The organism is Shimia sp. R9_2 (assembly GCF_017743735.1).
Lineage (GTDB): Bacteria > Pseudomonadota > Alphaproteobacteria > Rhodobacterales > Rhodobacteraceae > Shimia.
The window spans coordinates 1-56,786 of the sequence record NZ_JAGHRO010000002.1 but is presented as its reverse complement, the minus strand read 5'-3'; the positions used below and the strand labels follow the sequence as shown (position 1 = coordinate 56,786).

The 56,786-nt window shown below is 56.7% G+C and carries 50 protein-coding genes and 2 tRNA genes (1 of these 52 running past the window's edge); 27 read left to right on the top strand and 25 right to left on the bottom strand.

Annotated elements, in window-relative coordinates; genetic code table 11:
- From secF to J7400_RS04795, 9 genes are all read left to right on the top strand, one after another.
- Positions 1 to 495, top strand: the 3' portion of a protein-coding gene (secF, locus tag J7400_RS21150; protein ID WP_247738635.1) for a protein translocase subunit SecF. Its footprint begins 474 nt before the window's first position; only the last 495 of its 969 coding nucleotides appear in the window; its start codon lies off the left edge, out of view; it ends in the stop codon at positions 493 to 495.
- Positions 488 to 1,255, top strand: a complete 768-nt coding sequence (locus J7400_RS04830) for a TSUP family transporter (protein WP_209060359.1) — start codon at positions 488 to 490, stop codon at positions 1,253 to 1,255. The genes secF and J7400_RS04830 overlap by 8 nt, the downstream gene beginning before the upstream one ends.
- Positions 1,256 to 1,267: 12 nt before the next feature.
- Positions 1,268 to 1,621 (top strand): Mth938-like domain-containing protein, encoded by a 354-nt coding sequence (locus J7400_RS04825; protein ID WP_209060358.1) that lies wholly within the window; start codon positions 1,268 to 1,270, stop codon positions 1,619 to 1,621.
- 174 nt (positions 1,622 to 1,795) lie between these two features.
- Entirely contained in the window at positions 1,796 to 2,416 is a 621-nt protein-coding gene (gene ccmA / locus J7400_RS04820) for a heme ABC exporter ATP-binding protein CcmA (RefSeq protein WP_209060357.1), read from the top strand.
- Complete coding sequence (ccmB, locus tag J7400_RS04815) at positions 2,413 to 3,069, top strand: heme exporter protein CcmB (protein WP_209060356.1); 657 nt, start codon at positions 2,413 to 2,415, stop codon at positions 3,067 to 3,069. The genes ccmA and ccmB overlap by 4 nt, the downstream gene beginning before the upstream one ends.
- A gap of 90 nt (positions 3,070 to 3,159) precedes the next feature.
- Positions 3,160 to 3,912, top strand: coding sequence for a heme ABC transporter permease (locus tag J7400_RS04810; RefSeq protein ID WP_209060355.1), 753 nt, complete (start codon positions 3,160 to 3,162; stop codon positions 3,910 to 3,912).
- Entirely contained in the window at positions 3,909 to 4,067 is a 159-nt protein-coding gene (gene ccmD, locus J7400_RS04805) for a heme exporter protein CcmD (RefSeq protein ID WP_209060353.1), read from the top strand. The genes J7400_RS04810 and ccmD overlap by 4 nt, the downstream gene beginning before the upstream one ends.
- Positions 4,068 to 4,080: 13 nt before the next feature.
- Positions 4,081 to 4,593, top strand: coding sequence for a DsbE family thiol:disulfide interchange protein (locus J7400_RS04800; protein WP_209061986.1), 513 nt, complete (start codon positions 4,081 to 4,083; stop codon positions 4,591 to 4,593).
- Between the two features lie 142 nt (positions 4,594 to 4,735).
- Entirely contained in the window at positions 4,736 to 5,770 is a 1,035-nt protein-coding gene (locus J7400_RS04795) for a hypothetical protein (protein WP_209060350.1), read from the top strand.
- A gap of 42 nt (positions 5,771 to 5,812) precedes the next feature.
- On the opposite strand, the gene acnA is transcribed toward J7400_RS04795, so the two are convergent.
- Positions 5,813 to 8,500, bottom strand: a complete 2,688-nt coding sequence (acnA, locus tag J7400_RS04790) for an aconitate hydratase AcnA (protein WP_209060342.1) — start codon at positions 8,498 to 8,500, stop codon at positions 5,813 to 5,815.
- Positions 8,501 to 8,676: 176 nt separating this feature from the next.
- Here acnA and J7400_RS04785 point away from each other — a divergent pair, with 176 nt between their 5' ends.
- Positions 8,677 to 9,387: a DUF1223 domain-containing protein gene (locus J7400_RS04785; protein ID WP_209060341.1), complete on the top strand. Its 711-nt coding sequence runs from the start codon at positions 8,677 to 8,679 to the stop codon at positions 9,385 to 9,387.
- Between the two features lie 31 nt (positions 9,388 to 9,418).
- Here the strand turns inward: J7400_RS04785 and J7400_RS04780 are convergent, their stop codons facing one another.
- The 3 genes from J7400_RS04780 to purB all read right to left on the bottom strand — a co-directional run bounded on the left by J7400_RS04780 (position 9,419) and on the right by purB (position 12,669).
- Entirely contained in the window at positions 9,419 to 10,498 is a 1,080-nt protein-coding gene (locus tag J7400_RS04780; protein WP_247738634.1) for a FliG C-terminal domain-containing protein, read from the bottom strand.
- 179 nt (positions 10,499 to 10,677) lie between these two features.
- Positions 10,678 to 11,217, bottom strand: a complete 540-nt coding sequence (locus J7400_RS04775; RefSeq protein WP_247738633.1) for a tetratricopeptide repeat protein — start codon at positions 11,215 to 11,217, stop codon at positions 10,678 to 10,680.
- A 147-nt stretch (positions 11,218 to 11,364) separates the two neighbouring features.
- Complete coding sequence (purB, locus tag J7400_RS04770; RefSeq protein WP_209060339.1) at positions 11,365 to 12,669, bottom strand: adenylosuccinate lyase; 1,305 nt, start codon at positions 12,667 to 12,669, stop codon at positions 11,365 to 11,367.
- Between the two features lie 148 nt (positions 12,670 to 12,817).
- Here purB and J7400_RS04765 point away from each other — a divergent pair, with 148 nt between their 5' ends.
- Both J7400_RS04765 and J7400_RS04760 read left to right on the top strand, forming a co-directional pair.
- Complete coding sequence (locus tag J7400_RS04765; protein ID WP_209060337.1) at positions 12,818 to 13,375, top strand: hypothetical protein; 558 nt, start codon at positions 12,818 to 12,820, stop codon at positions 13,373 to 13,375.
- Between the two features lie 12 nt (positions 13,376 to 13,387).
- Complete coding sequence (locus tag J7400_RS04760) at positions 13,388 to 13,699, top strand: hypothetical protein (RefSeq protein ID WP_209060336.1); 312 nt, start codon at positions 13,388 to 13,390, stop codon at positions 13,697 to 13,699.
- Here J7400_RS04760 and J7400_RS04755 read toward each other — a convergent pair.
- The gene (locus J7400_RS04755) at positions 13,696 to 14,931 is read right to left on the bottom strand and encodes an alpha/beta fold hydrolase (RefSeq protein WP_209060335.1); all 1,236 of its coding nucleotides are present in this window, start codon (positions 14,929 to 14,931) and stop codon (positions 13,696 to 13,698) included. The genes J7400_RS04760 and J7400_RS04755 overlap by 4 nt on opposite strands.
- Before the next feature lie 176 nt (positions 14,932 to 15,107).
- Between J7400_RS04755 and J7400_RS04750 the strand changes: the two genes are divergently transcribed.
- Entirely contained in the window at positions 15,108 to 15,848 is a 741-nt protein-coding gene (locus J7400_RS04750) for a DUF3445 domain-containing protein (protein ID WP_209060329.1), read from the top strand.
- A gap of 35 nt (positions 15,849 to 15,883) precedes the next feature.
- Here the strand turns inward: J7400_RS04750 and J7400_RS04745 are convergent, their stop codons facing one another.
- Entirely contained in the window at positions 15,884 to 16,930 is a 1,047-nt protein-coding gene (locus J7400_RS04745) for an ornithine cyclodeaminase (protein ID WP_209060325.1), read from the bottom strand.
- A gap of 49 nt (positions 16,931 to 16,979) precedes the next feature.
- Entirely contained in the window at positions 16,980 to 17,906 is a 927-nt protein-coding gene (gene rocF, locus J7400_RS04740; RefSeq protein ID WP_209060322.1) for an arginase, read from the bottom strand.
- A 117-nt stretch (positions 17,907 to 18,023) separates the two neighbouring features.
- On the opposite strand from rocF, the gene J7400_RS04735 reads away from it, so the two are divergent.
- Positions 18,024 to 18,449: an Lrp/AsnC family transcriptional regulator gene (locus J7400_RS04735; RefSeq protein ID WP_209060320.1), complete on the top strand. Its 426-nt coding sequence runs from the start codon at positions 18,024 to 18,026 to the stop codon at positions 18,447 to 18,449.
- An 18-nt stretch (positions 18,450 to 18,467) separates the two neighbouring features.
- On the opposite strand, the gene J7400_RS04730 is transcribed toward J7400_RS04735, so the two are convergent.
- Together J7400_RS04730 and J7400_RS04725 are read right to left on the bottom strand one after the other, a co-directional pair.
- On the bottom strand, positions 18,468 to 18,929 hold the full coding sequence (locus J7400_RS04730; RefSeq protein WP_209060318.1) for a disulfide bond formation protein B: 462 nt from the start codon (positions 18,927 to 18,929) through the stop codon (positions 18,468 to 18,470).
- A 2-nt stretch (positions 18,930 to 18,931) separates the two neighbouring features.
- Complete coding sequence (locus tag J7400_RS04725) at positions 18,932 to 19,510, bottom strand: YqaA family protein (protein WP_209060316.1); 579 nt, start codon at positions 19,508 to 19,510, stop codon at positions 18,932 to 18,934.
- Positions 19,511 to 19,691: 181 nt separating this feature from the next.
- On the opposite strand from J7400_RS04725, the gene J7400_RS04720 reads away from it, so the two are divergent.
- Both J7400_RS04720 and J7400_RS04715 read left to right on the top strand, forming a co-directional pair.
- A tRNA-Leu gene (locus J7400_RS04720) sits at positions 19,692 to 19,777 on the top strand.
- 185 nt (positions 19,778 to 19,962) lie between these two features.
- Complete coding sequence (locus J7400_RS04715) at positions 19,963 to 20,406, top strand: hypothetical protein (protein WP_209060314.1); 444 nt, start codon at positions 19,963 to 19,965, stop codon at positions 20,404 to 20,406.
- 83 nt (positions 20,407 to 20,489) lie between these two features.
- Here J7400_RS04715 and J7400_RS04710 read toward each other — a convergent pair whose 3' ends face one another.
- Complete coding sequence (locus J7400_RS04710; protein WP_209061982.1) at positions 20,490 to 21,035, bottom strand: DUF882 domain-containing protein; 546 nt, start codon at positions 21,033 to 21,035, stop codon at positions 20,490 to 20,492.
- 359 nt (positions 21,036 to 21,394) lie between these two features.
- On the opposite strand from J7400_RS04710, the gene J7400_RS04705 reads away from it, so the two are divergent.
- Genes J7400_RS04705 through J7400_RS04690 form a run of 4 tightly spaced genes read left to right on the top strand, consistent with a single transcriptional unit; the run spans position 21,395 to position 25,664 of the window.
- Positions 21,395 to 23,014, top strand: a complete 1,620-nt coding sequence (locus J7400_RS04705) for a L,D-transpeptidase family protein (RefSeq protein ID WP_209060312.1) — start codon at positions 21,395 to 21,397, stop codon at positions 23,012 to 23,014.
- A gap of 32 nt (positions 23,015 to 23,046) precedes the next feature.
- Positions 23,047 to 24,138, top strand: a complete 1,092-nt coding sequence (gene lpxD / locus J7400_RS04700) for a UDP-3-O-(3-hydroxymyristoyl)glucosamine N-acyltransferase (RefSeq protein WP_209060310.1) — start codon at positions 23,047 to 23,049, stop codon at positions 24,136 to 24,138.
- 29 nt (positions 24,139 to 24,167) lie between these two features.
- Positions 24,168 to 24,419, top strand: coding sequence for a phosphopantetheine-binding protein (locus J7400_RS04695; protein WP_209060308.1), 252 nt, complete (start codon positions 24,168 to 24,170; stop codon positions 24,417 to 24,419).
- Between the two features lie 36 nt (positions 24,420 to 24,455).
- Complete coding sequence (locus J7400_RS04690) at positions 24,456 to 25,664, top strand: beta-ketoacyl-[acyl-carrier-protein] synthase family protein (protein WP_209060306.1); 1,209 nt, start codon at positions 24,456 to 24,458, stop codon at positions 25,662 to 25,664.
- Between the two features lie 93 nt (positions 25,665 to 25,757).
- On the opposite strand, the gene J7400_RS04685 is transcribed toward J7400_RS04690, so the two are convergent.
- Complete coding sequence (locus tag J7400_RS04685) at positions 25,758 to 26,354, bottom strand: invasion associated locus B family protein (protein ID WP_209060304.1); 597 nt, start codon at positions 26,352 to 26,354, stop codon at positions 25,758 to 25,760.
- A gap of 530 nt (positions 26,355 to 26,884) precedes the next feature.
- On the opposite strand from J7400_RS04685, the gene J7400_RS04680 reads away from it, so the two are divergent.
- Complete coding sequence (locus J7400_RS04680; protein WP_209060302.1) at positions 26,885 to 28,432, top strand: helicase HerA-like domain-containing protein; 1,548 nt, start codon at positions 26,885 to 26,887, stop codon at positions 28,430 to 28,432.
- A 73-nt stretch (positions 28,433 to 28,505) separates the two neighbouring features.
- Here J7400_RS04680 and J7400_RS04675 read toward each other — a convergent pair whose 3' ends face one another.
- The 5 genes from J7400_RS04675 to J7400_RS04655 form a co-directional block, all read right to left on the bottom strand.
- Positions 28,506 to 29,810 carry a branched-chain amino acid ABC transporter permease gene (locus J7400_RS04675; protein ID WP_209060300.1) on the bottom strand — a complete coding sequence of 435 codons (1,305 nt, stop codon included), beginning with the start codon at positions 29,808 to 29,810 and terminating at the stop codon, positions 28,506 to 28,508.
- The gene (locus J7400_RS04670; RefSeq protein ID WP_209060298.1) at positions 29,807 to 30,817 is read right to left on the bottom strand and encodes a branched-chain amino acid ABC transporter permease; all 1,011 of its coding nucleotides are present in this window, start codon (positions 30,815 to 30,817) and stop codon (positions 29,807 to 29,809) included. The genes J7400_RS04675 and J7400_RS04670 overlap by 4 nt, the downstream gene beginning before the upstream one ends.
- A gap of 5 nt (positions 30,818 to 30,822) precedes the next feature.
- Positions 30,823 to 31,650: an ABC transporter ATP-binding protein gene (locus J7400_RS04665; protein ID WP_209060296.1), complete on the bottom strand. Its 828-nt coding sequence runs from the start codon at positions 31,648 to 31,650 to the stop codon at positions 30,823 to 30,825.
- A 95-nt stretch (positions 31,651 to 31,745) separates the two neighbouring features.
- Positions 31,746 to 32,528: an ABC transporter ATP-binding protein gene (locus tag J7400_RS04660; RefSeq protein ID WP_209060294.1), complete on the bottom strand. Its 783-nt coding sequence runs from the start codon at positions 32,526 to 32,528 to the stop codon at positions 31,746 to 31,748.
- A 96-nt stretch (positions 32,529 to 32,624) separates the two neighbouring features.
- Complete coding sequence (locus J7400_RS04655; protein WP_209060293.1) at positions 32,625 to 33,812, bottom strand: ABC transporter substrate-binding protein; 1,188 nt, start codon at positions 33,810 to 33,812, stop codon at positions 32,625 to 32,627.
- Between the two features lie 158 nt (positions 33,813 to 33,970).
- Here J7400_RS04655 and J7400_RS04650 point away from each other — a divergent pair, with 158 nt between their 5' ends.
- Positions 33,971 to 35,077: a PQQ-dependent sugar dehydrogenase gene (locus J7400_RS04650; RefSeq protein WP_247738632.1), complete on the top strand. Its 1,107-nt coding sequence runs from the start codon at positions 33,971 to 33,973 to the stop codon at positions 35,075 to 35,077.
- Between the two features lie 35 nt (positions 35,078 to 35,112).
- Here J7400_RS04650 and J7400_RS04645 read toward each other — a convergent pair whose 3' ends face one another.
- Complete coding sequence (locus J7400_RS04645; protein WP_209060285.1) at positions 35,113 to 36,114, bottom strand: GlxA family transcriptional regulator; 1,002 nt, start codon at positions 36,112 to 36,114, stop codon at positions 35,113 to 35,115.
- 162 nt (positions 36,115 to 36,276) lie between these two features.
- On the opposite strand from J7400_RS04645, the gene J7400_RS04640 reads away from it, so the two are divergent.
- Both J7400_RS04640 and J7400_RS04635 read left to right on the top strand, forming a co-directional pair.
- Positions 36,277 to 37,644 (top strand): 3-deoxy-7-phosphoheptulonate synthase class II, encoded by a 1,368-nt coding sequence (locus tag J7400_RS04640; protein ID WP_209060283.1) that lies wholly within the window; start codon positions 36,277 to 36,279, stop codon positions 37,642 to 37,644.
- Between the two features lie 158 nt (positions 37,645 to 37,802).
- Positions 37,803 to 37,892 (top strand) — tRNA-Ser (locus J7400_RS04635).
- Between the two features lie 259 nt (positions 37,893 to 38,151).
- Here J7400_RS04635 and J7400_RS04630 read toward each other — a convergent pair.
- Positions 38,152 to 39,438, bottom strand: coding sequence for a uracil-xanthine permease family protein (locus tag J7400_RS04630; RefSeq protein WP_209060282.1), 1,287 nt, complete (start codon positions 39,436 to 39,438; stop codon positions 38,152 to 38,154).
- A gap of 1 nt (position 39,439) precedes the next feature.
- Here J7400_RS04630 and J7400_RS04625 point away from each other — a divergent pair, with 1 nt between their 5' ends.
- A complete protein-coding gene (locus tag J7400_RS04625) occupies positions 39,440 to 39,664 on the top strand; it encodes a hypothetical protein (RefSeq protein WP_209060280.1) in 225 nt (74 codons plus the stop codon).
- 5 nt (positions 39,665 to 39,669) lie between these two features.
- On the opposite strand, the gene J7400_RS04620 is transcribed toward J7400_RS04625, so the two are convergent.
- The 5 genes from J7400_RS04620 to cyoA are packed head-to-tail and all read right to left on the bottom strand — an operon-like array spanning position 39,670 to position 44,502.
- Positions 39,670 to 40,389: an SURF1 family cytochrome oxidase biogenesis protein gene (locus J7400_RS04620; RefSeq protein ID WP_209060278.1), complete on the bottom strand. Its 720-nt coding sequence runs from the start codon at positions 40,387 to 40,389 to the stop codon at positions 39,670 to 39,672.
- Entirely contained in the window at positions 40,386 to 40,742 is a 357-nt protein-coding gene (gene cyoD / locus J7400_RS04615) for a cytochrome o ubiquinol oxidase subunit IV (RefSeq protein ID WP_209060277.1), read from the bottom strand. Before cyoD ends, J7400_RS04620 begins: the two co-directional genes overlap by 4 nt.
- Positions 40,739 to 41,383, bottom strand: a complete 645-nt coding sequence (gene cyoC / locus J7400_RS04610; protein ID WP_209060276.1) for a cytochrome o ubiquinol oxidase subunit III — start codon at positions 41,381 to 41,383, stop codon at positions 40,739 to 40,741. Before cyoC ends, cyoD begins: the two co-directional genes overlap by 4 nt.
- 5 nt (positions 41,384 to 41,388) lie before the next feature.
- Positions 41,389 to 43,419 carry a cytochrome o ubiquinol oxidase subunit I gene (gene cyoB / locus J7400_RS04605; RefSeq protein WP_209060275.1) on the bottom strand — a complete coding sequence of 677 codons (2,031 nt, stop codon included), beginning with the start codon at positions 43,417 to 43,419 and terminating at the stop codon, positions 41,389 to 41,391.
- 3 nt (positions 43,420 to 43,422) lie between these two features.
- Positions 43,423 to 44,502: a ubiquinol oxidase subunit II gene (gene cyoA, locus J7400_RS04600; protein WP_209060274.1), complete on the bottom strand. Its 1,080-nt coding sequence runs from the start codon at positions 44,500 to 44,502 to the stop codon at positions 43,423 to 43,425.
- Positions 44,503 to 44,682: 180 nt separating this feature from the next.
- On the opposite strand from cyoA, the gene J7400_RS04595 reads away from it, so the two are divergent.
- Positions 44,683 to 45,996, top strand: coding sequence for an MFS transporter (locus J7400_RS04595; protein WP_209060273.1), 1,314 nt, complete (start codon positions 44,683 to 44,685; stop codon positions 45,994 to 45,996).
- 187 nt (positions 45,997 to 46,183) lie between these two features.
- On the top strand, positions 46,184 to 48,406 hold the full coding sequence (locus J7400_RS04590; RefSeq protein ID WP_209060270.1) for an adenylate/guanylate cyclase domain-containing protein: 2,223 nt from the start codon (positions 46,184 to 46,186) through the stop codon (positions 48,404 to 48,406).
- Positions 48,407 to 48,411: 5 nt separating this feature from the next.
- Here J7400_RS04590 and J7400_RS04585 read toward each other — a convergent pair whose 3' ends face one another.
- Together J7400_RS04585 and J7400_RS04580 are read right to left on the bottom strand one after the other, a co-directional pair.
- Positions 48,412 to 48,906 (bottom strand): hypothetical protein, encoded by a 495-nt coding sequence (locus tag J7400_RS04585; protein ID WP_209060268.1) that lies wholly within the window; start codon positions 48,904 to 48,906, stop codon positions 48,412 to 48,414.
- Between the two features lie 129 nt (positions 48,907 to 49,035).
- The coding region (locus J7400_RS04580; RefSeq protein WP_209060266.1) for a tandem-95 repeat protein at positions 49,036 to 56,786 on the bottom strand (7,751 nt) is incomplete at its 5' end.

Genomic DNA, 56,786 nt, shown 5'->3' with positions numbered 1-56,786 from the left:
CTGATCTACATCTGGCTGCGCTTTGAATGGCAGTTTGCCTTGGGCGCTGTGGCCGCGCTTGTGCACGATGTGGTGCTGACCATCGGGGTCTTCTCCGAGCTACAGATCAAGTTTGACCTCGCTATCATCGCGGCCCTGCTGACCATTGTGGGCTACTCGCTCAACGACACTGTGGTGGTGTTTGACCGCGTTCGTGAAAACCTGCGCAAATACAAGAAGATGGAGCTGAAAGAGGTTCTCAACATCTCCATCAACGAGACCCTGAGCCGGACCATGATGACCTCTGTCACCACGTTGCTGGCGCTGATCTCTCTGTTTGTGCTGGGTGGTGACGTGATCCGGGGCTTTGTCTTTGCGATGATCTGGGGGGTGATTGTCGGGACATACAGCTCGATCTTTATCGCCTCTGCCGTGCTTCTGAAGCTGGGCGTGAAACGCGACTGGTCCAAGCCGGACAACACCGCTGGCAACCAATTCGCCAATATTGATGCATGACATCCTGACCCAGGCCCTCGCTCTTGACGGGTTTGCCTGGGTCGCCGCTGCCGCCTTTATGGCAGGCATTGTGCGCGGGTTTGCTGGATTTGGCACCGCACTGATTTACCTTCCCATCGCTGCGCAAGTCATGCCGCCCCTCTGGGCGATTATCACGCTGGCGGGCATGGATATCCTCGCACCTGCTGTTCACATCCCCGCCGCGCTGCGCAATGGGCACCGCCGGGATCTTCTGCGTCTGATGATCGGCGTGGTGTTGCTTATGCCTGCCGGGCTCTGGCTTTTGGAGCGCACAGAGCCTGAGGTGTATCGCTACCTGGTTTCGCTTCTGTCGCTCGGCATGTTGGTCGTCTTGCTGACCGGGTTTCGCTATCGCGGCGCGGTCACAGCCCCCATGGTCTATGGCATTGGCGGGGCAGGGGGATTGCTGGGCGGTGCCGCAGGGCTGCCGGGGCCGCCTGTGATCATGTTCTACATGGCCAGTCCGCATGGCCCGACAGTGATCCGCGCGAATACCAACGCCTATCTGTTTTTCTACGACATCTTGCTTGTGGTGGTGCTGATCTGCCTGAGCCGCTTTGAAGCCGCACCCTTTGTGCTTGGTATCATGCTGTCGCTGCCGGCGATGGCTGGCAATCTTTTGGGAGGCTGGCTCTTTGATCCGCGCCATGAGAAACTTTACCGGGCTGTGGCCTATCTGATTATCGCTGCCGCTGCCCTGTCCGGTTTGCCATTCTTGAACGCGGGCGGGGGGCATTAGGAGGAGAAGATCATGCAAATGACAGAAGTGACCTATGCGGACGCCATACCGATAGACAGCTATGGCCCAGGGTTTTTCCGCATCGGCGGAGAGGTGATCGAAGGCGGGGCTGTGATCCATGCCAAAGGCGCGCGCAGCTGGGCAGGCTATGAGGATGCGCAGGTGGTGTTGGCGCTGGCGGAAGAGATCGATTTCATCCTCATGGGTACAGGTCCCGACATGGCACCGGTTCCAGCCGCCTTTCGCGAGACGCTGGAAGCGGCAGGCATCGGCGTGGAACCCATGGCGTCACCGTCTGCCTGCCGGACCTACAATGTTTTGGTGAGCGAGGGGCGCCGTGTTGCGGCCGTCCTGATGCCGGTCTGAGGGCTGCGGCGGGGCGTGCAACGTACGGTGCGTTTACATCTGCGTTGAGTGCGGGAGCCGAAAACAACACCACCGCGATACAGCCGCAATACCGACGCGATACAGACATGCGATGTGGGCTGCGTCAAAAGGTAACTCTTTTGCCATCGTAGAAAAGCGGTTAGATGCAGCGTCATGACTTTGCGCGTAAAAGATGTCAGCGTGGCGCGTGGTGGCGTGACCGTTCTGGAAGGGCTGTCCTTTGAGGTGACACCCGGCAAAGGGCTGATTCTGAAAGGCCCCAATGGCGTCGGCAAGACCACGCTTTTGCGCACGGTTGCCGGATTGCAGCCCCCCTTCAAAGGCACCGTTGAAGCGCCCGAAGAAAGCATTGCCTATGCGGCCCACAGCGATGGTTTAAAGGCCATGTTGACGGTTGAGGAAAACCTCAGGTTTTGGGCGGAAGTCTTTGGCAAGTCTGACATTTCTGCCGCCATCGAAGGGTTTGATTTGGTCGAGTTGCAAGGCCGTCTTGCAGGCAGCCTGTCGGCCGGACAAAAGCGCCGCCTCGGGCTGGCGCGCCTGTTGGTGACAGGGCGTCCGATCTGGATTTTGGATGAACCCACCGTGTCTCTGGACACCGCCTCTGTGGCCCTGTTTGCCAAAGCGGTGGAGCGGCATCTGGCCAGCGGTGGCAGCGCGCTTTTGGCGACACACATCGATCTTGGCCTGTCCGTGGACGTGCTGGATGTCGGCCCCTTCCGCGCAACTGCGCGTGAGGGCGCTATCGCAGGCTATGATGAGGCCTTCTTATGAGAGCACTTCTCCTGCGGGATCTGAAACTGGCCTTCCGTGCCGGTGGCGGCTTTGGCCTTGGTATCGCTTTTTTCCTTATTGTTGTGATACTTGTGCCGTTCTCTGTTGGCCCGGAAAGCGGCCTTTTGACCAAGATTGCCCCCGGCATTCTGTGGCTCGGTGCGCTGCTGGCTTGCCTTCTGTCGCTTGACCGTATTCTGGCGCTTGACTGGGAAGACGGCACGTTGGATCTGGTGGCCACATCACCTCTGCCGCTTGAGGCTGTGGTCTCCGTCAAGGCGCTGGCCCATTGGCTCACCACAGGGGTTCCGCTTGTGGTGGCTGCGCCGCTCTTTGGGGTGCTGCTGAACCTGCCACCACAAGGATACATCTGGCTCGTCACATCGCTGGCTCTGGGCACGCCAGCCTTGAGTGTGATTGGTACCTTCGGCGCAGCGCTGACAGTGGGGATCAAACGCGGGGGGCTGCTGCTTTCTCTTTTGATTTTGCCACTTTACGTGCCAACCCTGATCTTTGGCGCAGAGCTGGCGCGCCGGGGCGCTGAGGGGCAGGCCGTGACCACGCCGCTGTTGATGCTGGCGGGGATCACCTTTGGTGTCATCGCGCTTTTGCCTTTTGCTAGTGCGGCAGTATTGCGTGTTAATCTGCGATAGCGCTTAAGGTATTTAATCCATATCAAAGCACCTGTGATGCTCTCATGGAAGTGAGGTGCAAAACACGGCACAGAAAGTTAGGACGACCTCATGGGATCGATCTGGGAATATGCCAATCCGGTGAAATTCAGCCAAACCGTTTCGCGGTTTCTGGCACCTGTTGCCATCGTGGCTGGCGCCTGTCTGGTGATTGGCCTGATCTGGGGCTTTTTCTTTACGCCGGATGACTTTCGCCAAGGCTCCACTGTAAAGATCATCTATCTACATGTGCCCTCAGCGCTAATGGCGATCAACGCTTGGTTCATGATGCTGATCACCTCGCTGATCTGGCTGGTGCGCCGCCACCACGTAAGCGCCCTTGCGGCCAAGGCGGCAGCGCCTATTGGCATGGTCATGACGGTGATTGCACTGCTGACAGGCGCGATCTGGGGACAGCCGATGTGGGGCACATGGTGGGCCTGGGATCCGCGTCTAACCTCTTTCCTCATCCTGTTTCTGTTTTATCTTGGCTATATTGCCCTTTGGGAGGCGATTGATGATCCTGACACCGCCGCAGATCTGACGTCTGTTCTGTGCATCGTAGGATCGGTTTTTGCCGTGCTCAGCCGGTATGCTGTGAACTTCTGGAACCAGGGTTTGCATCAGGGGGCGTCGTTTGCACGGGTTGAGGCTGTTACGGGGGCGGACACCACGGAGAAGGTCTCTAACGTCTTCTTTTACCCGCTGCTGATGTGCATCGCCGGGTTTGTTTTGCTGTTTGTTGCGCTGGTGCTGCTGCGCACGCGTACGGAAATTCACAAGCGCCGCACACGCGCGCTTTTGGCACGGGAGCGCTTGGCATGATGCCGGATCTTGGAAAATACGCTGACACGGTGCTGTCGTCTTATGCGGTTTCTCTACTGTTGATCGCCGGTCTTGTGTGGCTCAGCATCCGTGCGGCCCGCAAAGCCCGAGCGGATCTGGATCAGGTGGAGGCGCGTCGCAATGAGCGCTCGTAAAGTCTCCCCGCTGATGTTTTTGCCGCCCCTGCTTTTCGCGGGGCTTGCGGCGCTGTTCCTGATCGGGATGCAACGCCAGAACCCTGATGAGCTGCCAAGTGCATTGGTGGGCCAGCAGGCGCCCTCTGCGGAAATGACGCCGCTGGGCGACAAGCCCATGTGGGATGACGCGGCGCTGCGCAGTGGCGAGCCAACTCTAGTGAACTTCTGGGCCAGCTGGTGCGGCCCTTGCCGGGTGGAACATCCCAATCTGGAACAACTCCAATCCGAAGGGCTCACCATCCTTGGTGCGAACTATAAGGACGTGCAGGGCAATGCCTTGTCTTTCCTGGATGAACTGGGGGACCCCTATGAGGCGGTTGGCGCGGACACGGCGGGTCGTATGGCGCTCAACTGGGGTGTCTACGGCGTGCCGGAGACCTATCTGATTGATGGGCAGGGCAATGTGGTGCTGCGTATTGCAGGGCCGGTCACGCAGCGCGAATTGGACGAGCGGCTCCGGCCCGCGCTGGACAGTTTGAAGTAATCACTCAGCCCAAAAACTTTTGAGAAAGCCCATGCCAGCCGGTGTGGGCTTTGCTCGTTTTGGGGGCGTCATTTGGAGATCACATCAATCTGGTCTACCAAAGAAGAGATTGTTTTGAGTGATTTCTTGTGGAGTAAGCGTGATGCGTTTTGCCGCCTATAACATCGAACATTTTGACCGCGCCTTTACCAATCAGAACGTGCCTGAGCCGGATCATAAGCGTCAGAAGAAGGATCCGCTGCCGCAGATAGAGGCGGTGGGGAAGGTGCTTGCAGAGATTGATGCGGATTTGATCGGGATCACTGAGGCCCCCAACACGGCAAGCAGCGCAAATGCCGTGAAATCCACCGTGGCCTGTCTTGAGGCTTTCGCAGCGCAGGCGGGCTTGCGCGCGTGCAAATGTGTGTTTGGCTTTAACGCCGGTACTCAGGAAATTGCGGTGCTCTATGATCCGGACAGTCTTGATGTGACGCATAAGCCGAGCGGCACCGCTGGCAGCAAAAAGAGCCCGCGGTTTGATGAGCCATTTTTATATGATGCGGATGAGGATGGGCTGCAGGAGCTGCACAAGCATGATCGCCCGCCCTTGGAGGTGCATGTAGAGCGCAAGGATGGCGGTGCGCCGATGGATCTGTTTGTGGTGCATGCCAAATCCAAGGGCATCTTCAACAGTGTCGATTTGGTGCATCTGGAGCGCACGTCGCGCAGGAACCGCCTGCGTCTGTTTGCTCAGGCGGCCTCCATCCGGGAGCGTGTTGACCGGCTGATGGTCGATGATGCGCGGGTGATGGTGATGGGGGATATCAATGATGGTCTGGGCATGGATGAGCATGAGGCGAAATTTGGCCGCTCTGCCGTTGAGATCATCATGGGAGATCTGTTTGAGCCGGAGAAAATTCTGCGTTGTTATGCTGGGCGGCCAAAATGGAAGAGGTTTGGCTGGGAGCCGTCCACCACGCGGTTTTTTGACCAGATCACCGAAGACCCTATCAATGCGATGATTGATCTGATCATGACCAGCCAGTCCATAAAACCAGCCGGTGACGACGCTTACAGGATTTGGAACCCTTATGAAATGTGGACGAAGAAGCAGCGCGAGGCGGCTGAAAACAAAGCTCTTTTTGAGGCGTTGACTTCAGCGAGCGATCACTTCCCGGTCAGTTTTGATTTTGACTGAGATGGATTAAGGCCCCTTTGGCGGGGCCTTAGCCATTTGGTTTCAGGATTTGGCGAGATTGCGCAGCACATAGTGCAGCACGCCGCCGTGTTCGATGTATTCAATCTCCGGTGCGGTATCGATCCGGCATTTCAGCGTGATGGTTTTCTCTGTGCCATCCGCAAAAGTGATGTCGCACGGCACCTCTTGCAACGGCTCCACGCTGTCCAATCCGGTGATTGTCACGTTCTCTTCGCCGGTCAGACCAAGTGTCTTGCGGGTGTCACCTCCGGTGAATTCAAAGGGGATCACGCCCATTCCCACCAGATTTGAGCGGTGGATGCGCTCAAAGCTCTCGGCAATGACCGCCTTCACGCCCAGCAGGGCCGTGCCTTTCGCCGCCCAGTCGCGGGACGATCCGGCACCATACTGTGCGCCGCCAAAGACCACCAATGGCGTGCCATTGGCCTGATGGGCCATCGCGGCCTCATAGACCGAAGTTTGCGCACCGTCTGGGCCTTTGGTGTAGCCACCTTCGACCCCGTCGAGCATCTCGTTTTTGATACGGATGTTTGCGAAGGTGCCCCGCATCATGATCTCATGGTTGCCTCGGCGCGAGCCGTAGGAGTTGAAATCCCGCGGCGCAACTTGGCGGTCGGTCAGATAGGTGCCTGCCGGGGTGGACTGCGCAAAGGATCCTGCGGGGGAGATATGGTCCGTTGTGACCATGTCACCGAGCATCAACAGAACTTTCGCGCCTTCAATATTGCTGATGGTGCCGGGCTCCGGCCCCATGCCTTGGAAGTAAGGTGGGTTTTGGATGTAGGTGGACGTTGCAGGCCAGTCATAGGTTTCCTGTTGCGGCACCTCGACGCCCTGCCATTTCTCATCCCCTTTGAAGACATCGGCATATTTGGATTGAAATGCCTCGCGGGTCACCGTTTGTTGCACGAGGTCGGCAATTTCCTGTGTCGAAGGCCAAATGTCTTTGAGGAAGACGTTGTTGCCGTTCTGGTCCTGCCCAAGAGGATCGGAGGTCAAGTCGATGTCGAGCGTCCCGGCAATGGCGTAAGCCACCGCGAGGGGCGGGGAGGCGAGGTAGTTGGCGCGCACATCGGGGCTGATGCGGCCCTCAAAGTTGCGGTTGCCAGACAGCACCGAAGTGGCCACCAGATCGCCTTCGGCAATGGCGTCGCTGATCTCTTTCTGGATCGGGCCGGAGTTGCCGATACAGGTGGTGCAGCCATAGCCCACAAGGTTAAAGCCAAGCGCGTCGAGATCTTTTTGCAGATCGGCGGCTTCCAGATAGGCCGATACGACCTGAGAGCCGGGTGCAAGCGAGGTCTTTACCCATGGCTTGCGGTTCAGTCCTAGAGCGGCGGCCTTGCGCGCCACAAGCCCTGCGCCGATCATCACGTAGGGGTTGGAGGTGTTGGTGCAGGAAGTGATGGAGGCAATCACCACCTTGCCGCTTTCCATCGTGAAGCCTTCACCTGCGACAACCACCTCTTTGCCCATTGGGCGCTTGAAGGTCTCCTCCATTTCGCGGCGGAAGGCGGTTTTGCCGTCGCTCAGCGCGATATAGTCCTGAGGTCGTTTCGGGCCCGAAATTGCTGGCACAATCGTGCCCATATCCAGATGCAACGTGTCGGTGTAGATCGGCGCGTAGTTTTCATCACGCCAGAAGCCGTTTTCTTTGGCGTAGGCCTCCACCAGCGCGATGCGGTCTTCGTCGCGGCCGGTATTGGTGAGGTAGCGCAAGGTTTCGCCGTCAATCGGGAAGAAGCCGCAGGTTGCGCCATATTCCGGTGCCATATTGGCAATCGTGGCGCGGTCCGCCAAAGGCAGGCGGTCCAGCCCGTCGCCGTAGAACTCCACAAATTTGCCGACCACGCCTTTCTCGCGCAGCATTTCAACGACCTTCAGCACAAGGTCCGTGCCGGTGGTGCCTTCCATCATTTCGCCGGTCAGCTCAAAGCCGATGACTTCCGGGATCAGCATGGAAATCGGCTGACCAAGCATTGCGGCCTCAGCCTCGATCCCGCCAACACCCCAGCCTAGAACCGCTGCGCCGTTGACCATGGTGGTGTGGCTGTCTGTGCCAACCAATGTGTCCGGATAGGCGACTTCATCGCCGTTCTGGTCCACATCGGTCCAGACCGTCTGAGCGAGATATTCGAGGTTCACCTGATGGCAAATCCCGGTGCCCGGAGGCACGACGCGGAAATTGTCAAAGGCGGTTTGCCCCCATTTCAGGAAGGTGTAGCGCTCCATGTTGCGCTCATATTCCCGGTCGACATTCATCTGAAACGCGCGGGGATTGCCAAATTCGTCAATCATCACGGAGTGGTCGATCACCAGATCAACAGGCACCAGCGGGTTGATTTTGGAGGCGGAGCCTTTGAGGCCGACAATGCCGTCGCGCATCGCAGCAAGGTCAACAACCGCAGGCACGCCAGTGAAGTCCTGCATGAGCACGCGGGCAGGGCGGTAAGCAATCTCACGCGGGTTTTGCCCGCCATTTTTTGCCCATTCACCAAAAGCTTTGATGTCGTCCGTTGAAACAGAAAAGCCGCCGTCCTCAAACCGCAGCAGATTTTCCAGCACCACTTTAAGGGCTGCGGGCAATTTGGAGAAATTGCCAAATCCGGCGTCCTGAGCGGCGGGGATGGAATAAAATGATATCGATTTTCCGTTTACCGAAAACGTCTTACGTGCCTTGGCGTTGTCTTGTCCGACAGTGATGGGCATGTTGGCCTCCCTCTCAACATTACACAGGGGTTCGCTACGTAAATTTGTGGCCCATGTGCGACAGGCATTCAAGCTTGCCGAGAGGTTCACCGGCTTCTCGCGAAACCTTGATTGGCAAGTCAGTCCGTCGCGGCGTAGTAATGTTGCTGGGAAATGCGAAGGGGATAACTGTGACGATGATCCGGACAACAGGCATAATAGCGACACTTTGGCTTTCACTTGCTTGGCTTTCACTTGCATCCGTTGTTGCTGCAGGAGAGCAACCTGTTGTGGTTGAGCTCTATACCTCGCAGGGGTGTTCCTCTTGTCCGCCAGCTGATGCTTATTTGCGCGAACAATTGGCCGCGCGGGAGGATGTGATCGCGCTCGCGCTGCATGTGGATTACTGGGATTACATCGGCTGGAAAGACGAGTTCGCCAATCCGGCGTTCACCCAGCGCCAGCACAGTTATGCGCGTGCTGCAGGCCATCGCTCGGTCTACACGCCCCAGATGATCATCAACGGGCAGGACCATGTTGTTGGTGCGCATCCCAATAAGGTGGAAAAGCTGATTGAGGCGCATCAAGCGGTGTCGCCTCAGGTGGACCTGGATGTTACACGTGATGGGGATGCGATCAGCATCACTGCGTCAACAGACCTGAGCACGCCGATGAATGTGCATGTGGTCCAGTATCGCTCGGCTGAGAAAGTCTCCATCAAACGGGGCGAAAACGCCGGTCGCGTCCTGACCTACGCCAATATCGTGGACAATTGGGAGCAAGTGCGCCGCTGGACGGGGCAAAGCGATCTGGCGATGCGCGTTACTGTTGAGGGCGACGCTCCCGTTGTGGTGCTCATTCAACGCGAAAACGGCGGCCCCATCGAAGCCGCCGCGCGCGTAAAATAACATACACTCAGGATGACGTTGGGGAGGATGATTAATCCTCGTCGTCATCCTCGTCGCTGATCAGCTCAATTTCGCCAAGCTCCACCAGCTCGCGCACACCTGTCGTGATTTCCGACATGGCGGCCTCTGCCTCTTTGGTTTTCACTTCGCCGCGGTCGTTGACACCTTCGCGCAGCTGATCCGCCATACGCGCGGACATGTTGTTGAGGATAAACTCTGTGGAGACGCCAAAGTCGCCCTCGGTGGCATAAGCCATGGCGGTAATCAGGCTGCCTTCGTCGAGATCGCGCACCAGACGGGGGATATCCAGCGGTTTCACGCGGGTTGCGATATGCGCGTAGGTGAAGATGCGTCTGCGCACCGCCACGGCAAATTCCGCATCCTGTTCGTCCAGCGATTCCAGGACGTCGTCGCGTGTCGCGGTGGTTGCGTTGTTGAGGATCGCGCCCAGACGGTCTTCCGGGCCTTGCTTGAAGGCTTTGGGCGGGCGGTCTTCGATTTGGCAAGCCAGCGTCAGGCCGATACGGTCCACGGCCTCAGGCGTGATGCTTTCGGTCATCGACATGGCGAAGGTGATGCGGCGGGCCTTGTCGCCGGCCAGTTTGGCCAGAACGGTAGCGGCCTTGTCGACCGGGAGCTTTGACATCAGGACAGCGGAGACTTCGATGCTTTCACTGTCGACCATGTTGATCAGCTCCGGCACGGAGAGTTCCTTGATGCGTGACCATGGGTTGCCGATCATGCGCACGCCAGCCTCTTTGCGCAGGCGCGCTTCGGTCAGTGGGCTGATCTGGCCCTGAAGCACGCTGAGCGCTCCGGAAATACCGTTCGGGAAAGAGAGACCGATGGATTCGAGTTCTTGCGCAAATTCCATCAGGACCTCGGCAAGGGTGTCACGGTCGATGTAGCCCATGTCGCCCATCATGTAGGTCAGATCTGCCTGATGGTTGTCTGACAGTTCGGCCAGTGACAGCTCGGCACCCTCATTGAGCAGAAAACGCACGATGATGGCTGCCTTTTGCGGGCGGGTGAGATTGGTTTTGCGCATGCTGCCAAAGCTGGGCATGTCAGCGGCACCACCAAACGGCGCCAGAGGAATCGCACTGCTCATCAATGTCTCCATAGGTCTTGGGCTGCAATGTCCCACTCAACCCTAAAGAAACTCTGAACAACTTACTTAAAGCACCTCGGTTTTTTCCCAAGATTTGAGAACGCCGAGGTGCACCAAGACCAATGGAGGTCGCAAAGGTTTTTGAGGCAAACGTGGAGACACGTTTGCCTCATTGGATATCAGTAGTTGAACGTGTCGCCGCTCTGTATGGCTTTGGCCAATGCGATCTCTGGCCAGCTGCCTTCGCCGCCACGGTCACGGATCTCTTTCAATTGAACACGCGCCAGATCAAGCCGACCGGCTTCGACGTGAGCCTGACCCATGTAGGAGCGCGCCAGGATGTTGTCAGGGTTCTTCGCCAGCGCTTTGTTGTAGTAGCGCATGCCTTCATCCACATTGCCCAGACGGCGGTGGGTGAAGCCCCAGTAGGTCAGAACGCGGTCAGCGTTTTGATCTGACATCATCGCCAGCAGTTCCTGTGCCGCCGCATTTTCACCGGCATAAGCGAGGCTGCGTAGGTTTTCAAAATAGTCCTCGTCGGTCAGCGAGCTGTCTTGCTGCACGACGCATTTGCCAGCGCTTTCGCTGTATACCTTGCCGCTGCTGCAATGCACGGTTTTGGGTTTGGGTGTAGAAGAACCGCTTCCCGCGGCCCAAACAGGTCCAGCCACGGCAAAAACGGCGAGTGACGCGACTGCGAAGGATTTGACCAACATCATTCTTTCTCCAAAAAATCTCTGTGCTTAGCAATACGCTAGCACGTGGTATTAAGATGTCGTAATCACAGGGCTGTCAGTTCAAATAAAATTCAAAAAAGGCGCGGCCATGGGCCACGCCTTTGTGATTTCCAGGTGATTTCTGGTGTCTTAGTCTTTGAAAACACGCGCGAAAATCGTGTCGACGTGTTTGGTGTGGTAGCCCATATCAAATTTCTCTTTGATACCGTCTTCACCCAGTGCCGCCACAACATCGGCATCCGCCAGAAGCTGTTCCTGGAAGTCCACGCGCTCTTCCCAGACCTTCAATGCGTTGCGCTGTACCATGGCGTAGGCGTCTTCGCGGCTGACACCCGCTTGGGTCAGAGCGAGAAGCACACGCTGAGACATCACCAGGCCCGGGAACTTGTTCATGTTCGCCAGCATGTTTTCCGGGAAGATCAGCATTTTGTCGACCACACCGGCCAGACGGTTCAGTGCGAAGTCAAGAGTGACGGTCGCATCAGGGCCAATGCCGCGTTCAACCGAGGAGTGAGAGATGTCACGCTCGTGCCAGAGTGCCACGTTTTCCATGGCCGGGATCACGGTCATGCGCACCAGACGGGCCAGACCTGTCAGGTTTTCGGTCAGAACCGGGTTTTTCTTGTGCGGCATCGCGGAGGAGCCTTTTTGGCCCATGGAGAAGAACTCTGCGCCTTCCAGCACCTCGGTACGCTGCATATGGCGGATTTCCACGGCGATGTTCTCAATAGAGCTGGCGATCACACCCAGCGTGGCAAAGAACATGGCGTGGCGGTCGCGCGGGATCACCTGTGTGGAGATCGGCTCTGGTGTGAGGCCGAGCTGCTCACATACGTGCTCTTCTACGGCCGGGTCGATGTTGGCAAAGGTGCCAACCGCGCCGGAGATTGCGCCGGTGGCGATTTCTTCACGCGCCTGCTGCAGACGGGCCTTGTTGCGGTCCATTTCAGCGTAGAAGCGGGCAAAGGTCAGACCCATGGTGGTGGGCTCTGCGTGGATACCGTGGGAGCGGCCCACGCGAAGGGTGTCTTTGTGCTCTAACGCGCGCTTTTTCAATGCAGCCAGCACTTTGTCCATGTCGGCGAGCAGAATGTCTGCGGCACGTACCAGCTGTACGTTCAGGCAGGTGTCCAGAACGTCAGAGGAGGTCATGCCCTGATGCACAAAGCGGGCTTCTTCGGAACCCACATGCTCTGCCAGGTGGGTCAGGAAGGCGATTACATCGTGCTTGGTGACAGCTTCGATTTCGTCGATGCGTGCGACGTCAAATTCGACGTCCTTGGCTTTCCAGACGGCATCCGCGTTTTCCTGCGGGATCACGCCCAATTTGGCTTGCGCGTCACAGGCGTGCGCCTCGATTTCGTACCAGATGCGGAACTTGGTTTCAGGCGACCAAACGGCGACCATCTCGGGGCGGGCATAACGCGGGATCATATCTCAGCCTTGTTTGTTAGCGTGGGGTCGAGCGTCGTTTAGACGTCAGAGCGCGAAACAGCAAGGGACGTGGTTTTGCGATGCGCATTTAGCTTGTAATTGCAGCACACCAAGTGTCCTATTACGCGAAATTTTGATGGAGGCATTTATGAAAGCTTGGTCCAGCCTTGTTGCCTGTGCTGCAGTGGGCGTGTTGTCCTTGCTGCCGCAGGTTGCACTTTCCGACACCGAGGTTGTCTATGCAGACGCCGGGCGCAACGTGTTTGAAGTCACTGTGCCTGATTTTTGGACATTGCGCGTGGGTGGGGAACGGGAGATCACACCGTCAGACGAAGAAGCACCACGCCCAATTGCGCGTGTCTTTGGATTGTCGCCTGAGCTGGAGAATGGCGTTTGGGTTGGTTTGATGTCGCCGCCGCAGCTGCGCGGGCTTGAAGTTGCCAAGGACTATGCGCAGAGCCTCAGCGGACAGCTTGCCAAAACCACCGAGATCACCGGCACCGAAAGCCGCGAGATCGCTGGCTATCCTGCCTTTGTCGTTGAGGGCACGGGCCGCCGCGATGGGCGCCCTGTGCATTTCACCGCGGCCGTTCTGGAGTTGCCACGCGATCGCGTGGTTGTTGGGCTGACCGTGCTTGATAAAGGGTATGACACCCGCGCTTTGAGCGATGTGAATGCCATTTTGCAATCCATTCGGGCACGCTGAGGGAGGTTTGACATGACAAAGAAACGCTCTTTGAAAATGATTGCCGGCCTCGGTTTGGCGGGGATGCTTCTGGCGGCTTGTGAAGGTGGCGGCGGCTATGTCAGCACCGGTGTCTATTATGACAGCATGTTGTGGAACGACTACTACTACCACGACCATCCGGATCGACCTGACAGGCCGGACCGGCCCGAGCGCCCTGATCGTCCAGAACGCCCGGTTCATCCGATTGCACCTGCGCCGCCTGTGGCCCGGCCACCTGTGGCGCGCCCACCGGTGGCTCGACCTCCGGTTGCGCGCCCGCCTGTGGGACGGCCACGACGCTAAGTCGCTGCCGCTAAGGCCGGTTCTGCCAGCGTCGTGCGCACAAGCGAGGATTGCTCCAGCGTGCGGTGCACCGGGCAGCGGTCGGCGATTTCGAGGAGCCGCTGGCGCTGTTCGGCGCTGAGGTCGCCTTGCAGGTGGATGGTTCGGGAGAACGTATCCACCTTTTGACCGGCCGGGGCCTCGGCGTCCCGCGCATGGACCTTATCGTGGCTGACGTCGACCCAAATATGGGTGAGGGGCCAGTCTTTGCGCCGCGCATACATGCGGATGGTCATTGAGGTGCAGGCACCCAATCCGGCGGAGAGGAACCCATAAGGCGTCATGCCTTGGTTGGTGCCTCCGTAGGCGAGGGGTTCATCCGCAAGTGCGTGGTGGGCGGGACCTGCATTCACATCCTGCAAAAAGCCGTTTGGATCTGCTTCTGCAACGCGCACAATGCCTTCGGGGGCACCGGGCGGCGGGGCAGGCGGGCGCAGTTGCAGGTAGCGACCTGCCCAGGAAGAGATCACTTCCGCCGCATATTCCGCGTCTTTGGGATCAGAGATCAGGTGATCGGCGTCATCCAGTGTGACAAAGCTCTTGGGGTGTTTGGCCGCCTCAAAAATACGCGCGGCATTTTCGATGCCCACTGTGCTGTCACGTGGCGCATGCAGTACCAGAAGCGCCTGATTGAGCTCGCGGATGCAGGGCGCGATATTTTGCGCAGAGATGTCCTCCAGAAACGCTTTGGTGATCTGGAAACGACGCCCAGCGAGGCTGACCTCGGCTTGGCCTTGTTGGTCAATCTCGGTGACCGCATCGCCAAACTGATGACTGACATGTTCCGGCTCAAATGGGGCGCCCAAGGTGACGACAGCTTTGGAGCTGGCAATCCGCGTGGCAGCCTTGAGGACGGCCGCACCGCCCAGGCTGTGGCCGATCAGCAGGCTTGGCGCCATGCCGCGGCTTTCCAGATAGGCCGCTGCCGCTTCAAGATCTGCGACGTTGGAGGAGAAATGCGTGTTGGCAAACTCCCCTTCTGAATGTCCGAGGCCGGTGAAATCAAACCGCAAGACCGCAATGCCCATCGCCGCAAGACGCGAGGCGATCCGGCGGGCGGCTGGGATGTCTTTGGAACAGGTGAAGCAATGGGCAAACAGGGCTGTGGCCAGATGTGGGCCGTCAGGCAAATCAAGGCGGGCGGCAAGCTGATCGCCACCGTGGCCGGGGAAGGTGATGCGTTCGATTGGCATGTGGTATCTCCAGAGAGCAGTTGCCACTCAATGTGTGGGCGCAAAGCCGCCTATAAAAGGAAGATTTCGTTTGGTCACAGGAAGGTGACTTTGTGCGAGCGAACAATTTTGGTGCCCAGCCGACTGATGGTGATTTTGAGCGTGCTTCCGAGCCTGTGATTGGATAGCAAGACGCCATGCAACCTATTCTACAGAAACAGATTCCTTATGACGCGCTGGCGCAGAAGCCTCTGCCGGGTATTGCGCCGCTTGAGCCTGCGGACTGGCTGATATTTGATGACGCTTATGGGGCGCAGATGGCGTTGCGCTGCGCACTTTTGAAACAACGCCCGGATGAGGTGGCTTGCCTTGCGCCTGAAGCTTTGCCCGCGGCGCAGGAGGCTTTGCGCGCTGTGCTGGATCGCCTATCGCAGCGCGAGGACTTTGGTGTTTCTGAAAAAGTGGTTGTTTGTCCGGATGGGCGCGAGGTGGCGTTGGACTGGAACCAGCCTCTGATGAGCCTGGGTCAGATCATTCAGGAGGACATCTGTCTGCTGCAAAAACAGGGGGAGGAGCATGTGCTCACCGGTGCGGTGCTTTGTTTCCCTGCGAGCTGGACATTGGCGGAGAAGTTTCAGAAGCCGCTGATCGATATCCATATTCCGGTGGGGGAATATGACGCCAACATCGCGAAACGTGTGCAGCGTTTGTTTGATGGCGTGCGCGCAGGTCGTCCGCTGTGGCGCAAGAATGCGCTGTGGTATGATGATCCCACGCTGTTTACGCCACGCTCAGAAAGCGCGCCGCGCGATCCGGTGCCGGCAAAAGCAGGGGCGTATCTGCGCTCGGAACGTCAGAGCATCCTGCGTCTGCCTGAGAGTGATGCGGTGATTTTCTCAATCCACACCTTTGTGATGCGGCGCGAAGATATTCTTTAGCGCGCCGCAGCCGGATTTCGTTGGCAGGGCTGGGCTCAGACCTTGGCGCGTTGCAGCATGCCAAACAGATCACGCGGATCATCCGGGTCTGCAAGCATGTCCAGATCTTCGTGGAATGAGGTCTCCGCCACCTTGTCGCGGATATAGCGCAGCGCCGAGAAATCCTCGATTGCAAAGCCTACACTGTCAAACAGAGTGGTCTGGCGCGCATCGCGGCGGCCCTGTTTTGCGCCTGTGATCACCTGCCAGAGCTCGGTGACGGCAAAGTCCTCCGGCATCTGCTGGATTTCGCCTTCGATGCGGGTCTGAGGTGGGAATTCCACAAACACGTCGGAACGCTCCAGAATGCCTTTGGCCAGTTCCGTCTTGCCGGGGCAGTCTCCGCCAATCGCGTTGATGTGCACCCCGGCGCCAACCATGTTGTCGCTCAGGATTGTGGCGTATTGTTTGTCTGCGGTGCAGGTGGTCAGGATATGCGCGCCTTCGATCGCTTCTTCCGGCGAAGAGCAGCTGACAACGGTCAATCCGCTGCCTGCAAGATTGGCGGCGCATTTTGCCGTTGCCGCCGGATCTTTGTCATAAAGGCGCACAGTTTTTACACCCATAATGGCCTTCATAGCGAGCGACTGGAACTCGGACTGTGCGCCGTTTCCGATCATTGCCATTGTGTCAGTGTCTTTTGGTGCCAGATACTTAGCGGCCATTGCTGAGGTGGCTGCGGTGCGCAGGGCTGTCAGAATGGTCATTTCCGTCAGCAGAACCGGATAGCCGGTGTAGACATCTGCGAGCAGACCAAAAGCGGTCACGGTTTGCAGCCCTTCGGCGGTGTTCTTGGGGTGGCCGTTGACATATTTAAAGCCGTAGGCCTCGCCGTCAGACGTCGGCATGAGTTCAATAACGCCGACGTCAGAATGGCTTGCCACGCGGGGTGTTTTGTCAAACTGCTCCCAGCGGCGAAAATCTTCTTCGACATAGCGTGTGAGGTCGATCAGCACCTGCTCGACGCCGATGTGATGCACAAGCCGCATCATATTGTCGACGGAGACAAAGGGGACGAGGGCTTTTTCAGAAGGTTGGGACATATGAGTGTGGCTCCGTCAGAGAGAAGAGGGGCGGACCGGACCGCGAAAGTTAGGAGAAGCTTCGGGTTGGGCGATCAAAGACCCGCCGACCGAGCGCCGAGGCCGCAAGATCGACCATCAGCTTGGCGGTGCGTCCGCGTTCATCCAGGAAGGGATTCAATTCGACCAGATCCAGCGAGCTCAGCAGCCCGCTGTCATGCAGCATCTCCATGACCAGATGGGCCTCGCGCACAGTGGCACCCCCCGGTACGGTCGTGCCCACGGCTGGGGCTACGGATGGGTCCAGAAAGTCCACGTCGAGCGACACATGCAGCAGGCCATTGTTTTGGGACACATGCTCAAGAAAGGCTGCCAGTGGTCGGGCAATGCCGTTTTCGTCGATGTCGCGCATGTCGTGGCGGCGGATTTGTGTGGCTTGCAGCGTCTCGCGCTCTGCAGCATCCACCGAACGCAGGCCGATCATGCAGATGTTTTCTTCGGGCAGGGGATTTTGCACTGCTGGAAAGCCTTCAAACCCGTCACGCCCGGCGAAGTAGGCCACGGGCGTGCCGTGAAGATTGCCGCTGTCACTGCTTTGAGGCGTGTGAAAATCGGTGTGTGCATCGAGCCACAGCACGAACAGCGGCCGGTCTTCTTTGGCGGCGTGATTGGCGACACCGGCTACCGTGCCAGCGGAAAGGCTATGATCTCCACCCAAGAAGATGGGGAAGCCACGCGCGCAGGCCTCCTCTGCTGCAGCGGTGAGGCGCTCGGTCCAGGCAATGGTTTCATTGAGCGCATAGGGTGCGCCTTCTGTCATTTCATCAGAAAAGGCGCGAGGCGCGAGATTGCCAAGGTCTTCGACCGCATGGCCAAGATCCTCAAGGCTTTCACGCAGGCCAGCCGTGCGAAAGGCATCCGGCCCCATCAGACATCCACGACGGCGTTTGCCGCTATCCACCGGCGCGCCGACCAACAAACAGGTCTTTTGTGTCATTTGCTCATCCATTTGACGCTATTTCTCGGAAGATGTTTCCGAAATGAATTGATTTACACCCAGCAATTTGCACATAACGCGAAGAGATTGTTCAGATTGGAATGTGGAGCTGTCGAAATGGATGATGTGGATCGAAAGCTGATTTCGGCATTGCGCAACGATGCGCGCGCCTCTTTGTCCGATCTCGCGATCACGCTTGGCGTCTCGCGTACAACGGTACGAGGCCGGATCGAGCGCCTGCGTCAGCGCGGGGACATCGTCGGCTTTACTGTGGTCTTGCAGGACGACATGAAAAGCGATCCGGTGCGCGGGCTTATGTCTATCGGGATCGAGGGCAGGGGGACAGATCGAATTGTGCGCCACCTCACCGGATTTACGCCGGTACGCGCCATTCACAGCACCAATGGCCGTTGGGATCTGATTGTGGAATTGGGAACCGAGACTTTGGCGGAGCTTGATGACGTGCTGGCCCAGATACGGCGTCTGGATGGGGTGGCCACCAGCGAGACCAGCCTGCTGCTCTCCACCCGGAAGGCCGGGTGAAGATTGGATACAGTCAGTTCAGGCTGTACGCTTGATCGCCCAAAGCCAGATCAGGGCGGCGCCAAGGGACAGGAGGGCGTTGTAGTTGGCCATCGACAGACCAAACATCTGCCATGGGATTTCGTCACAACGCACCAAAGGTGCGGACATAATCTGATTAAAAAGATCGTCGGCGCTCATGCCTGTGATGTCACCGCTGGTGCAGGTTGAGGGGCCTTCCCACCATCCGCGTTCCACACCGGAGTGAAACAGGCCGATCAGGCCGGACGTCGCCGCGCCCATGGCGGCCACATAGGCCAGGAGTGTCATGCCTGACAGTGCAGCCAAAGCTCCGGCGCCTGCCGCCACCCAATGCGGGTAGCGCTGGTAGTAGCAGAGCTTGCAGGGCGCAAGCCCGCCAATGAATTCAAAAGTCCAAGCCCCAAGGACCATGCTGACCGAAAATCCGGTCAGCAGCAGAAAGACATGTTTTTGCGTCATTATTAAAGGTATCTCACCACCAAGAAGCCGCCAAAAAGCAGCACAAGAAAGACGGTGGTTACAAGGCCAAGGCGGTTCTCGATGAAGTCGCGGATCGGTTCACCAAATCTGCGCAACAGACCTGCAACCAGGAAGAAGCGGATGCCACGTGCCAAGATCGACGTTGCGATAAAGGTGCCCATAGGCATGCCGGTAAACCCCGACATAATAGTGATGACCTTGTAAGGGAAGGGCGTGATGCCCGCACCAAGCACCGCCCAGAACCCGAAATCGTTAAATCGCGTTGAGAACTCTGCCACAGCGTCCGCTTTGCCAAGAGACATCAAGATCGGCTCGCCAATCTGCTCATATGCAAAGTAGCCAATGGCATAGCCGAAGATACCGCCCAACACAGAAGAAACCAGCGCAACCAGTGCGATCAGCCATGCCCGGGACGGAGCTGCCAGAATCATCGGGATCATCAGCACGTCGGGTGGAATTGGGAAGATGGAGCTTTCGATGAAGCTGACAATCGCGAGCGCCCAGAGCGCGCGGGGATGATCTGCCAGACTCATGGTCCAGCTGTAGAGGCGTTGAAGCATATTTCGGTCTCTTGAGCCCTAGTTTGCACCTTACACTTGCGTAGGGCATCGGGATTGAAGTGCAAGCAAATAATCAACGAATGAGTGCGGTGAGGCCGAATCTGCCGCTGTTATATCTCTGTCAGAAAGTTGAGTTTTGTGGCTGGACCTTCCTGAGAAGCTTGTCTAAATGAAGAGCGTGGCCCAAGTGGCGGAATGGTAGACGCAGGGGATTCAAAATCCCCCGCCTTCACGGGCGTGAGAGTTCGAGTCTCTCCTTGGGCACCACAAAATCAATAGTTTATGTCCTATAGTTAATGTCGGTGAGCTTGCCCGTTGCACGCAATTTCGCGTAAAATCCGCTTTGAGTTGAACCCTGATACGACCAAAGGCCTATGAGGGCTTTGGGACATATCTCTAGGTGCATGAGCTCCTCGGGCCTATAGTTTCTCTCACTCTTGGGGAGGAGAGATATGTCACAGTCAACCAGCAATCGAAAATCCACAGCAGCCCTTGTTGTTGCTGCCCTTGTGTTCCTTGTCAGTCTTGCCGGGCTGGGCTGGGGATTTGTTGTCTCGGCCATCCTTGCAGGCGCGGCATTTTTTGGCATGACCATGATGGGTAAGTCTGCGAGCGCTGCTGAAGCGCCTGAAATGCCAGCAGCACCGGAGCCTGTTGTGGCGACCGCGCCGGAGCCGGCGGCGCCCGTGGCTGAGCCGGAGGTTGCCCCAGTACAAGACACTCAGGAAGACGAACCCGAGACTGAATCTTTAATGGCGGAAGCTGCGCCGGAGGCTGACGCTGAAACTCAGGGCGCTGATCCCGCAGTCACGGCAGGAATGGTGAAATTGGGAACGCTGCTACCAGGGGAAGCGGAGCTGTCAGAGCGCAGAGGGGCCTGGCGATACGAGGGCTAAGGGCGCGGGGCGTGGTCTTGGCAAAAAAATAGGCGCCTGAGTGGCGCCTTTTTCTTTTTGAGGGATTGGGACATGTTCGGGGATCAGCGGCCCCAAGTGCGGACGGGTCCGCAATCCATATGCACAAAGTTGGAACCGGAGTAGCGGCCAACACCACCGGCGCGGCAAGCGGCTGCTGCGCGGGCCATTTGCGTCACTGAGCGGGAAGAGAGGCGCAAGTCTGCTGCTTGGCCTTTCATGTGCAATGAGTTCTTCGCCACGCCGCGGGAGCGGGAGCGCAGCATCGCGTTTGTCTTGGGGCTGCGGTAGCCGGACAGCAGCATGTAAGGCTCGCCGGCGTCCATCAGATTGTGGGCTGCGGCCATAATGTCGATGGTGCGGATGTCCATGTTGATAACGTCATTGGTGCGCCAGTCACGCATGAAGGCGTTGACTTCGCTGACCGCGTCTTTGATGTACTCGCCTTCAACCCAGTAAATGGTGTCGATGCGCTCACCGGTGCGGCCCGAATACATGCGAATGCGGCGAATATCGCCACCACCGCGCAAAAAGCCCGCTGCTTTGGAATATGTCGGAGCCGCAGTCAATGCTGTTGCTGCAAACGCGCCCAGCAAGCCGCGCCGCGTCATGCTCAAAGAGCCGTCGTTCGGTTCGTTCATAGTTTCAGCGCCTGTCCCGTCGCTTACCTGCCACCGCGATGTTACGCGGCCGTTGTTGTCATCCATCCCCTCAGATGTACGGTTTTTTATGGCACACAAGGATTTCTACACCAAGGTTTCTTTTTGGCGTTGACGGGCGGAGCATGGGTTTTAGGCAGAATTTTGCTTAATTCCTGAACAAAAGGTTTCCGCCGCCGGATTTGTGGCTCCGCTGCACCGGTGCAACAAATTGCACCGCATTCCCCCCTTTGGCGAACTTGTGATTGGACAGCGTTGCCGATACGGAGAAAATCGAAGTCTGAATTGATCCCGACTATTGGAAGTTTCTTATGTTGCAACCCTCGCGCGCGTCCCGCTTTAAGCGCTGTGTTTTCAGCTCTGTCACCGCGGCTGTCCTCGCTGTTTCACTGCTGACCACTGAGGCGCAGGCCTTCCCAGCCTTTAAGCAGGCGGTTGCAGAAACGGCGGCGCGCGACGATGCGATTGCAGCCTATTACCGCGGCGCGGATTTTGATCCGATCTGGACCGGGCAGGGGGAGATCTTTGTTAAGCGGCGTAAGGCACTGATCAACGCACTGTCCCGTGTTGAGGATCATGCACTGCCGTCGGCGCGTTATGATGTGGATCGTTTGGTTGCCCAAATGGCCAGTGCGCGAAGTGCCCGGGATCTGGGACTTGTGGAGGTGGCGCTCAGCAAGGCTTACTTGAGATATGCGCGTGATCTGACGTCTGGCATGCTGGTGCCATCCCGTATTGACGAAGAAATCGTGCGAGAGATTGCGCGGCGTGATCGCACCGAGCTTTTGCAGAGCTTTATTGCGGCGGATGATGCGAAGGGCTTTCTGCGCGGGCTTGCGCCGCAAACGCCGGAATATACCCGCTTGATGAAAGAGAAACTGCGCCTTCAGCGTTTGGTTTCCGAGGGCGGATGGGGCGAGAGCGTGCCTGTTGCCAAGCTGGAACCAGGCGACAAAGGCCGTTCGGTTATTGCGCTGCGCGACCGCCTGATGCGGATGGGCTTTATGGAACGCTCCGCCACCGCGTCTTATGACAGCGACGTTGAGAACGCCGTGCGCGCATTCCAGACAGCCCATGGGCTGGAAATCGATGGCGTCGCGGGCAAAGGCACGATCAGCGAGATCAACGTATCTGCCGAGACCCGCCTGAAGTCCATCATGGTCGCCATGGAGCGGGAGCGCTGGCTAGATCGTGAAACCGAAGGGCGCGAAATTCTCGTCAACCTGACCGATTTTTCCGCAAAAATCATCGATGACGGCAAGCTGACGTTCCGCACGCGCTCAGTGGTTGGCAAAAACCAGAGTGATCGCCGCAGTCCTGAATTCTCCGACACCATGGAGCATATGGTCATCAATCCAACATGGAATGTGCCACGCTCTATTGCCACCAAGGAATACCTGCCTCTGCTGAAGCAGAACCCAAACGCTGTGAGCTATCTGCGTTTGGTGAATGGTCGCGGTCAAACGGTTGATCGCAGTGCGGTTGACTTCTCTCAGTTCACAACCCGGAATTTCCCGTTTGACATGAAGCAGGCACCCGGCAACCGCAATGCGCTGGGTTTGGTCAAATTCATGTTCCCGAACCGGCACAATATCTATCTGCATGACACGCCTCAAAAGGCGCTCTTCAAGCGCGAGGTGCGTGCTTACAGCCATGGCTGTATCCGACTGCAGCAGCCGTTTGAATTTGCCTATGAGCTTCTGTCCAAACAGGAAGACAACCCCAAAGGCTTCTTTCAGTCGCGTTTAAAAACCGGGCGGGAAACCCATGTGAATCTGGAGCAGAACATCCCGGTGCACATCATTTACCGCACGGCCTACACCGAGGCCAAAGGTCCGGTGCAGTATCGCCGCGACGTCTATGGTCGTGACGCAAAGATCTGGGAAGCCATGGCAAATGAAGGGGTGGCCTTAACCTCTTATCAAGGCTAAACACGCCTCCGACATCATCCGGAGGGTTGCACATGGCGTTTACGGTTCAGCAAATTGCTGCGGCAATTGATGCCCAGGCACATGGCAACGTTGATTTGGTCGTGGAGCGGGTTGCCGAACCTGCCATGGCCGGTCCGGATGATCTGGCGCTTCTGACCAATCCGAAATTCGCCGATGGGCTTGCCAAAGGGCAGGCCAAAGTGGCGCTTCTTTGGGATGGTGCAGACTGGCAAGGCATGGGGCTTGAGGCCGCGATTACCGCCAAACGCGGACGGTTTGCCATGTCGGGGCTGTCGCGCATGATGGACCCGGGGCAAAGCTATCCAGAAGGCATCCACCCGACTGCACTGATTGACGAAACCGCCTCTCTGGGCGAGGGCGTCTCCGTTGGACCATATGCGGTTGTCGGGGCAAATGTACAGATTGGTGCGCGCAGCGTTATTGGCCCGTTCTGCCACATTGGTGCAGATACCAGCCTGGGTGAGGACACAATGCTGCGCGATCATGTCTCGATCGGCGCGCGTGTCACAATCGGAGACCGGTTTTGGGCCCAACCGGGCGCGCGGATTGGCGCGGATGGACTGTCGTTTGTGACCCCTGAGCCGAGTGGCGTTGAGAAAGCGCGCGCTTCACTGGGGGATCAGGGTGACGTCAATGAACAGGCTTGGGCGCGCATACATTCGCTTGGTGCTGTAACCATTGGAAATGACGTGGAAATCGGCGCTAACTCTTGCGTGGACTACGGCACGGTGCGCGACACCAAGATTGGCAATGGTTGCAAGATCGACAACCTCGTTCATGTGGCGCACAATGTTGTCGTGGGCAATGATTGCCTGTTTGCCGGATTGGTCGGCATTGCGGGCTCCACGCGTATTGGCAACAATGTGGTCCTTGGCGGACAGGTTGGCGTCACCGACAACACTACGATTGGCGACAACGTCATCGCCGGTGGCGGAAGCAAGCTGATGAGCAAGGTGGCACCGGGGCAGGTTGTGCTTGGTTACCCAGCGGTCAAGATGGAAACCAATCTGGAAATGTACAAAGCTCTCAGACGGTTGCCGCGATTGGCAAAGCAATTTGCAGATCTTCAAAAAACTGTTTCGAAGTTGGGCTTTAAGTCCTAAAACCCGATGACCGCGGGAAAGGAAGAGAAATGAGTGTCAAAGACAAAGTCATTGAAATCATTGCCGAACAGGCGGTTTTGGAGCCTTCTGACATCTCTATGGACAGCACTTTGGAGAGCCTTGGCATCGACAGCCTTGGTCTGGTCGAAAGCATCTTTGCCATTGAAGAGGCCTTTGATATTTCGATCCCTTTCAATGCCAATGAGCCTGAGAAGAGTGACTTTGACATTTCCTCAGTAGCCACCATCATTTCCGGCATTGAAAAGCTGGTTGAAGGCTGAGCCTACACTCGCAGAACGGATAAGGCGAAAGAGGACATGAAGCGCGTCGTCATTACCGGAGCCGGCACAATCAACGCCCTTGGGCATGATGTGCCACAAACGCTTGCAGCCATGCGTGAAGGGCATTGTGGCATTGGCGAGCTGGACATGCGCGATGTGGACCGTCTGGGCGTCCAAATCGGCGCGCAGGTCCAGGGCTTTGAGCCTGAGGTTATCTTCAACCGGCAGCAGCTTTCGCTCTATGATCGCTTTACGCAGTTCGCGCTTGTCGCGGCACGCGAAGCGCTGGCGCAGGCCGGTCTTGAGTTTTCTGGTGAGCTTTCCGCAAAGTCCGGCGTTGTCCTTGGCAACTCCGGCGGTGGCATGCAGACGCTGGATGAAAACTACCGGACTGTCTATGAGGACGGAAAAAATCGCGTGCATCCCTTTGTGGTGCCCAAGCTGATGAACAACGCCGCGGCGAGCCACATCAGCATGGAGTTTAACCTCAAAGGCCCGAGTTTCACGGTGGCTTCTGCCTGTGCGAGCTCCAACCATGCGATGGCGCAAGCTTTCCAGATGGTCCGTTCCGGCATGTCTCCGGTGATGATCACCGGTGGGGCAGAATCCATGCTCTGCTTTGGCGGCGTCAAAGCCTGGGAAGGGCTGCGGGTCATGTCCAAGGATGCGTGCCGGCCGTTTTCAGCCACCCGCAACGGTATGGTGCAAGGCGAGGGCGCAGGTGTCTTTGTCTTTGAAGAGATGGACCACGCCAAGGCGCGCGGTGCGGAAATTCTGGCTGAGGTGGTCGGTTTTGCCATGACTTCAGACGCGGCTGATATTGTGATGCCCTCCCGTCAGGGTGCATCCCGCGCGATCTCTGGCGCTTTGGCCGATGCCAAGCTGAACCGCGAAGACGTAGGCTATATCAACGCGCATGGCACCGGTACGGCGGCAAACGACAAAACCGAATGCAGCGCGGTGGCAGATGTCTTTGGCCCGCATGCAGATAAGCTGATGATTTCTTCCACAAAATCCATGCATGGTCATTTGATTGGCGGCACCGGTGCGGTGGAGCTTCTGGCCTGCATCATGGCGCTGCGCGACGGCATCATTGCGCCCACGATCGGCTATGAAGAAGCCGATCCTGAATGCGCTATGGATGTTGTGCCCAATGAGGCACGTGAGGCCAATGTGGATGTGGCACTCTCAAATGCATTTGCCTTTGGCGGGTTAAATGCGGTGATGGCTTTAAAGAAGGTCTGATACCACAAGAACGCCAACACACAGACTCCAGAAAATCAAAAGCCGCCCACCATCAGGTGCGCGGCTTTGTTGTTTTTGACGCTTTGGGAGCGTTTACTGATCGACGCCACCTGCGGTGTCAAAGGCTTTGGTAAACCCAGCCAAGGACATTTCCACGGTGACCACCTGATCCGGAGCCAGCGCAGGCACAATGGTGATCTGCGCGACATTACCAGCTTTGAAATTGTTGATATCTGCTTCGCTAAAGCCGATCCGCGCGACACAGCCAGCCTGATTGCAGAAGGCAAACGGGTAGCGGCGGGCGTTATTGCTGTCCACGGCCATGGTCAACTGCGAGGTCAGCAGCGTTTCAAGCGGGACAATCAAAGTCGCACCGGCCACCGCCTGGCCTTCAGGTTGGGCCAGTTTGAACAGTGTGACTTCAGAGATCGGCGTGCCGGTCTGATCGCGCAAAAGCTGGTACAAACGGCATGGGCGCGGCTCCGGCCCGCTGGCCGCACATTGCAGCTCCCAATCGCCGATCACTTCGGTGGTCACGTCATTGTTCGGGGCCTGCGGGATCTGGGCTTCACCTTGACCGGCCACGGCTTCCCCCATTGCCAGCGATCCGTCAGACAGGGATGGCACACTCTGCGCAGAGAGCTGGCTCGCCACGAGCAACGCGGCAATAAAAGTTGGAAGTTTGAGCATGTGATTTCCTGATTGTTCTCATGTCGTCTGCCGTCGCTTAACACGGCAGAATTTGATTGTCAGGTCACGCTTGATGAAAACCTGATCAATGCTGACAGGCTTCGCTTTTGTGAGCGGACACATCTGGCAAAGCACGCCTTGCAACTGGGCCGACAGGGTAAACTAAGTTTGCACGAGGGATGGCGTGTAAGGGATTGAAGGAACAATCACTTTCCAAAGAAAAAGGGCCCAAAACTGGGCCCTCTCCCTATATTTCACTCCCCGTCGGACTGGCCGACTTATTCATTGCCAAAACGCTACGGCCAAAATCGTTTGCGGTCAACAGGAAAAAGAAATTCTTCTGCCTTGGAATTGTACAAAAAAAAGGGCCGCACAGTGCGTGCGGCCAGTACTCAACAGGGAGGAGTTCGTTCCCAAAACCGTTAAGCTCTGGTCTGGAACACCTTTGAAAATGGGGCAAAAAGGTTAACAATGTATTCTGCATTCGGTTAACCAACTCATTTTCAGGGCAACGGCGAGGTAAGTCACTGATGGACGGCAAGATTTTTTTGGGCGGTGGCGGCCCCGATTATGGCGAAAAACAGGAGCTTTCTCTGAAAAATGCCAACCGGCATGGCCTGATTGCTGGGGCAACCGGCACTGGAAAGACTGTAACCTTGCAGATTCTGGCGGAAGGATTCTCCGCGGCTGGGGTGCCGGTGTTCCTGTCTGACGTGAAGGGCGACCTCTCAGGTCTTGCAGCTTCCGGCAGCCCAGAGGCCAAATTGCACGGTGCTTTCACCTCCCGCGCTGAAAAAATAGGCCTTGAGAGCTACAGCTACAAAGCCTTCCCGGTGACCTTTTGGGATCTCTTTGGGGCCCAGGGGCATCCGGTGCGCACCACAGTTGCGGAGATGGGGCCGCTGTTGCTGGCGCGTCTGATGGAGCTTAGCGAGGCACAGGAAGGCATTCTCAACATCGCCTTCCGCCTGGCGGATGAGCAGGGCCTACCTTTGCTGGATCTCAAGGACCTGCAGGCGCTGCTTGTCTGGGTTGGCGAGAACCGCGTAGAGCTGGCCCTGCGCTACGGCAATATCTCGGTCAACTCAATTGGTGCCATTCAGCGCCGCCTGTTGGTTCTGGAAAATCAGGGGGCCAACAAACTCTTTGGTGAACCGGCACTGGATCTGTCTGATCTGATGCGGGTGGACGCCGAAGGCCGCGGTCGCATCAACATCCTTGCCTCAGACAAACTCATGGGCGCGCCGCGCCTCTATGCCACCTTCCTGCTGTGGCTGCTGTCCGAGCTGTTTGAAACCCTGCCTGAGGTGGGCGATCCGGAAAAACCCAAGTTAGTGTTCTTCTTTGATGAGGCGCATCTTCTGTTTGACGGTGCGCCCAAGGCGCTGATTGACAAGGTGGAGCAGGTGGCGCGCCTGATCCGCTCCAAAGGGGTGGGGGTCTACTTCGTCACCCAGAACCCTGACGACATCCCCGAGGATATTCTCGGGCAATTGGGCAACCGCGTCCAACACGCTCTGCGGGCCTTTACAGCCCGCGATAAGAAAGCGTTGCGGCTTGCGGCAGAAACCTATCGCCCAAACCCCCGCTTTGAGACTGAAGAGGCGATACGCGAGGTGGGCGTCGGGGAGGCTGTCACCTCGATGCTGATGAAGAAAGGCGTGCCCGGCATTGTCGAGCGCACGCTGATCCGCCCGCCATCGTCGCAACTGGGGCCACTGGATCAGGCGTTGCGGGCAAATGTGATGGCCAACTCACCGGTTGCCGGAAAATACGACACCCCCAAGGATCGTCATTCCGCCTATGAAATGCTGCGCGATCGCGCCGCAAGCGCAGCCAAGGAGGCGGAGGTCGTCGAAGCTCAGGAAGAAGAGCAACCCACGGCTCAGCGCGAGTTCAGCGCGGCCCGGCGCTACAGTGGAGGTCGCGTGAGCCGGTCGTCCTCTCGCTCTGTGCGTATCCGTTCAGATGACAGCTTTGGCACCGCCATGGGCAAGATGGTGATGAAAGAGCTGACAGGCACAACGGGGCGCAAAATCGTGCGCGGTATTCTTGGCGGTCTCTTCAAAGGGCGCTGAGCCAGCCTCTTCTCATTCTTGGAAATATCCTCGCCGAAGGCAAAAGGCGTTCCCGAGGGAGCGCCTTTTTCTCTTACTTTTCAGGGATCAAACCGCGTGGGCTGAACCTCAGCACCAACAGCAGGATCACCCCCATGGTCAACAGGCGCATATGGGCCGCGCTGTCGATGAGGTGCTTCTTCAGGCCGCTGTCTTCCGCCATTCCGATGGTGACCAGCTCCATCAGCCACAGCCCCATCGGCTCAACCTGCACCCAGAGGAACCAGATCAGAAAGCCGCCCAAAACCGCGCCAAGGTTGTTGCCGGAGCCGCCGACAATCACCATCACCCAGATCAGGAAGGTGTAGCGCAGCGGCTGGTAGGTGCCAGGTGTCAACTGACCATCAAGCGTTGTCATCATCGCGCCCGCAATGCCGCAGACCGCCGAGCCCAGCACAAAGATCTGCAGATGGCGATTGGTGACGTCTTTGCCCATGGCCTCCGCTGCCACCTCATTGTCGCGGATCGCGCGCATCATCCGGCCCCAAGGGCTTTTCAGTGCAAGCTGCGCCATCACGAAGATCAGGATCAGCACAATGGCAAACAGGACCGAATAGTTCAGCTTTACAAAGATCGAAGAGGCTGTCGCCACATCTATTCCCAGGGCTTCAGCGCGGTTGATGAAGGTTGAGGAGTTCTGCAGGTCGATCTCATAGGGCACCGGACGGTCCAGCCCGACCACATTTTTCACGCCGCGCGCCAGCCAGTCTTCGTTTTTCATCACGGCAATGATGATTTCCGCAATCCCCAGCGTCGCAATCGCCAGGTAGTCAGAGCGCAGACCCAGAGCGGTTTTGCCGATCAGCCAGGCCACACCAGCAGCCAGCAGACCACCCACAGGCCACGCCAGCAGCACCGGCAGGTTCAGACCACCCAAGTTACCTTGCAGGGCCGGATTGATCGCTTCGACTGCGGCCACACCGGGATCAAAGATGCCGCGGTAGAGGAAGAAGCCCGCCACCAGAACAGCAAGCGTTGCGAGATTACGCGCGCGTCCAGCAGGCATTTTCTGACGCAGCATAACCGCGCCCACAATTGTGCCGGCACCCGCAAGCAAAGCGATCATAATCCGCCAGCCACCTGCGCTCCAGGCACCGTCTACAGGCGCTGCGGAGGTCAACACAACGGCCAACCCACCCAGCGCGACAAAGCCCATAACACCCACGTTAAACAGTCCGGCAAAGCCCCACTGCAGATTCACGCCAAGCGCCATGATTGCCGAAATCAGCCCCATGTTGAGGATCAGCAGCGCCACGTTCCAGCTCTGCATAAAGCCGGTCAGTACAATCAGGCCAAAGACCAGGGCAAAGAGGGCGGTGTTTTTTAGCTGTTCACTCATACCGATTTCCCCTTGAACAGGCCGGTCGGCTTGAACAGCAGAACCACGATCAGGATCACAAAGCTGACGGCAAATTTATAGTCGGTGCTCAGAAGCTGCACGAGGCCGGAGGGCTCAAGGCTTTCAGGCAACATGTATTTCAGCACTTTTTTCCACGCATAGGTGATGGTCACCTCAGAAAAGGCAATCACAAAGCCCCCGGCAATGGCACCCAGCGGGCTGCCCAGCCCACCGACGATGGCTGCGGCGAAAATCGGCAGCAGCAGTTGGAAATACACAAACGGTTTGAAGGATTTATCGAGCCCGTAGAGCACACCAGCCGTGGTCGCGAGTGCTGCCACAATAAGCCAAGTGTACATCACAACACGCTCAGGGTTGATGCCTGACAGTAGCGCCAGATCTTCATTGTCAGAATAGGCCCGCATGGATTTGCCGGTGCGGGTGCGGTTCAGGAACCAGAACAGCAGCGCCACAGCAACGATGGCGACCACAACGGTGATGCCCTGCGTGGTTTTGATCGCAAGACCTTCGCGCAGGCCAGTCATCTGTTTGAACTCGCGCACCGAGATAATGAACCGTTCGCCATCAGAGAATTTCTGATCCGCTGGGCCGATGATGAAGCGTACGAGGCCATTCATTATGAACATCACGCCCATGGAGACGATCACAAGGATCACCGGCTTGGCTTTTTGCTCGCGGTAAAAGCGATAAATCATACGGTCTGTGATCAGCATCAGCGCCATGGTGCCCAAGATTGCAAAGGGCAGGGCCAGCAGGGCAGTTGGTAATGGGCCTAAGCTCAGCCCCATGGATTGGAACCACCATGTGATCAGCACAGCCAGCATCGCGCCAAAGGCCATGGTGTCCCCATGGGCAAAGTTGGAAAACCGCAGAATACCGTAGATCAGCGTCACCCCCAGCGCCCCAAGCGCAAGCTGGCTGCCATAGGCGATTGCGGGAATCAGAACAAAGTTAGAAAGCGCCACAAGAGCGTTGAGAAAGTCCATGGTCCTCAGCCCCCCAGGAATGACTTGCGGACTTCGTCATCCGCGAGAAGGTCTTTGCCGGTGCCGGTGTAGGCATTGCGGCCCTGAACCAGCACGTAGCCTTTGTCGGCGATTTCCAGCGCCTGGCGGGCGTTTTGCTCGACCATCAGGATTGGAATGCCGGTGCGGCTGACTTCGATGATGCGGTCAAACAGCTCGTCCATCACGATGGGCGACACGCCCGCGGTGGGTTCATCGAGCATCAGAACCTTGGGCTGGGTCATCAGCGCGCGGCCCACGGCCACCTGCTGACGCTGGCCGCCAGACAGCTCCCCGGCCGGTTGGTTGCGCTTCTCCTTGAGGATCGGGAACAGGTGATAGACCTGCTCGATGGTGCCGGAGAAATCATCAGTGCGGATGAAGGCCCCCATTTCAAGGTTCTCTTCCACGGTCATCGAGGTGAAAATATTGTTGGTCTGCGGCACAAAGCCCATGCCTTTGGCGACGCGCGCCTGCGGGGTCAGATCGGTGATATCTTCCCCATCCAGTCGCACCGAGCCTTGGCGTAGATTCAGCATGCCAAAGACAGCTTTCATGCCGGTGGATTTGCCCGCGCCGTTTGGCCCGACGATCACGGCAATTTCGCCCGGGTTCACAGCAATCGTGCAGTCATGCAAAATGTCCGGACCGTCCTTGCCATAGCCGCCGGTCATGCTGTCGCCGACCAGAAAGGCATTGGTCGTGTTCATCTCTTTCCCGGTGCCGACCGAGCTCACAAGCTCTCCGCCGCCTTTCGGGTTGGTGATCGAGGCGTCTTTGTTGCCACGATCGTCCTGATACGGGTTCCCCGTCATCCCATCACTCCTCGCTGAGCAAGCAGATAACACCGTCAATGCACCGTCGCTTTACCGCTGCAATACAGCCGCGATACCGATGCGATACCGACGTGTTATGCGCTCAGCTTTTCCTTGTTCTTGAGCCCGGTGCCGAGGTAGGCCTCGATCACCTGTTCATTGGCTTTGATCTCATCCAAAGTGCCTTCTGCGAGCACTTTGCCTTCTGCCATACAGATCACCGGGTCACAGAGACGGCCGATGAAATCCATGTCATGTTCGATGACGACAAAGGTGTAATTCCGTTCTTTGTTCAGGCGGATAATCGCGTCGCCGATGGTGTTGAGCAGGGTGCGGTTCACCCCGGCGCCCACCTCATCCAAAAAGACGATTTTGGCATCGACCATCATGGTGCGCCCGAGTTCCAGAAGCTTTTTCTGACCGCCGGAAACCTGACCCGCCTTATGGTCGGCAAGGTGTTCAATGGTAAGGAATTCAAGCACTTCGTCGGCTTTGGCGCGCAAGGCGCGTTCCTCATCCGCAATGCGTTTACGACCAAACCAAGTGTTCCACAGCGTTTCGCCAGATTGCCCGCCGGGCACCATCATCAGGTTCTCGCGACAGGACATGGAGCTGAATTCATGGGCGATCTGAAACGTGCGCAGCAGCCCTTTGTGAAACAGCTCATGTGGCGGCAGGCCGGTGATGTCTTCGCCCGCCATGGTCACACGACCGGATGTGGGTTGAAGGACTCCCGCGATGACGTTGAAAAGAGTGGTTTTTCCGGCGCCGTTGGGGCCGATCAACCCGGTAATCGAGCCAGGCTCGATCCGAAGGGTCGCACCGTCAACGGCATGAAACCCTCCAAAGTGTTTGTGAACGTCTTCTACGACGATCATGGCTTTTCCCCCGAATGCACAGTTCTGGCTGCGCCTTATATATGGAGAAACAGCCCGGGCAAGGCCGGGCTGTTTCTGTTTCAAGTCACGCTTTGTTTAGCGATACTTAGCTGTGGTGATCTCGCCGCCGTCAATGACGATCTGGCGGTAGTTGCCAGCCGATTCACCCGGGCCGATCAGCTCAACAGCGGATGCGCCCACATAGTCGACGTCCCCGCCGCCTGCGATAATGTCGAGCGCTTTGGCCAGTTCACCTGGGTAGATTTTCTCGCCAGGTGCGTTTGCAACTTCCATGACTTTCTCTTTGAAATCAGCGGATTCTGCAGAGCCAGCTGCCTGCATGGCCAGCATGATCAGCGCCGCAGCATCATAGCTTTCCGGAGAGAATGCGCCGGAAGAGTCAAACGCATCGCCTACGATCTTGCCGTAGTTGGCAGCGCCCGGGCTGTCGGTGCCTGGGAACTGACCGGTCGAGCCTTCGATTTCGTCACCGAAGTTGGCTTGAAGCTGGTCGCCGACCATGCCGTCAGGGAAGTGGAAGGTGTCAAATGCGCCCGTATCGATTGCGGCGCGCACGATGCCGGATCCACCGCCGTCAACGTAGCCAGCAACCACGAGACGCTCGCCACCGGCAGCGGCAAGAGCGCCAACCTCTGCGGAGTAATCCGCTTTCTGGTCTTCATGCGCTGCGCTGATGGTGATTGATCCACCTGCTGCTTCATAAGCGGAGGCAAATGCGTCTGCCAGGCCTTTGCCGTAGTCATTGTTTACATAAGAAACAGCAACTTCCTTGATGCCTTCTTCCATGAGAATTTCGGTCATCACAACGCCTTGGCGGGCGTCAGAAGGTGCGGTGCGGAAGAACAGGCCGTTGTCTTCGTTGTTGGCGTGGCTGAGGCCCGGGGAGGTTGCCGATGGCGAAATCATCACAACGCCGTTTGGCACCGCGACGTTTTGCAGGATCGCACCGGTGACGCCGGAGCAGTCCGCGCCCATGATCGCTTTGACGCCATCAGAGGTGATCAGACGCTCTGCCGCTGCAGTTGCCGCTGCTGCATCAATACATGTGGAGTCTGCACGCACAGCAGTTACGCTCGCGCCGTTCAGCAGCTTGCCGCTGTCATTCACTTCTTTGATCGCAAGTTCGGCGCCGTCACCCATTGCTGGGGTGATGGATTCCAGAGGTCCGGTGAAGCCCAGGATGACACCAATTTTGATGTCTTCTGCAGATGCAGCTCCGGCCAGCAATGCGCCTGCGGCGGAGGCCATAAGCAGCTTTTTCATGTTCTTACTCCCTAGTGATTTATTGTTATTCCGAATTGGAGCCTAAGCGCGCTAAAATCAAAAGGAAAGAGGCTGTTGACCAATTTTTCATCATTGGCGGGAGCTTTCACATAGCAAGCGGCTAGGCGCCGAATATTTGCATAATATCAGGGTGTTGCATGCGACTTTTGAGAATGATGATTTGTGTTTCACTGTTGGGTTTCAGCAGTTCTTTGACCGCGCAGAGCCTTCAAAGCTCTCAAGGTCGCATTGCCGTTGAAGCTGTGGTTGAAGATCTCAAGAACCCTTGGGGCTTTGCATTTCTTCCCGAGGACGGCCTATTGATCACCGAGCGTGGCGGTCGTTTGTGGCATGTTGCGGCGGATGGCAAACGCACTGAGGTTCGCGGTGTGCCTGAGGCGCATGTTCAGGGGCAGGGTGGGCTTCTGGATGTGGTTGTGGCGCGCAATTTTTCTCAATCAAGAGAGGTGTTTCTCAGTCTGGCTGTGCGGCAGAAGGGCGGGTCCGGCACCGCTGTATATCGGGGGATTTTGTCTGAAGACGGCACAAAGCTGACAGAGGCCAAAAGGATCTTTGAAATGGCTCCGGGCAGCAGCGGGGGGCGACATTTTGGTAGCCGTATTGTGGAAGCGACTGACGGGACCTTGTTTGTCACCATTGGCGAGCGCGGCGACCGGCCTGCGGCGCAAGACGTCACCGGTCACGAAGGAACGGTTATACGTATCGCGCGTACCGGCGGGGCGGTCGGGGATAATCCTTTCCAAAGCCAGGCCGGCGCTCAGCCTGAAATCTGGTCATTTGGCCATCGCAACCCTCAAGGCGCAACGCTGGACGCAGAGGGCCGTCTTTGGGTTGTTGAGCATGGCGCAAAGGGGGGCGATGAGGTGAACTTCATAAAAAAGGGCGCGAATTTTGGCTGGCCCGTTATCTCTTACGGCGCGCATTATTCAGGGGCGAAGATTGGTGTCGGGACAGAAAAGGCAGGTATGGAGCAACCTGCGTTTTATTGGGATCCCTCAATCGCGCCGTCTGGCCTGATGATCTACTCTGGGAAGCTGTGGCCGGAGTGGCGCGGGGATTTCTTTGTAGGGAGCCTGAAGTTTGACTACGTGAGTCGCCTGAGCGGGGCGCAATTGCGGGAAGTCGAGAAAATAAAAGGATCGGCGACCAAGCGTGTGCGCGATGTGCGAGAGGGACCAAATGGGGCCATCTGGTTCCTCTCAGATGATAAGGGCACGCTCTACCGAATGACGCCTGCCAACTAGCCGAAACGGCGCGGGACGGTTGTCTGGACTTTCCGTTAGACAGACAGCCGCGCGCTCTGGGAGCCGCGTTCGCGATAGGGCGTAGTCTCGTAGTGCGCCCGATAGCACTTTGAGAAATGGCTGGGTGAGGCGAAGCCACAGGCCAAAGCCACGTTGATGACGCTCATATCCGTCTGCATCAGCAGATTGCGGGCTTTCTGCAGGCGTAGTTCCATATAGTAGCGTTTGGGCGAGCGGTTAAGGTAGCGGCGGAACAAGCGCTCCAGCTGCCGCGTCGACATGCCAACTTCTTTTGCCAGCAGGGAGGGGCTGATCGGCTCCTCAATGTTGGCTTCCATCATCTGGATAACCATAGAGAGCTTGGGGTGGCGCACGCCAATTCGAGTTGGCACAGACAGGCGTTGCGTGTCCTGATCTGTCCGAATCGAGTTGTAGATCTGTTGATCTGCAACCCAGTTGGCCACTTCCTCACCCAGATCCTGCGCGATGATTTTCAGGAACAGGTCGATTGAGGCCGTGCCGCCAGCTGTGGTCATGCGATTGCCATCAGCTGTGAAGACCGCCTTGGAAAGTTCAATCTCCTCAAACTCTTCCGCGAAACTGTCCTGATTTTCCCAGTGAATGGTCGCACGCTTTCCGTCGAGCAACCCGGCCTTGGCCATAGTGTAGGAGGCTGTGCAAAGACCCACAATGGCGGGGCCACGGCGGGCTTCGCGCCGGAGCCAGTTCAGCAAACGCTTGGTTGTGGCCTGTTGAACATCAGCGCCGCCACACAACACAATCGTGTCATCGCGGTGCAACTCTTCCAGATCTGCGTCAAGTTTCAGTGACGTTCCGGTTGAGCAATTGGTGGTGTCACCACCTTCACCACATAGATTCCATGTGTAGTGCTCACGGCCCAGGCGGCGGTTGGCAAGCCGCAAGCAATCAATCGCAGATGCGAAAGAAAGCAGTGTGAAATTCTCAAGGAGTACAAAAACAAAGCGCCGTCCTTTGACGTCGTCAAGCTCAGAACCGATGGTCGAAGTCTTTGACATCGTTCCCTTTTCCCCGTGGTGAGGGCGCTTTCATAGCGCCTTGTTTGTTTGGATTTGACGGGGTCTTGGACGCGCCCGTCAAAGTCGGATATTTCATCTATGGCTCTATCACAAGAGCTTTTGTATAAGGTGCCTTTAACCTGTCTAATCGGAGTAAAGACAATGGCAGAATGGCAAAAATCTGACTGGCGCGCAAAGCCCAGAGTTCAGATGCCTGAATATACGGATGAAGCAGAGCTTAAGGCAGTTGAAGCCAAGCTGGCAAGCTATCCGCCGTTGGTCTTTGCCGGCGAAGCGCGCCGCCTGAAAGCACAGCTTGGGGCCGCTTCTCGCGGCGAGGCCTTTTTGTTGCAGGGGGGAGACTGCGCCGAGAGCTTTGAGCAGTTCAGCGCAGATGGCATTCGTGACACGTTCAAAGTGATGCTGCAGATGGCGATGGTGCTGACTTATGGTGCCAAGGTGCCGGTGGTCAAAGTGGGCCGTATGGCAGGGCAATTTGCCAAGCCGCGTTCCGCGCCAACAGAGACTGTGGATGGTGTTGAGCTGCCAAGCTACCGTGGTGACATCATCAATGATCTGGCCTTTACACCAGAATCGCGCATTCCAGCGCCCAGCAAGATGTTGCAGGCCTACACACAGGCGGCGGCAACGCTGAATCTGCTGCGTGCGTTCTCCACCGGTGGTTATGCGGATGTGCATCAGGTACACGCCTGGACGCTGGGCTTCACCGAAGGGGAGAAGGCAGAAAAATACCGCGATATGGCCAACCGTATCAGCGATACGCTGGACTTCATGAAGGCGGCAGGGGTGACCTCTGATCGTCTGCATACGCTGCAGACTGTGGATTTCTACACCAGCCATGAATCGCTGCTTCTGGAGTATGAAGAGGCGCTGACCCGTCTGGATTCGACTTCTGGCAAATGGCTTGCTGGTTCCGGCCACATGATCTGGATCGGCGACCGCACCCGCCAGCCTGACGGTGCCCACGTCGAGTTCGCTCGCGGCGTTCAGAACCCGATTGGCCTGAAGTGTGGTCCGACCACCACGGCGGACGACCTGAAAGTTCTGATGGAAAAGCTGAACCCGGAGAATGAAGCAGGCCGTTTGACGCTGATCGCGCGCTTTGGCGCAGGCAGCGTTGGGGATCATCTGCCACGTCTGGTCAAAGCAGTTCAGGAAGAGGGCGCCAATGTGCTTTGGACCTGTGACCCGATGCACGGCAACACCATCAAATCGGCGACCGGTTATAAGACGCGTCCGTTTGACAGCGTGCTGCGCGAAGTGCGTGAATTCTTCGGCGTGCATAAGGCCGAAGGCACCATCCCGGGTGGTGTGCATTTCGAGATGACCGGTCAGGACGTGACCGAGTGCACCGGTGGTGTGCGGGCCGTGACAGAGGAAGATCTCTCTGCACGCTATCACACCGCCTGTGACCCGCGCCTGAACGCCAGTCAGTCGCTTGAGCTTGCGTTCCTGGTGGCCGAAGAGCTGTCAAACAGAGACCGCCCACAGGCCGCAGAAGCTGTCTGATAAGGGTTTATTAGGACATCAAAAGAGCCGCGCAACTGCGCGGCTCTTTTTTGTTCAGAAATCCAAAAAATACATCATTTTGCCTCTTGCATCCTCCTGACAGTTAGAGGTAAACCCCGCTCCACAGAGAGACGATGACAACATCAACTCTTTGATGCGGAGAGGTGGCCGAGTGGTCGAAGGCGCACGCCTGGAAAGTGTGTAGGCGGGAAACCGTCTCCAGGGTTCGAATCCCTGTCTCTCCGCCATACATCCCCTGAGATAAATCAATGTAATTCAAGACGTTGCAGTGTTTGACGCGATTGGATGGCGTATTCGGGTTACTTTGCGATCTGACTTGTGGCTGCATTGTATCGCGCTTGCCCAGCGGTAGGGATCGCTTGCTCTACAGAGGAGCAGGCGGCGGTCTTGGTACCATGTCGGGGGGAACGTCAGTTAATTGACGGGTAGGGGATGAGCGCGGCCCGGATGGTGGGCAGCGCTCTTTTCTGGCTCGGCAAGCCGAAGTTAGTCCTTACGGGTTTGCGGCAGAATCATGTTCAGGAGGAGCCCGGCGACGCCAGCCAGACCGATTCCGGCAAGAGAGAAGCCTTCGCCAAACGACAGGGTCAAACCGCCGAGGCCGAGCACCAAGATTGTGGAGGCAATCACCATGTTGCGGGGATCGTGAAGGTCATCGCCGATCTTTGCGACCACACTCATGCCGACAACGGTCACCATACCAAAGAGCAGGATCATGATGCCGCCCATGACGGGCATCGGGATGGTGCCGAGAAGGCCGCCCAGCTTACCAACAAAGGACAGAGCAATTGCGAAGATTGCTGCCCAGGTCATGATCGCAGGATTGAACGCACGGGTCAGGGTAACGGCGCCTGTCACCTCGGAATAGGTGGTGTTGGGCGGGCCGCCCAGCAGGCCAGCGGCGGTTGTCGCCAGACCGTCGCCCAGCATGGTGTTCTGGATGCCCGGCTTCTTGAGGTAGTCTTTCTTGGTGACATTGCCGATGGCCAGAATGTCGCCGAAGTGTTCGATGGCCGGGGCGATTGCCACTGGTAGGATGAACAGAATGGCCGCCAGGTGGAACTCTGGGCGTACAAATTCCGGGATCGCGAACCAAGGCGCATCTGAAAGGCCTGCGGTGTTGATCAGGCTTTCGCCGGTGATCAGGCCAACCACAATCGCGGCGACGTAGCCTGCAACGATGCCTGCCAGGATGGGGACGATCTTCATGATGCCACGGCCCAGAATCGCGGTGAGCATGGTGGTGCCAAGTGCGATTGCTGCCAGCAGCATGGCGATGCCACGTGGCATGATCTGCGTGTCACCTGCGAGCCCTGTGGACATGTTGATCGCGACCGGCGCAAGCGACAGGCCGATGATCATGATCACCGGGCCAACCACGACCGGTGGCAGGTATTTGTGCAGAAAGCCGCTGCCCCAGATGCGGATGGCAAAACTGAGCATAACATAGAGCAGGCCTGCGGCGGCCAGACCGCCTGTGGTGGCTGCCAGACCCCACGTCTGTACACCGTAGATGATGGGCGCAATGAAGGCAAAAGAGGAGGCCAGAAATACCGGCACTTGCCCGCAGGTCACGATCTGAAAGATCAGAGTGCCAAGGCCGGCCGTGAACAGCGCGACGCTCGCATTGAGGCCTGTGAGGATTGGTACAAGGACCAAGGCTCCAAAAGCCACGAAGAGCATCTGTGCGCCTGCGAGCGCTTGTTGTAGCCCGAATTTATAGGCGGTTTCGGATGATGGGATGCCACCATCGCTGTCTTGTCGTGCAGACATTGTGCGTTTTGTCTCCATGCTGGTGAATGTCGGTATCGGTGCCTCTGCTGTTTGGCAGGGCAGTAAAGCGCGCGAAGAGCGTTCTTTATTAGGGATGTCTGATTGCCCAATCACGCAGATGCCGCAAGGCGAAAAGCTTACAAAAAGCTTAATTTTGCGACATGGGGCAGAGACCTTTCAGCGCAGGCTGAAGGTCAATTCTGTTTTGCTGTTTGGAACGGGCTGACAGTGTCAGGTGCTGGCGCGTCTGCGATCCCAGATGACATAGAGCATCGCTGCGAGGAAGAGGACGGCCATGGCGTACCATGTCAGAGCGTAGCTCAGGTGTGAGTTGCTGAACGTGAGACGGGTCATGCCGCCGCGCGGCCAGGCAGTTTCTGCGCCGCTGTGTTCAGCTGCCACATAGTAATCGAGGGTAGTGCGAAGCCCCACGGTCGTGGACATCACTGAAAGATCAGGCGAGACCCAGCGATCCTGGTCGGGCAAATTGCTTTCCAGCAAAGTCCCCTCGGGTTGGCTCGGGCGCACAAGGCCAACAATCTCTTGGGGGCCTTCCGGTAGCGACCAATCCGTATCTGCGGTTCCCGTCGGCACAAACCCGCGATTGATCCAAACCGCTGTGTCTGCTGAGCCCGCAATGAAGAGGGGGGTCATCATCCAATAGCCGGGGCCAAGATCGGTCACCGCCTTGATGAGGATGGATTTTGTATGATCGTAGGTGCCGGAAAGGTGTACCCGCAGATATTCTGGCGGGACACCTTCCATTGGCGCGGGGACAGGATCCCCATATGCGTAGGTTTCAACCCGCGTGATCAGGTCCAGCTTTTCGCCGAGTCTCCGAACCTGCCAATTGCCAAGCGCGACCATGGAAAGGAAGAGCGCAGAGGACAACAGCAGGATAGTGACATCGACCCAAAGAGGACGTTTCACGCGGGTTGAAGAGGCCGTCATGGCAGGTTTTTGATCCGTTCGATCTGATCGTGTGCTGGCATCATGTTCTCATGAAGATGCGCCATCACCCAGATCGAGCCGGCCATGATAATCACGACAAGCATCACGGTGAAGACAACCGACATGGCCTGCCAGCCGTCTTCTGCGCTGACGGTCAGGTGCAGGAAGTAGACCACATGCACAAGCATCTGGATCGCGCCGAGGCCGAAGATGATTGCGATCAGGGTCGGTACGTCGGTGACCGCGCCGCTCATCACGCAATAGAACGGGATGACCGTCAGGATCACCGAAAAGATGAAGCCTTTCAGATAGTCGCGATAGGCCTTGGCTGAGTCGTGTGTTTCAGCGCTCATAGCAGAACCCCTGTGAGATAGACGAATGAGAACACCCCGATCCAGATCAGGTCGAGGAAGTGCCAGAACAGGCTCAGGCACAGGATGCGGCGTTTGTTTTCATGGGTCAGGCCGTGGATCTGAACCTGCACCAGCAGAACAACCAGCCAGAGCGCGCCACAAGCTACGTGCACACCGTGGGTGCCCACAAGGAACCAGAACGCGGACAGGAAGGCCGAAGCACCCGGACCGGCACCGATGTGCCAGAGGTGCATGAATTCTTCGACCGACAGATACAGGAACGCCGCGCCAAAGATGCCTGTCACAAGCAACCAGAACATCATCATGTTCTTGTTGTTCTCGTGCATTTTGATCACGGAGAACCCGTAGGTGATCGAAGAGAGCAACAGCCAGGCAGTGGCCCAAGCGATCTTGTCGAGCTCAAAGAGATCCACAGGAGCGGGGCCAGCCGCATAGTTCTGGCCCACAACTGCATAGATCGCAAAGAGAATGCCAAAGATCAGGCAGTCGCTCATCAGGTAGATCCAGAAACCGAGCATTGTCCCGGTTTCGTGGTGGTGCTCTCCATCGTCATGATGGTGGTCATCATGGACGATGAATTCAAAGCCGCCTTCCGGCGTGTCAACGGTAGCTGAGGACATAAGATTTACTCCGCCGGGCTCATGGTTGCTGCCTTGCCGGTTTCGATCGCGCGGACCTCGTCGGCAGGGATGTAGTAATCACGGTTGTAGTTGAATGTGTGGCCGATGCCCCAGATGAGGGAGGCAAAGAAGGTCACAGCCGCCAACCACCAAACGTGCCAGATCAATGCGAAACCCATCACGGTCATGAAACCGGAGATGATGATCCCGCTTGAGGTGTAGTGCGGCATATGGATTGGCGTGAACCCTTCGGTGGGTTTCTGATAGCCATTGTCCTTCATGTGCTGCCATGCATCCAGCGCGTGGACCCGCAGGTTGAACGCGAAGTTGTAGTATGGCGGAGGCGAAGTGGTTGCCCATTCCAAAGAGCGGCCGCCCCATGGATCGCCATCAACCTTCAGCTCTTCACGTTTCAGGATGCTGACGCCGATCTGAACGATGAAGGCCAGAAGACCCACAGCAATCATCAGTGCACCCACAAGAGCCACGATGAAGTAGACGCTGTAGAAGGTGTCCTCAAACTGGCTCAGGCGTCGTGTCACACCCATCAGGCCCATGATGTAGAGTGGCATGAAAGCAAACCAGAAGCCGACAACCCAGCCCCAGAAGCTGACTTTGCCCCAGAATGGGTCCAGCTTGAAGCCAAAGGCTTTGGGCCACCAGTAGTTGATGCCCGCAAAGATGCCGAACACCACGCCGCCAATGATCACATTGTGGAAGTGTGCCACCAAGAACAGCGAGTTGTGCAAGACGTAGTCCGCTGGCGGAATGGCCAGAAGCACGCCTGTCAGGCCGCCGATCACAAAGGTTAGCATGAACGCAATGGTCCACATCATTGGCAGCTCAAAGCTGATGCGGCCTTTATACATGGTGAACAGCCAGTTGAAGAGCTTCGCGCCCGTCGGGATCGAGATGATCATGGTTGTGATCCCGAAGAAGGAGTTCACATTTGCACCGGCCCCCATGGTGAAGAAGTGGTGCAGCCAAACGATGTAGCTCAGGATCATGATCACGCAGGTGGCGTAAACCATGGATGCATAACCAAAGAGACGTTTCTTTGTGAAGGTCGGCACAATCTCGGAGAAGATGCCAAAGACCGGCAGCGTGAGGATGTAAACCTCTGGGTGACCCCAGATCCAGATCAGGTTCACATACATCATGGGGCTGCCGCCCATTTCATTGGTGAAAAAGTGGGTGCCAAGGTAACGGTCTGCGGTCAGCAGCGCGAGGGTGGCTGTCAGCACAGGGAAGGTGGCCACGATCAGAACGTTGGTGCAGAGCGTGGTCCATGTGAAGACAGGCATCTTCATCCAGGTCATGCCCGGTGCGCGCATTTTCACGATGGTCACAACCAGGTTGATCCCGGAAAGCGTCGTACCGATACCTGCGATGTTGAGGGACCAGAGATAGTAGTCCATGCCAACGCCCGGGCTAAACGTCAGACCCGAGAGGGGTGGGTAGGCCAACCAGCCGGTTGCCGCAAATTCGCCCACAAACAGCGAGATCATGATCAGCACCGCGCCAGACACCGTCAGCCAGAAGCTGAAGTTGTTGAGGAACGGGAAAGCCACGTCGCGCGCGCCGATCTGCAGAGGCATCACATAGTTCATGAAGCCTGTGACAAACGGCATTGCCACGAAGAAGATCATGATCACGCCGTGAACGGTGAAGACCTGATCATAGTGATAGGCGGGCAAAAAGCCGACATATCCAGAAGAGGCTAAGGCCTGATGCAAGCGCATAAGCAAGGCATCGGCAAAGCCACGCACCAACATGATGGTGCCAAGGATCATATACATGATCCCGATTTTCTTGTGGTCAATCGAAGTGAACCACTCGTTCCAGAGATAGCCCCAGAGACGGAAGTAGGTGATGGCACCGAACACGGCCAACCCGAGAAGACAGGTGCCAATGAAGGTGCCAAAGATGATTGGATCGTAGAACGGGAAGATGTCCCATCCCAACTTGCCCCAGAACCAGTGGGCAGAGTTGACGATATCTGTGCCGTGCTCGACGGCTGCGGTTGGGCTCGCCATGTATCAGTTCGCCTGTACTGTAGAGGAAGGAAGCAGAGTGGAGTCACTCAGCATTGCGTTGATGATCTCGTCGCGACGTTCGGCCAGATCTGGGCGCAGGATGTCAAACAGACCCTGCGGATCGTCCGCCGCGCACAGACCGCGGAAGAGCTCACGGTTATAAAGCCCTTCGATGCCGCCGCCGCCAAGCGCGTCAGCCATCATCATGTCATTGAGGCAGAGGTCGTCCTCGCCTGCGCACATGTTCAGGATTTTATCCCAGATGCCGGCTTCGACCGAGGAGTAATAGGTGACAGGGTGATCGGTGCTTTGTGGCTCAAGCGCGACATAGGCATCCTGATCCAGTGCCTGAGGGGCCTCGCGGACCTTTTCGACCCACGCATCAAAGTCAGATTCGTCCAGTGCGCGGAAGTCAAAGCGCATGTGAGAGAAGCCGTTGCCGCTGTAGTTGGCGGAGAAGCCTTCGAACTCGCCCGGGGCGTTGATCACCGCGTTCAGTTCGGTCTCCATGCCGCCCATGGCATAGATCATGCCGGCCATTTCAGGGATGTAGAACGCGTTCATCACCGTCGCAGAGGTAATTTTCCACTCCACGGGACGGTCAACGATGGCGGCTGCTTCGTTCACGGTCGCAATGCCGTATTCCGGATAAATGAACAGCCATTTCCAATCCAGTGCGACCACTTGCACTTCGAGAGGCTCCACACTTGGATCGATTGGCTTTTCAGCAGAAATCCGTTTCAGATCGTCATAGGGCTCAAGACGGTGTGTCGCGACCCAGGTCAGACCAGCAAGGCAGATGATGATGGCCAGCGGCACAGACCAAACAACAACCTCAAGACTGACGGAGTGATCCCAGTCAGGTTCGTAAGTAGCCTCTTCGTTGGAGGCCCGGTATTTCACGGCGAAAAAGACTGTCAGCGCCATGACTGGCACAATCACGATCAGCATAAGCACGGTTGCGTAGATGATCAGGTCGCCCTGTTGCGCAGCGATGTCGCCGGCCGGACTAAGGACTGTGAGTTGGCACCCTGATAATAACAACAACGGGAGCACGAACAAACCAACGCGTTTCAGCAGCATGGCATTCTTCTTTTCGTATCTGGATATTTTTAACTGGGTTTAACGGCGATCAGGCGCCGTTCGCACCTTGCCGGGGGCGAATATCGCCAGTACGCTTCAGTTGCAAGATGCTGCGCTGCGTCAAATTTGCCGAAGCAGGGCGGTTGAGGCGTCTTTGATCCTTTGAGGAGAGGATCAGAGGTGAATTCACCAGACGGGAGGCTGAAAAATATGGCAATAACTGAAGCAACTGCACAACAAAACGTCACACTCGACGATGTTGTCATCACCGTGGTGATGGCACGGGTGACGGATTTTTTCGGATTTTTTGTCTACGCCATCGCTTCAGCCCTCGTTTTTCCAGCGGTTTTCTTTCCTCATCTGGATCCGCTTAGTGGAACTTTGTGGTCTTTCGCATTGTTTTCACTTGCTTTTGTCGCAAGGCCGATCGCCAGTATGTTCGCGCGACGCATTCAGACCAAGATCGGGAGGCCCGGAAAGATAACTCTGGCACTCATGATTCTTGGGTCGTCGACGGTGGCCATCGGATTGCTGCCAAGTTACCAGAATTGGGGCATAGCTGCACCCATCATGTTGGGCGTTCTGAGATTTGTGCAGGGGCTGGGACTCGGCGGCGCTTGGGACGGCATCACGTTACAGCTGAAGTCGGCGGCACCGGAGGGCCGGGAAGGGCGCTATAGCATGGTGCCTCAGCTTGGTGGGCCTATCGGATTCTGCGTTGCAGCGGCGCTTTTCTATGTGTTGACTGGCTTTTTGACGGAAGAGGAATTCCTGACATATGGTTGGCGTTTTGCCTTCTTTGCGGTGATGGCTGTGAATGTGGTTTCTCTTTTCGCGCGTCTGCGGTTGCTGACGACCGACTTTGGCAGTGACGACGAAACGCTACTCAAATCGGCACCGCTTCCGGATCTTCTGAAAAACGAGTGGCGGACGATCATTTTGTCGGCACTTCTGCCACTTGCAAGCTATGCCCTGTTCCACTTGGTCACAGTCTTCCCGCTCAGCTATGCGCTGCTGTTTTCTGGCAGAGACATCACCGATATTCTGCTGCTGCAGCTGTTGGGCGGCGCATTGGCGATTGGCTCGGTCATCGTGTCAGGCATTTTGAGCGATTTGTTCTCGCGCCGTGTTGTGCTGTTCATCAGCAGCGTTCTGATGGTGTTGCTCAGTCTCAGCTTTGTGACACTGGAAACCGTTCCGTCCATCTACATTCTCTTCGGCTTTGTTGTGCTTGGCCTGTCTTACGGGCAATCCAGCTCCATCGTGCCGAACCGCTTTAAGGAAGAGTATCAATATTCCGGATCGGCCATGGCGACGAATTTGTCCTGGTTGGCTGGCGCGGCATTAGCGCCTCTCACAGGATTGTTCCTGGCGTCCCGTTTTGGGCTTTGGGCGGCCGCGATCTACCTGCTGTCTGGCGTCGCCGTGACGTTGCTCGCGCTATACCTGCTGCGTGAGGGCGACAAAAAACGCGCGCTGGGTCAGCGCGCCTGATCGACTAAATTACTCTGGCTGGCGGTGCCATCGGTTTTCTAAACCTTGGCATCGCCAGTTGGTCATCGATAGATCGTGGGCGAATACAACGGCCGTCTTTGTAGCCGATCAGCCCCTTACGAGCGCTTAAGACCGCTGACTTACAGAAGTATTTGCCAAAACTCTCAGGCTCTTGCTTAATCAGAACATGTTTGTTCGGTTTATTGAGTCCGTTGCCTTTGCACGGATTGTGGCGTTGGGGTTGATCATTTTTGCGCTGTTTGTCCGCATTGCTGACCCAATCCCGGTTCAGCTTGTGCGCAACCTCACCTTTGATGCCTACCAACGTATTCTACCGCGTGTACCGGAAGATCTTCCTGTAGCGATTATCGATATCGACGATGCCAGCATCGCTGAAATTGGTCAATGGCCTTGGCCACGGACGCGGTTTGCCGAAATGATCGACAAGCTGACCGAGTTCGGCGCGGTCGCGATAGCATTTGACGTCATTTTTGCCGAACCCGACCGTCTCTCTCCGCAGGCTATTGCTTTGGACAACAGCGCATTACCGCAGCAGGTTTCTCAGGCGCTGTCACGGCTTCCCGACAATGACGATGTATTGGCAGCGTCTTTCGAGCGAGCCCGCGTGATTGTGGGGCAAACAAGCATTCGAAGCGCATTCCATCGTTCGATCCCCAATGAACAAATTCCGGATGTGCCACATGCCATGATGGGGCCGTCTCCTGTGGGGTTCATTCTGGAGCTGCCTGATCTCGTGCAAAATTTGCCGGTGCTTGAGGACGCCGCTTCCGGCAGAGGAATGTTTAGTATTCGACCGGATCCAGACGGGGTCTATCGCAATTTGCCGATGGTTATGAACGCACAGGGACATCTACGCCTTGCTCTTGCGCCAGAGATGTTGCGGGTCGCCACTGGTGGGGCGCCTTTTGTGCTGAGATCAAACGAGGCAGGTGTTGATGGGGTCGTGCTTGCGCGTCAGTTTATACAGACTGCAGCTGATGGCACTGTCAGGCCGTATTTAACGCGATCTCTTCAAGAGCGATTTATCCCAGCTTCAGATGTGTTGAACGGAAAGCTTAGGCCAGATCAGGTGGCCGGTAAGCTGCTGTTTTTTGGCACGTCAGCGGTGGGATTGGGCGACTATCGGGCGACACCCTTTGGCGTGGCTGTCCCCGGTGTGGAGCTTCACGCGCAGTTGCTGGAAAACCTGCTTACCGGCTCGCTCTTGCAAAGACCCAACTATGCGATCTCTGCTGAACTGGCGGTTACGCTTCTTCTGTGTTTGTTGTTTGTGATCGTCACCCCAATCATGAATGCGGGGTTTCTAGCAGTTTCCTCCGTGGCCATGCTAACATCTTTTGGATGGGGCTCTTTCCTGCTGTTTCAAAACGAAAAAATCCTTTTGGACGCGAGTTTCCCGATCGTGTCTGCCCTAGCCACGATCATCTTTATGTCGACGACAAACTATATGCGCGAAGAGAAGCGTCGCCGCGATATCCGGAGTGCGTTTGGGCATTATGTTTCCGAAGATCTGGTGAACGCATTGAGCGACAACCCGGATGGCTTGCAGCTAGGCGGGGAAACAAGAGAGCTGACGCTTTTGTTCAGCGACGTGCGAGGGTTCACGCCCATTGCAGAGAGTTTCCGCGACAATCCTGCAGGCCTGACACGGTTGATGAATACGTTTCTTAATCTCCAGTCCAACGCCATCCTGAATGAAAAGGGGACGATTGATAAATTCATGGGCGATGCGGTGATGGCCTTCTGGAATGCCCCGCTCAGCCACGAGGATCACGCGCGCGCGGCCTGTCGAGCCGCGTTGTTGATGCGCGACGGCGTGGAAGCTCTCAACATCAAGAGGCAAAAAGAAGCAAAAGCTGCCGGTGCTGAGTTTCTCGAAATCCGGTTTGGGATCGGGATCGCAACAGGGTCCTGCATGGTGGGCAACATGGGGTCGGACACGCGGTTTGACTACACCGCCATGGGGGATCCGGTGAATTTGGCGTCACGTCTTGAAGGCCAATCAAGCACATACGGCAAGACAGTCATCGTGGCTGCAGAGACTGAGCGTTTGGTCCGAGATGATTTTGCCTTGTTGGAAGTCGATTTTGTGCGGTTGAAGGGCAAGCAGCAGGCTGAGCATATCTTTGCCCTATTAGGCGACGCAAAGTTACTCAGAGAAGCGATGTTCGCAAAAATTCGGCAGACCAATGCAGAGATGCTTGAGGCGTATCGTTCGCGCGACTGGGCGCGGGCCAAGGAAATGCTAGAAGCTCTCAAACCGCTGGTGGCCGACTTCGATACCAGGCTCAACACACACCTGATGAACTATTCTACACGGATTGAAGATTTTGAACGCGCACCTCCACCGAAGGGTTGGGACGGCGTCCATGATGCAACGACGAAGTAGAGTACTTAGGAGTTGGCGCAGCGCGGTATGCCGATTTCGATGAGCTCCGCCCCGGTTTTTTCTTCATGTTCAGCAATGCGATAGCGAGCGGAACTGATGTACCAGTCACGCAGATCATTTGGGTAGAAACTGGCAATCACTCGAGAGGCGCGTTCGAACATCTCAGGTTTGAGTGGTGCGCCGCTTCTGCTGGGGCCATGGAAACCAAATCGGGTATCTGGCGAAACACAGACATCGGGCAACCCCAACAACATCGTGCAGGTTGAGTGACAGACTTCGCCACGAATTTCGACGGGGGTTTGTGTGGTTACCAAATTTCGCAGCTGGTGAATGCGATCCGTAAGGAGGCCGCCGCGATCATTGTGAATGATGAGTGGACGGTCAGCCGGGGCTTTTGGCATAGCCGCTAAACCGATGCTGGCCAAAGGTAGCGATGCAATTTGCAGCATGCAGAAGGTAGTAAGCGCCCAACGATGGCCGCTCAAGCGCCGATTTTTCAAGATCCACTCCGTCGCAGAGCCGGCCCATCCTGCCGGTCAACTGCCCCACAAAATAGGAGGGTAGAGTGGAAATGAGGTTAACTCATGACGCCAACGCGAAGCTTTTGCGTCTCTGGAGCGAGATGGCCTTTAGGTGTTTGTTGCGGCTCCTTCGACCGAGACATCCTGATCAACGGCGACAATTGCCAGAATTCCGGCACCTCCGTCGTACTGGTAGACGTCCAAGGTGCGACCTTCGCCATCAGAAATTGAAGAGCCTTTGCTGAACCCCTCATCATCAAAGGTAAGCCTATCCCCGGCTTCGCCCAAGACCGTAATGCTTTCCATGGCGTCGCTACCAAAGAAGCCTTCAAGTAGGGAATCTGCTGTGTCTGAGAGGTCCATGACGTTTTCCAGTGACAGGGTGATGTCATCCGCACCGGCGTTTTCAAAGTTGAGCACTTCGATATCGCGGTAGTGGTCGCGCACATTGAATGCGGAGAAATCGAAGCTGCCGGAGCTTGACTGCATGAGGGTATCGCGACCTTCGCCACCCTCAGTCCAGTCTTCTGCAAAATCCGAACGGATCAGCAGGTCATCTCCATTGCGTCCGCGCAACTCGCTGAAACCATCGTCCAGCGCAGTGAGCTGGTCATCGAAATCGGATCCTCGGACAACTTCGATGTTCTGAAGGCTGTGATTGAAAATGCGCCCGTCCCAAGTGCCGGTCGCAGATCCCTCTTGGAGATCGACGGTAACGCCACTATCGACACCGCTGCGGTCATAACGAATTTGATCGACCCCGCCGAGGCCGTCAGCGATGTCCGTGCCGGTGCCGAGAATGAAGCGATCATTGTACTCGCTGCCAACCAAATTGTCGTCGCCATCTTCAGTGCGCAGTTCAATTAGGGTGTTTGTCAGATCACCAGCGGCGTTTATGATATGAGCTTCGCCAGTGGTGGAAGACATGCTGCCGGACGCACCCAGATGTATCTGGCTGAGATCAGCACTCACATCGCCCGAGTAGATGCTTGCACGCACCAGACCATTGCCGCCAGTAAGGTTCAGCGTGTCTGTGCCTCCGCTGGCTCCAAAGCTAATCCAGTTAAACTCGGTGCTGTTCAGCGTAACATTGAAGGTATCGTTGCCGATTGTCCCCTGGAAGCTGAGGCCCCAATCAGCGAATTGAGGGTCGACGAGTGTGTCGATGCCTGCAGCGCCCTTGTCTACGGAGCCTGTGTTGTTCTGTAGATCCAAATTCAGAGTGACTGATGTAGTCGAGAGATCGCTGTAGTCAACTTCATACCAGCTGTTGTCCGTAGCATGGGTAAAGCGAAGGATATCGTTGCCTTCCGACCCGTAGATGAAGTCGCCTTCGTCGTTGTTCCCGAGAAGATTGATGTCGTCGTCGCCAATTGTGCCAAAAATCTCATCATCGCGACCAGTGGTGCCAATGATGTAGTTTGCTTGATTGGCCATATTCGCCACAATCTGGTTCGCATTCGCCAAAGTAGTGCTGCCTAGGTCAACACCAAAGAAGTTGCCAGATCCATCGTCAAAATCAAACCGCACGCGAGTATCGCCGTCAAACACATACTCGCTGATGGTGAAGGGCAGGGCGGCAATGGAGGTGTCCCATTGCAACATGTCTGTGGTTGGATCAAAGCCGTCAATATAGTCGTTTCCGGCTGAGAAGATGATCAGATTGTTTCCTTCATAGACGTTGTAGTAGTCATCGCCGCCGCCTCCGATCAGGACACTGACGCCTCCCGTCGTGGAAAGCTCATCATTTTCAGCGCCCCCGATGAGAATGTCATCACCATCGCGGCCATCCATACGGTTGCCTAGATTGTTTGCGACCAAGATATCGTCAAAATTTGTCCCGCGGATTTGCTCAAAGTTCACGAGCGTATGTGTGAAAGCCTGATTATCCCAGACACCCGTTGCGACACCTGTTGCCAGATTGACAGTGACACCCTGTTCGACTCCGTTGCGATCGTATCGTATTGTGTCCCACCCACCGCGCGCATCTGCGAAATCATTGCCCGCGCCCAGAATAAAGCGGTTGTCAAAATCTGTCCCATAGACGGTGTCGTTGCCGTTTCGGGTGCGCACATCAAGCCGTGAGTTTGAAAAATCTCCGCTGTAGTTGATGGTCACACTTTCGTCTGGGCCTTCAGAGAAGAAGCCTGTCACCAAGTCGCCAGTTACGTCGTCGTTGCCGCTGCCTAGGTCGACGCGGAACAGACCGGTGCCCGCGGTGAGATTGATGACGTCGTGACCGCTCCGATGAGAGATGCCGAGCCATGTATTCTCAACGGGATCTTGTCTGATGTTGAAGAGATCATCCCCATCGCTGCCAACGATAAACAGCCCATCACCCGCCGCAGCAAGAGCGATATCTTCGAGCGTATCGACCCCCGCCACACCTTTGTCGACGGTGTTGATGCCTCTGCTCATATCCAGATCAACGGTGATGCCAACCGCGCCCAGATATTCGTATATAAGATCGGTGAACGTCTCATTGGTACTTGCGGAGTAGTTGTAGGTGTCGTTGCCGGCGCTTGCGTAGATGAACTCGCCTTCCCGATCGTTGCCGCCAATTGAAATGGTGTCGTCTTCAGGTGAGCCAAAGTAATCTGCACGACCAAAGGTTCCGACGGTATTGACCGGAGTAAAGGTCATGCCTGCCAAAATCTGATACATGCCTTCGAGCGAGACTCCATCAAGTGTGAGCTCAAATTCATTTTCGAGCCGGTCGTCAAAATCATCATCAAAACGGAAAGAATGTCCTGGCCCACTTGATCTGCTGACAATTTCCAATGTGCCGATGTAGGTGATTGGCGCTCCTGCAAATTGCAGCGTGTCTTCGGTGACGTCAAAATCACCGACATAGTCATACCCACCGTTATAGGTAAGGCTGTCTGCGCCGGCTTCGAGACGAAAGCCCTCATCGTTCACTGAGCCAATGATTGTGTCGCCTTCTTCGGTGCCGCGGACGCTCTCAATGGAGGTGAACGTATCCGTGTCGCCAAACGGGTCAATGGCGATGCCGGTTTGCAGGTTTACTGTAACGGCTCCTGTACCGCCGCGATTTATATCCCAGCGATAGTTGAGCTCGTCTTCGCCATCGCCTCCATTGATGGTGTCGTCCCCGCCAAACGGTTGATATCCTTCAGATTGGTGGTCTGAGCCGTTGAAAATATCGGCGTCTGATGTGCCGCCAAAGTAATGTGTATAGGTGAATGTGTCGTTCACAACACCGGCGTTGTTTGAGACAACGGTGCCGGAGCCGTTCGCACCAACATTCACAACAACTCCGCCGCTTCCTTCGACGTCATCATAGCTGATGTCGATGCCGTCCCCTTGCTCCCAAAGCTCTTGGTGGCCGATGATCGTGTTGTTGCCAGCACCGGGTTGAATGTAGTCACCCCAAAACTGGTTCTCTATGCTGCCGCCCGACGCATCGAGCAGATCATCGCCATCGCCGCCGCGCATGTTTTCCCGGCCACCACCGCCAATGATGGTATCGTCTCCACCACCACCGCGTAAGGTAAAGCCTTCATTGGGCGCGCCATATGACTCCGCACCCACAAAATAGTCATTCTCATCCGTAGCGCGCAGCCAGTTTGCGTAGGTGAAAGTATCGTTCACAACACCGACGTTATTGGAGATGACAGTTCCTGAGCCTTCAAGGCCAAGCGTGACTTGCAGCCCGCCTGTGCCTGTCAGGTTCCAGTAACCGATTTCGATGCCTTCACCTGCTTCCCAATGCGCTTGGTGACCGATGATCGTGTCGCTACCGCTCCATGGCTCGATGAGATCGCCGTAGCCCTGCGTTTCAGTCGTGCCCGCAGATGAATCAAAGAGTTCATCGCCTTCCCACCCCCAGAGTGTATCTCTTCCAGAGCCGCCTATAAGTGTGTTGTTGCCTGCGTGGCCTTGTAGGTGGCTGCCCGATTCTGAAGCAGTGAGGTAGTCCGCAAAATCTGATCCTCGGACACGTTCGAAATTGCTGAGCGTATGCGTAAACGCTTGTCCGTCCCAGATGCCGGTCGCAATGCCAGTCGCGAGGTTTACTGTTACGCCTTCGAATATATCAAAGCGGTTGTATTGGATGCTATCAAATCCGCCGCGCCCGTCGGCAATGTCCGTTCCGGGACCGAGAATAATGGAGTCTCGTCCTTCGCTGCCAACCACGTTGTCGTCGCCAGCATGCGTCCGAAGGTTTAGCGTCACATCAGATATGTCGCCCAGAAAGTTGATCGTGGTCGAATCCGTGCCCCAAGAAACCGTACCTGCGCCGAGGTCAGCGATGACGTTTTCACCGTCTTCGCCAGCATTGACACGCAGCCAACCCGTCCCTCCAAACAGATTGACCGTGTCATCACCACCTGAGTCAAAAACGCCAATCCATGCGAAGTCGGTATCGCTCAGTGTGACGTTGAATGTGTCGTCATTCGACGTACCATAAATGCCAAAGGCCCAACGCGCGACCTGAGACAGGTCGACAAGCGTGTCCGTGCCACCTGAAGATTTCAGGATCGTGTTTGTCGCTGCGTTGGCATCAAGATTGGCGGTTATGGAGCCGAAATCGAGAGCTTCTGCGTTGTAACGCAACTCCTGATAAGCCTCTGGGGCATTATTTGAATAGATATAAGTATCGTCGCCAAACGACGCGAAGGTAATCTTAGCGTCCCCATCTACAGTGGTGTGCTCGATCGTATCGTTGAGATCTGTGCCATAGAAATACTCTACATTCAGAAGGTCTGAGACTTCCGCCAACGTCACTCCGAACAACACAATGCTTGATGTGGTGCCGGCCCCGTCATCAAATGCCAGAAGTGTTCCGGTATCAACGCCATCGTCATAGGCTGCGGTTGTGAGGCTATCAAAGTTTGCCAGGGCGAAGCCGCCAAAGACAAGTGCGTCCTCATCAGGGTTGAAATCTCCGACCACGTCAAAGCCAGCCGTATAGACCAAGATGTCTTCGCCTGCGCCAAGTTCCGTGAAGTCGTCGCCACCTCCCGTTTGAACGGTGTCGTTGCCGTCACCGGCGAAGGTTACGAAGCCTCCATCTCCGGTGATCACGACGTCGTTGTACTCTGTTGCAAGGACACTCTCAAAACCTGCAAGAGAGTCCGTGTCCCCAAAGAGGTCGATTGCGAAGCCCAGTGCGATATTGATCGTCACCCCGACGGTGCGGATAGTATACCTGCTGTCCAGATCATAAGAGACTTGGTCAAAACCGCCTGCGCCACCTCTCAGAGTGTCATTTCCAGCCAGGCCGAGCGCACGACTAAAGTCGGCATTATCTGCAAGCTGAATGCTGTCTGAGAATTGTGAGCCACGGACAAATTCAATGCCGCTAATTAGGTCCAAAGTACCGTCAGATTTCTCGGCAGAACCTGCGTTTAGGTTTACGTCGACGGCACCCGATGCATTGGCATAAGAAATTTGGTCAAGCTCGCCTGCGCCGCCGTCAAAGCTGTTGTTTCCGTCGGTGTCATAGAAAAAGTCATTTCCGGAGCCGCCAAAATATTGGTCATCTCCCAAGCCAAAGTCGGCCTCATCATCCCCACCATTGCCAAAGAAGATATCGTTGGATGTATTGTCTTCATTAACGTCGATCCAATCTTCCTGATCAGACCCATTGTATACCCAAGGAAATTCCCCAAAGAACGCATCTAAAGGCGCGTTATCGATCACACCACCGACGACGCTGTTGTTCAAAGCGGTTACGAATTCAGCCACGGTCAGGTTAAAGCCTGTCCCGGTCAGAAAATCCGGGTCCGTCGGTGTGCCGATTTCTACCCCGGTGATGATCCCGGTAGCACCGTCGTAGTCGAGGTCTGAGCCGATAAAGGCAAAGGTACGTCCATCATCTGCGGTAAACCGGATTTCTGATGATGAATTTACGCTAGGTGCGCGGACCGATGCGACACCCGAGTTGACCTCAAAAAAGGCCGCGTCGGGCATGTCTCCAAAATAGAGGTCAAAGCCCGGGGGCTGGGATAAAAATGTGGTGGTGGATCCGGCCACATTCACCGTCAACTCGTTCGTGGGCTGCGAAATGCTCACCACCCGGTTGGTGCTTCCACTGTCGTTGCCGTTTGCATCAAGCGATGTGATGCTGATCTGAACGCTGTTTGCATCCGGAATATCGGCAGGCTGAAACACCTGAGAGAACCGGCCATCTGCCCCTACATCCGCGGTGGCGACCGTGCCGCCAAAGTCGATGGTCACCGAGCCGTTTGGATCAGCCGTCCCTGAAATTGTGATCGGGGAAAGCTGTTCTTGAACATCGATGAAATCGTCGCCGGTCACAGCATCAAGCACAACCGCATCCGCAACGGGGTCAACGTTGAGCGTGACGGTTGCGGTGTTTGTTTCTCCGTTTCCGTCGTTGATCTGGTAGGCGAAGCTGTCGTTGCCGTTGAAGTTTGCGTCGGGCGTATAGGTAAAGCTGCCGTCATCATCCAGGGTGAGGGTGCCGTTTGAGACATCGCTGGTCAGGGTGACGCTGATCGGGTCGCCATCGGGGTCGCTGTCGTTGGCCAGAAGGCCCTGGGCTGCGTCTATGGCGAGGGGGGTGTCTTCTGTCAGGCTGTAGTTGTCATCGGTGGCCACGGGGGGCAGGTTGACGAGCGCCACGGCGAGGGTGACGGAGGCGGTATCGCTGCCGCCATTGCCGTCTTCCACGGCGTAGGTGAAACTGTCGGTGCCCGAAAACCCCGGATCAGGTGTGTAGGTAAGCTGGCCATCGGCCTCAATCACCACGGAGCCATTGGCCGGGGTGCCCACATCCGAGACGGTTAGCGGATCGCCATCCGGATCGCTGTCATTGCCCAGCACGTCAAAGGTCACGGCCAGGTCTTCATCGGTTGCGGCGCTGTCATCTTGTGCCACTGGCGCGTCATTGATGGGCGCAACAAGCACAACCACGGTTGCGGTGTCGGTGGCGCCGTTGCTGTCGGCCACGGTGTAGGTGAAGCTGTCATTGCCGTTGAAGTTTGCATCCGGCGTGTAGGTGAGCTGGCCGTTGGCCTCAATCACCACGGTGCCGTTGGCGGGATCAGAGACGCTGGTGACAGATAGCGCGTCGCCTTCCACATCCGCATCATTGCTGAGCACATCAAATGTGAGCGCAAAATCCTCATTGGTGTTGACGCTGTCATCTGCGGTGGCGGGGGCATCATTGACTGCGGCGACCGTGATGGTGATGGTGCCGGTGTCCTGCCCGCCATTGCCGTCATCAATGGTGTAGCTGAAGCTGTCACTCCCGGAAAAATCCGCATCGGGCGTGTAGAGATAGCCTTCGCCGTCCAGCGTGACGGTGCCGTTTGCCGGTGCGCCGATGGCCGCGATAGAGAGCGGGTCGCCATCGGCGTCGCTGTCATTGGCAAAGAAGGGAATATAGACGGAGGCGTCTTCGTTGGTTGTGATGGCGGTGTAGTCCCCGGCCACCGGCGCGGTGTTGGCATTCACGGCGACGGTCACGGTGCCGGTGTCGAGGCCGCCTGCGCCATCTGACAGCGTGTAGGTGAAGCTTGCCTGGCCTGAGAAGGTGGCATCCGGCGTGAAGGTGATGGTGTCGCCAGCCAGCGCCACAGTGCCACCCACGGGCGCATCCACCGACAGGACGGAGAGTGTCTGGGTCAGCTCCGGGTCACCATCGGTGTCATTGGCCAGCAGCGTGGCCACGTCGATGGAGATCGGGGTGTTGAAGGCGGTGGAGAGCCCGCCGTCATCAGTGGCCACCGGCGCGTCGTTGACGGGGTCAACGTTGAGCGTGACGGTTGCGGTGTTTGTTTCTCCGTTTCCGTCGTTGATCTGGTAGGCGAAGCTGTCGTTGCCGTTGAAGTTTGCGTCGGGCGTATAGGTAAAGCTGCCGTCATCAT

What these genes read in the sequence shown, in the direction of transcription:
- purB (WP_209060339.1), bottom strand. Translation starts at nt 12,669, where the DNA reads ATGATCCCGCGTTATGCCCGCCCCGAGATGGTCGCCGTTTGGTCGCCT.
- J7400_RS04825 (WP_209060358.1), top strand. Translation starts at nt 1,268, where the DNA reads ATGCAAATGACAGAAGTGACCTATGCGGACGCCATACCGATAGACAGC.
- J7400_RS04735 (WP_209060320.1), top strand. Translation starts at nt 18,024, where the DNA reads ATGGATGATGTGGATCGAAAGCTGATTTCGGCATTGCGCAACGATGCG.
- lpxD (WP_209060310.1), top strand. Translation starts at nt 23,047, where the DNA reads ATGGCGTTTACGGTTCAGCAAATTGCTGCGGCAATTGATGCCCAGGCA.
- J7400_RS04755 (WP_209060335.1), bottom strand. Translation starts at nt 14,931, where the DNA reads ATGCCAATCGAACGCATCACCTTCCCCGGCCACGGTGGCGATCAGCTT.
- J7400_RS04645 (WP_209060285.1), bottom strand. Translation starts at nt 36,114, where the DNA reads ATGTCAAAGACTTCGACCATCGGTTCTGAGCTTGACGACGTCAAAGGA.
- J7400_RS04745 (WP_209060325.1), bottom strand. Translation starts at nt 16,930, where the DNA reads ATGTCCCAACCTTCTGAAAAAGCCCTCGTCCCCTTTGTCTCCGTCGAC.
- J7400_RS04800 (WP_209061986.1), top strand. Translation starts at nt 4,081, where the DNA reads ATGTTTTTGCCGCCCCTGCTTTTCGCGGGGCTTGCGGCGCTGTTCCTG.
- J7400_RS04620 (WP_209060278.1), bottom strand. Translation starts at nt 40,389, where the DNA reads ATGACGGCCTCTTCAACCCGCGTGAAACGTCCTCTTTGGGTCGATGTC.
- cyoD (WP_209060277.1), bottom strand. Translation starts at nt 40,742, where the DNA reads ATGAGCGCTGAAACACACGACTCAGCCAAGGCCTATCGCGACTATCTG.
- ccmB (WP_209060356.1), top strand. Translation starts at nt 2,413, where the DNA reads ATGAGAGCACTTCTCCTGCGGGATCTGAAACTGGCCTTCCGTGCCGGT.
- acnA (WP_209060342.1), bottom strand. Translation starts at nt 8,500, where the DNA reads ATGCCCATCACTGTCGGACAAGACAACGCCAAGGCACGTAAGACGTTT.
- J7400_RS04785 (WP_209060341.1), top strand. Translation starts at nt 8,677, where the DNA reads ATGATCCGGACAACAGGCATAATAGCGACACTTTGGCTTTCACTTGCT.
- cyoB (WP_209060275.1), bottom strand. Translation starts at nt 43,419, where the DNA reads ATGGCGAGCCCAACCGCAGCCGTCGAGCACGGCACAGATATCGTCAAC.
- ccmA (WP_209060357.1), top strand. Translation starts at nt 1,796, where the DNA reads ATGACTTTGCGCGTAAAAGATGTCAGCGTGGCGCGTGGTGGCGTGACC.
- J7400_RS04810 (WP_209060355.1), top strand. Translation starts at nt 3,160, where the DNA reads ATGGGATCGATCTGGGAATATGCCAATCCGGTGAAATTCAGCCAAACC.
- J7400_RS04685 (WP_209060304.1), bottom strand. Translation starts at nt 26,354, where the DNA reads ATGCTCAAACTTCCAACTTTTATTGCCGCGTTGCTCGTGGCGAGCCAG.
- J7400_RS04775 (WP_247738633.1), bottom strand. Translation starts at nt 11,217, where the DNA reads ATGATGTTGGTCAAATCCTTCGCAGTCGCGTCACTCGCCGTTTTTGCC.
- rocF (WP_209060322.1), bottom strand. Translation starts at nt 17,906, where the DNA reads ATGACACAAAAGACCTGTTTGTTGGTCGGCGCGCCGGTGGATAGCGGC.
- J7400_RS04705 (WP_209060312.1), top strand. Translation starts at nt 21,395, where the DNA reads ATGTTGCAACCCTCGCGCGCGTCCCGCTTTAAGCGCTGTGTTTTCAGC.
- J7400_RS04830 (WP_209060359.1), top strand. Translation starts at nt 488, where the DNA reads ATGCATGACATCCTGACCCAGGCCCTCGCTCTTGACGGGTTTGCCTGG.
- J7400_RS04760 (WP_209060336.1), top strand. Translation starts at nt 13,388, where the DNA reads ATGACAAAGAAACGCTCTTTGAAAATGATTGCCGGCCTCGGTTTGGCG.
- cyoA (WP_209060274.1), bottom strand. Translation starts at nt 44,502, where the DNA reads ATGCTGCTGAAACGCGTTGGTTTGTTCGTGCTCCCGTTGTTGTTATTA.
- J7400_RS04675 (WP_209060300.1), bottom strand. Translation starts at nt 29,810, where the DNA reads ATGAGTGAACAGCTAAAAAACACCGCCCTCTTTGCCCTGGTCTTTGGC.
- J7400_RS04640 (WP_209060283.1), top strand. Translation starts at nt 36,277, where the DNA reads ATGGCAGAATGGCAAAAATCTGACTGGCGCGCAAAGCCCAGAGTTCAG.
- J7400_RS04715 (WP_209060314.1), top strand. Translation starts at nt 19,963, where the DNA reads ATGTCACAGTCAACCAGCAATCGAAAATCCACAGCAGCCCTTGTTGTT.
- J7400_RS04680 (WP_209060302.1), top strand. Translation starts at nt 26,885, where the DNA reads ATGGACGGCAAGATTTTTTTGGGCGGTGGCGGCCCCGATTATGGCGAA.
- J7400_RS04690 (WP_209060306.1), top strand. Translation starts at nt 24,456, where the DNA reads ATGAAGCGCGTCGTCATTACCGGAGCCGGCACAATCAACGCCCTTGGG.
- J7400_RS04650 (WP_247738632.1), top strand. Translation starts at nt 33,971, where the DNA reads ATGCGACTTTTGAGAATGATGATTTGTGTTTCACTGTTGGGTTTCAGC.
- ccmD (WP_209060353.1), top strand. Translation starts at nt 3,909, where the DNA reads ATGATGCCGGATCTTGGAAAATACGCTGACACGGTGCTGTCGTCTTAT.
- J7400_RS04750 (WP_209060329.1), top strand. Translation starts at nt 15,108, where the DNA reads ATGCAACCTATTCTACAGAAACAGATTCCTTATGACGCGCTGGCGCAG.
- cyoC (WP_209060276.1), bottom strand. Translation starts at nt 41,383, where the DNA reads ATGTCCTCAGCTACCGTTGACACGCCGGAAGGCGGCTTTGAATTCATC.
- J7400_RS04730 (WP_209060318.1), bottom strand. Translation starts at nt 18,929, where the DNA reads ATGACGCAAAAACATGTCTTTCTGCTGCTGACCGGATTTTCGGTCAGC.
- J7400_RS04765 (WP_209060337.1), top strand. Translation starts at nt 12,818, where the DNA reads ATGAAAGCTTGGTCCAGCCTTGTTGCCTGTGCTGCAGTGGGCGTGTTG.
- J7400_RS04670 (WP_209060298.1), bottom strand. Translation starts at nt 30,817, where the DNA reads ATGGACTTTCTCAACGCTCTTGTGGCGCTTTCTAACTTTGTTCTGATT.
- J7400_RS04795 (WP_209060350.1), top strand. Translation starts at nt 4,736, where the DNA reads ATGCGTTTTGCCGCCTATAACATCGAACATTTTGACCGCGCCTTTACC.
- J7400_RS04695 (WP_209060308.1), top strand. Translation starts at nt 24,168, where the DNA reads ATGAGTGTCAAAGACAAAGTCATTGAAATCATTGCCGAACAGGCGGTT.
- J7400_RS04710 (WP_209061982.1), bottom strand. Translation starts at nt 21,035, where the DNA reads ATGACGCGGCGCGGCTTGCTGGGCGCGTTTGCAGCAACAGCATTGACT.
- J7400_RS04780 (WP_247738634.1), bottom strand. Translation starts at nt 10,498, where the DNA reads ATGAGCAGTGCGATTCCTCTGGCGCCGTTTGGTGGTGCCGCTGACATG.
- J7400_RS04660 (WP_209060294.1), bottom strand. Translation starts at nt 32,528, where the DNA reads ATGATCGTCGTAGAAGACGTTCACAAACACTTTGGAGGGTTTCATGCC.
- J7400_RS04590 (WP_209060270.1), top strand. Translation starts at nt 46,184, where the DNA reads ATGTTTGTTCGGTTTATTGAGTCCGTTGCCTTTGCACGGATTGTGGCG.
- J7400_RS04630 (WP_209060282.1), bottom strand. Translation starts at nt 39,438, where the DNA reads ATGTCTGCACGACAAGACAGCGATGGTGGCATCCCATCATCCGAAACC.
- J7400_RS04665 (WP_209060296.1), bottom strand. Translation starts at nt 31,650, where the DNA reads ATGACGGGGAACCCGTATCAGGACGATCGTGGCAACAAAGACGCCTCG.
- J7400_RS04655 (WP_209060293.1), bottom strand. Translation starts at nt 33,812, where the DNA reads ATGAAAAAGCTGCTTATGGCCTCCGCCGCAGGCGCATTGCTGGCCGGA.
- J7400_RS04725 (WP_209060316.1), bottom strand. Translation starts at nt 19,510, where the DNA reads ATGCTTCAACGCCTCTACAGCTGGACCATGAGTCTGGCAGATCATCCC.